The sequence below is a fragment of the Leucothrix pacifica genome, from assembly GCF_003172875.1.
Classification (GTDB): Bacteria; Pseudomonadota; Gammaproteobacteria; order Thiotrichales; family Thiotrichaceae; genus Leucothrix; species Leucothrix pacifica.
Window position 1 is genome coordinate 1 of sequence record NZ_QGKM01000038.1, and the last position, 47,100, is coordinate 47,100.

Below are 47,100 nucleotides of genomic sequence, written 5' to 3' on the forward strand. Positions count from 1 at the left end.
AGATACGCCGCTTTTTAGCAAATTCTTTAGACACTACTTTCAATCATAACTCACGTTCAGACCGTGTTGCACTTCCCATAAATGGCGCACCGTTAGTTGCACCGGATTCGTGATCCAGTTGATGCGCAAACTCATGAATCGCCACATTGGCACCATCATTGAAGTTCTTATTTCCCCGGAGTACATCTTCCCAAGACAGCACCACTTTACCGTTGCTCCACGACTCTCCCAGCAAACCACGATTACTGCTAGTCGGTAAACCAGCCTCATCAAAAGTTTCACGATTCACCAAAAAGGCGTTAGGGTACACCAGTATGTAATCCAACCCTGCATAGACATCACTGTCACGATTCAGCAACAGCAGACAGGCAGAAGCAGCGACGGTCACTTTGATCTCATCTGTTATTTCAAGTCCGGCACAGCCTGTAAACGTTTTCTCATGAATGAACTGTTTGATGCGTTGTTTAAGTTGCATCTGCAGGTCGGTAGGCATACGACGATATACCGGAAAATTATGCATTAGTGTTTTACGCCATTCAGCGGGAAATGGCTCTTCCACTGCGCGTGATAGTTTATAACGCGGCCAGACAAAGGCTGCGATTGCCCCTGCTATAATCAGCAGTAATAATATTAGTGAAGCATCCGGCATTGTTCTTATCCGTATCGCACAGTACTGTGCATGAACTTAGATGATTTTGGTGAAATCATAAAATTCAAGGTCACTGGTCGTGAGCCGTTTGTTTTAGCGTTTTCATCACTATGCATTACTGCCACTCACTAGTCTTTGTATCGTCGGAAATGATCAACACAACAATTGCATTTAGTGGAGCGATATTAGATTGTTCGTCTTTGGCCTTTTAACATCGGTGGAGAACAATACGATGGAAGCATTTGGCGTTATTAATTTCATGACCTATCTGATTGGCACCATTTTGATTGTGCTACTGCCTGGCCCTAATTCTCTGTATGTGTTGGCCTTGTCGGCACAACGTGGTGTGAATGATGGTTGGCGAGCGGCTTGTGGTGTATTTCTTGGCGACTCTATCTTAATGCTGGCTACAGCAGCAGGTGCCGTTACCCTGCTGTCTACCTACCCTTTTTTGTTTAGTTTGGTGCAGTATGTGGGTGCAGCCTATCTGGCCTATCTTGGATCTAAGCTTATTTGGTCTGCCTGGAAAACCTGGCCTAAGAGTAAAAGTGTCGAAGCGGTTATAGAGGATGTGAATACCCAGCGACTGAGCAAAGAGGCTCCTTTTAAGAAGGCACTGTTGGTAAGTATTCTAAATCCTAAGGCGATACTGTTTTTCTTATCATTTTTTGTGCAATTTATAGATCCTGATTATGCACAACCTGCCGTACCATTTTTGATACTCGCCATTACGTTACAGTTTTTTAGTGTGATCTATCTGGCAATGCTGATTTATGGTGGGAATTATCTTGCGAGCGCATTTCGTAAGCGACGCCGGCTTAGTGCTGTTTCTGCGGGTGGGACAGGTGCGGCTTTTTTGGCTTTTGCGGCGAAGTTGGCCACGGCAACTGCCTTGTCATAACTTGTGATATACAAAAAAAACACCTCATGACACGAACAAGTGCCTATGAGGTGTTTTTTATACTCACTCACAACCAGTTTCCAGATTGATAGCCGGAATCAGAATGCGTTCAAGACCGCATTAAGAATTAAAAAATCCCTGAGTCTTTTCAAACACACTGTCTTCCAACTCATGCTTTTCAACACTCAGCACATCAACTAATTTCTCAGTTTGGCTAATGACCTGCTGCAGCTTCTCTTCCTCATTCAACAGCAGCCACATGCGACTTTTTTTACCATCCGTATCTGCAATCGGTCTGACCATAATTCCTTCTAAGTTATACGAACGACGTGCAAACAGTCCGCAAACATGAGACATGACACCGGGGTGATTATTGACTGTCAGTCGCAGTACTGACTTTGCTTGTGGGGCTAGTGTTTCCATTATGCTTCTCCTCCGATCATGTCACGGTTAGCACCACCTGGAGCAACCATTGGGTAAACCATTTCAGTTTCACTAATAGGTAAATTAATCATACAAGGGCCATGCTCAAGCAATGCCGTTTTAAGCGCTTCCAGAGGATTTTCCTCTTTCGCCAAATCAACACCTTTCACACCCATTGACTCAGCACAAGCAGCAAAATCAGTGCCTTGATTGAATTTTACTGAGCTTAAGTTCTTATCGTAGAACAAGGTTTGTTGTTGGCGTACTAGTCCAAGATGGCCGTTGTTTAATACGATGATTTTCACATCAAGATTTTCCTCAGCAGCCGTTGCTAACTCCTGAATATTCATCATGATACTGCCGTCACCTGAGAAACAAACACTCTTACGATCAGGCTGTGCCAATGCTGCACCAATCGCTGCTGGCATTCCAAAACCCATGGTCCCAAGTCCGCCAGAGCTTACCCACTGACGAGGGCGATTCATAGGATAGGCTTGCGCCACCCACATCTGATGCTGACCAACGTCTGTGCTGATATTGGCACTATCATCCAATATGTTCGCTACATGTTTGATCGCACCATAAGGACGGAATAACTCATCATCACCATCCAAAATAAGCGGACTTGCTTCTTTAAGCTGTGCAACTCGCTGCTGCCATAAAGGACGCTGCATTGGCTCAAGATCACGATTAGCAATTTCAAGTACTTCACCCACATCACCACGGATAGATAACACTGGATTCTTAACTTTACCAATTTCACTGTGGTCGATTTCAACGTGAATAATTTCAGCTTTCGGGCAGAATGCCTCTACTTTACCAGTGGCGCGGTCATCAAAACGAACGCCCAAACCAATCAACATGTCACATTCTTCAAGTACGTAGTTGGTGTAGCGCGCACCATGCATACCAAGCATTCCCATTGATAGCGGATGCTCATGTGGTAATACACCCAAGCCCATAAAGGTCTGTACTGTTGGGATATCTAATTTCTCGGCAAACTCACGTAATAACTCTGTTGCGCCTGAGTAAACAATACCGCCACCAATCATCAGAACCGGACGATGTGCCGCTCTGATCCTTTCCATCATCTTAGTGACATCAGCAGCATCAAACTCAGGTGTTTCGATTGCCTTACCTGGCTCTGGCCATTCTGTCACATCAATCATTTGATTCTGAACATCTTTAGGCACGTCGATAGACACCGGACCAGGACGTCCCGACAGTGCAATACGGAATGCTTCAGGAATAACCTCTAACAGCTCTTCAACAGAACGCACAATCCAGTTGTGTTTCGTGATCGGCAACATCAAACCAAAGGTGTCGATCTCCTGAAAGGCATCTGTACCGATCATGTGTTGCGGAACTTGTCCGGTAATGGCAATCAGTGGCACAGAATCTAAACGTGCATCAGCAACGGCAGTAATCAGGTTAGTCGCCCCCGGACCAGAGCTTGCAAAACAAACCTGTGCTTCACCTGTAACACGAGCCATACCCTGAGCGATAAAGCCTGCTCCCTGCTCATGCCTGGCAAGAATATGCTTAATATCGCTACCGACAAGCGCATCATACATTGGCAGGTTAGCACCACCGGGTACACCGGAAATGGTCGTCACACCCTGACGCTCTAATAATTTGATAATCAACTGGGAACCACTTAAGCGCTGAGCCGCCTGTGGTATGGGGTTATTTGCTGAATCGGTCATGTTTCTCTTCCCGTGTATCTGTGCTGAAGGTAAAAAAAAACCCTTCGACTTTCGCCGAAGGGTTTTTAGAATTGATTCTCTAACAAACCGCTACGGCATGGCCTCGTAGACCACCACGACACCCACCACTAATACCACTGCAAGCAGTAGTTCAGGTAAATTGAGAGTTGTGTTCAGTGCTTGGTTCATTAGTATTTGCTTTATAAAAAATCTTAAAGTGGCGTTACCATAATTCAAACAATAGACAGGGGTCAAGCCTAAAGTGTTCAATACTCCCCATCGAGATATACCCATCGGGTATTTTCACGAATAAAGCGGCTGATTTCATGAAGACTATGAACACCTCCGTCCCCTAAATAACTGGCTTTGAACTCAACCACGCCTTGACTATCCAGCACCGTGCCCTGTTCAGTCCGTATGATTTCCAATCCTAACCATTGATTAGCCTGATCTTGTTTGAGTGACTTCTTAGTCGGCCGTGTTGATTGGCTCCAGCTTTTATAGAGATAATTTGTCTTATTTAACACATAGGCACTATAGCGTGATCGCATTAATATCTCTGCTGACGGTGCCGCTGCACCTAAGTGGTATGGCTCACAACAATCGGCATAGTCTTTTTGAGGACTGCAGGGGCATTTCATAGTGTTATCTCGTTTGAATTGAGACTATTATCTGTCCTATTTGCGTTTGATTAAAGCTGTCTAAGCTAATTATTTACAAAGGTAAAGCATGATGAAAGCGGTTGGATACACACAAGCGGGAGCGATTGATGCCCCGGATGCACTGATTGATTTTGAAGCGGCAGTTCCTGAAATTGGAGCTCGTGACTTATTGGTTGAAGTTCGGGCGATTTCTGTAAATCCCGTTGACACGAAAATTCGATCGAATGTTGGACCAGAAGCGGGTACTAAAATCATTGGCTATGATGCAGCCGGGGTTGTGACTCAGGTTGGTAGTGAAGTGACTCAGTATAGCATCGGTGATGAGGTTTATTACGCAGGTGATCTGACGCGTGCTGGTACGAATTCTGAGTTTCATGCGGTTGATGAACGAATCGTTGGTAAAAAGCCAGCGTCACTGAGTTTTGCAGATGCAGCAGGCATGCCACTTACATCTATCACCGCCTGGGAGTTACTCTTCGACTCTTTAGCTGTCAAAGAAGATAATGGTGAGAATGATAGCATTCTGATTATTGGTGGCGCGGGTGGTGTAGGGTCTATCCTTATCCAGTTAGCAAAAAAGCTCACTAAGCTCACTGTCATTGCTACAGCCTCTCGTGACGATACCATTGAGTGGGTGAATAAGATGGGGGCTGACCATGTTATAAACCATCACGAGCCTCTGGCTGAGCAAGTGAAAGCCTTAGGGCTAACACCGCGTTATGTGGCTTCTCTGACAGCTTCGGATCAGCATTTTGAATCTGTTATTGATCTGATCAAACCACGTGGTCATATCGCAATGATCGATGATCCGGAAGTATTGGATACAAAGCTGGGTAAACGCAAAGCACTGTCATTTAGTTGGGAATTTATGTTCACTCGCTCTATGTTTGAAACAGAGGACATTGAGGAGCAACGAGTACTGTTAAATCGTGTGTCTGAAATGCTTGATACCGGTGAGCTAATCAGCACTGTTACGCAAAACTTAGGCACGATTAATGCGGAGAATTTAAAGACTGCTCATATTCAGCAAGAAAGTGGTCGCGCGATCGGTAAAACGGTATTGGAAGGCTTTTAGGCTTGTCTTGATAGCAGATATACCCCTTCGCAGGAAGCAAGAACTTCAAGAGCAATCAATACACAGGTAGAGTGTTATTTATCTAACACAGAGGTAATAGTATGAGCCAGAACAACTGTTTACTCACCGGTGGGTCAGGCTTTATTGGTCAGGCTCTTGTTCCTGCACTGCTGCAGCGAGGCATGAAGATAACGATTCTCAGTCGTAGTCCCAAGACGACTGAGGGGTTATTCGACGGCGCGGTCACGGCCATTGCCGATCTCAAGCAATTGACGAGCAATGATCATTTCGAGTGCGTAATTAATCTGGCAGGTTTTGGTATTGCTGATAAGCGTTGGTCTGAGTCAGTAAAACAGACCATCAGGGACAGCAGAATCGAAACGACTGCCGCACTGATTGACTACTTCAAGCGGGCAGAAACCAAACCTGATACATTCATTAGCGGCTCAGCGATAGGTGTCTACGGCTTACGGGATGATCAACCGCTGGATGAAACGGCAGGCGGTGATGACAGTTTTTCCAGCCAGCTTTGTCAGGAGTGGGAATCAGAAGCACAGCAAGCTGAAGCTTTAGGTATTCGTACTAGTTACCTACGAACAGGCGTTGTGTTAGGAAAAAATGGAGGGGCTTTATCAAAAATGCTGCCACCCTTTAAGTTTGGTTTAGGTGGCCCAATGGGCAGCGGTCAACAGTGGATGTCATGGATACATCGCGATGACATTGTCGGTATTATCCTGCATGTTATGGATAATAAGAGTATTCAGGGTGCTGTCAATGGTACCGCACCGACGCCTGTTACCAACAAAGCGTTCTCACAGGCGCTCGGTAAAGTGCTCAACCGCCCTGCTTTCTTGCCCCTGCCTTCATTTGTCGTCAAGTTGCTTATGGGTAAAATGGGAGAAGAATTATTATTGTCTGGTCAGCGTGTGATTCCGCAAAAGGCGCTACAGACGCAATACGCTTTCAGGTACCCCGATTTACCATCAGCATTAAAAGAAATACTCTAAAAAAGCACTGTTAATCTGAGTTTTTGTTATCGTATTGCTGTTAGAGTGAGTGCCAATAAGACTATTCCTACAACTTGCAATCATTGAGACAAAAATGCTGGAAAATATATTTGAGAACAATAGACAGTGGGCTAAGAAAATTCTTAAAAAAGATCCTCAGTTTTTTGAGAAACTACAAGAACAACAAAATCCTAATTATTTTTGGATCGGTTGCTCAGACAGTCGCGTTCCGGCCAGTGAAATTATGAATCTGCTGCCAGGCGAAGTGTTTGTACAGCGAAATGTGGCGAATCAGGTTGTGCATTCTGATATGAACTGTCTCACAGCACTTCAGTTCGCCGTAGATGTCCTGAAAGTACGCCATGTCATTGTGTGTGGTCATTACTCATGTGGCGGTGTTAAAGCGGCTTATGGCAAAGAGAGGCATGGATTGGTAGACAACTGGTTGCTACATGTGCGTGATGTCATTACAAAGCACAGTAAAGCACTTGATCAGATAGACAATGAGAGCGAGAAACTGGACAGAATCTGTGAGCTAAATGTTATCGAACAAGTTGAGAACATCTGTAGCACAACCACGATGGAAGACGCTTGGGCTCGTGGGCAAGACATCAAAGTTCATGGTTTAATTTATTCGCTCAAAGACGGCCACTTGCGTAATCTGAATATGAGCATTACAGGCTCAGATGAAGTAGAGACGCAGTATCAATATGCTAAGCAGCGTATATTCAGCTAATCGCCATTTTAATTTAGCTACATAAAAAAACGGCCAGAGTCTTTCTGGCCGTTTTTTTGGTTGGATAGTTACGCCGTCAAATCTTTCTCATACGAGATACTATCTGCCGACTTATACAGTTTCGGGAAATACTCACGAACCACATCACTTGACTGCGACCAGGTATGGCAGGTATTCAAGGCGAGTGCGGCGCTATACTGGCGCATCTCCTCATCCATCATTGGCCAAATCGCCTGAACAGCGGTTGTTGCAATCGGCTTAAGTAACTCATTCAAATGAGTACAGCCTTTCACACCACCCAATAACGCACGAGCCTTCGCATGCCACCCTGGCCCAAGTCGTGTGCCTTCCAGACATTTGAATGCATCTGTAATTCTCGAGCACATACCAAACGGCGTAGCACTCATGGAAGCATGGACTTCGTGAATCAGGAACTGTTTATCAATCGTGATGCGTAAAGCCATATCATGATAAGGCTCACCCGCTTCAACCGTGCGCCCTTCCTCATTGGCTTCCACCTTGTACTGCTTTACATCGGTCATGTGTCCGTCAATATCCCATAAACCGTCATTGCGGCGATAAGCATCGCAACTGACCCGTCGTTTATGTAGATGCTCGCGTTCCACTGACTGTGGTAATGACATTACCCGTCACTCCTATAACTAGTGGGCTTAAAGGCCCAGTAACTGTGCTCTCAGACCCGCATGAACTGGTGTTTTTGATAACCAGATACCAAACAGTGTTTGCTTAAACTGCTGAGAACGAATTGTTTCAACTAACTTTCCATTGCGTAATACATGAACACCACTGCCAGGGACATTAGTCAGTTCATAGACGTCGCCTTTGCCGACACCCTTATCAAATGAATTCATTAGTTGGTCGATTTCTTTCTTCAAGGAGCTGGTATCACCACCCATCGCACGCTGGAAACCGCCAAGAGTTGTCGATTTCATTTTTGCTGGTGAGATTAGGCTTGATGTGATCGCCAGACGAATGCTCATAGGCTCATCAGCTTTCATGATGGCATCACCGTCTTTGCTTTTAGCAGTGAGATACAAACCACCGACGTACATCGACATTAGGAATTTTTTTCGAATACCTGCGCCATTCAATACCATGGTTTTACCGCCGTATTGAAGTTGGTCAGGCATGTTGACGCCAGCGATGTTTGCAGCAGAAGCCTGTGTAGCAACAAACGCCATCACTAAACCAGCCATCATTGTATAGATAGTTTTCATTTCCTCTCCTTGTTTTTTCATATTATCAGTCACAACTAGCGGCTGAAAAGTACTATGCATACTAATCAGCCGCTTGTGTGATTTATTGATACCACCTAGTTAATAAACTAATAATTGATAATATCAATACTTGCATATGAGCTTAGTTCAAACGCTCAAATACAGTCGTCACTCCCATACCCATACCGATACACATGGTTGCCAAGCCCATTGAGGCATCTTGCTGTTCCATGACATTCAGTAGCGTAGTAGAGATTCTGGTACCAGAACACCCTAGCGGATGTCCTAGTGCAATCGCACCGCCTTTGATATTGACGTTGTCTTCCATACGGTCCATTAGCTTCAGGTTCTTCAATACCGCTAAACCTTGTGCAGCGAATGCTTCATTTAACTCGAAATAATCAATATCGTCAGAGGTTAGACCGGCACGCTTTAGTGCTTTTTGAGTCGCAGGGACTGGACCGAAGCCCATGATAGCAGGATCACAACCGGCTACTGCCATGCTTACAATCTTGGCACGAGGCGTCAGATCAAGTTCTTTAGCTTTAGCCGCAGACATCACCAACATACCCGATGCGCCATCAGAGAAACTGGATGATGTACCTGCCGTCACGGTACCCACTTTAGGCACGAATGACGGCGGTAGTGTAGACAATGTCTCAACCGTAGTCTCAGGACGGATTACTTCATCCGCAGTGACCATAATCTTAGATCCATCAGCCGCGTGACCTTCAATCGGAATAATTTCATTATCCCAAAGACCATCAATAGCCGCTTTAGCAGCACGCTGGTGAGAGCGCGCACCAAAGGCATCTTGTTGCTCACGTGAAATGCCGTTGATCTTACCCAGCATCTCCGCTGTAACACCCATCATCATACTGGCCTTCGCCGCGTATTTTGACATCTCAGCGTTCACATCAACACCGTGCATAATCGAGATGTGGCCCATGTGCTCAACACCACCGACAATGTACACATCTCCTAAACCGGCTGTGATCGAGGCCGCTGCGGTGTGCAGCGCAGACATCGATGAACCACATAAACGGTTCACAGACTGACCAGACACTGAGTGTGGCATACCCGCTAACAGCAAGGCATTACGGGCGATATTAAAGCCTTGTTCTTTGGTTTGATTCACGCAACCCCAAATCACATCCTCAACATCTTTAGACTTCAGCGCTTCATTGCGTGAAAGCAGAGCACGAATCACCTCAGCCGATAACTTTTCAGCACGCACATTACGGAACGCACCACCTTTTGATTTACCCATCGGCGTGCGTACGGCATCGACGATGACTACATCATTTGCATTTAAACTCATCGTAAAATCCTCTTAGCCTGCTACCGGAAAGTATTTGCCACCATTAGCAGCCATTTCGCGCATTGTCTCGGTTGGTACATACATCGGACCTAAGTCTGTGTACTTGTCAGCCATATCACAGAACGTCTGCATACCCATTTGATCCATGTAGTTCATCGCACCACCCAGGAACGGTGGGAAACCAATACCATAAATCAGGCCGATATCTGCTTCAGCCGGAGAAGCTACAATGCCCTCTTCCACACAGCGTGCGGTTTCGATACATAATGGAATCATCATGCGCTCAATGATTTCCTCATTGGTGAATTCTCTAGCGTCACCCAATACATCGCTCAGTAATTCAGGAACTGCTTCATCGGCTAGTTTCTTTGGTTTTCCACGCTTATCGTTCTCATAGCGATAGAAACCTTTCGCGTTTTTCTGGCCAAAACGTTCAAGTTTGAACATGCGGTCAATGGCATTTTCGTTATCATGAGACATGCGATCAGGGAAGCCCTCTGCCATCACCGCATCAGCATGATAAGCCGTATCAATACCAACTACATCCAGCAGATATGCAGGCCCCATCGGCCAGCCAAAACGCTCCATGACTTTGTCAACTTTCACAAAATCAGCACCTGACTCAAGCAAACCTGAGAAACCGCCAAAGTAAGGGAACAGTACACGGTTAACCAAGAAACCAGGACAGTCATTCACCACTACCGGTGTTTTACCCATCGCCTGAGCATAAGCAACTGTGCGAGCGATAGTTGCTTCAGACGTCTTCTCACCACGAATCACTTCTACCAATGGCATTCTGTGCACAGGGTTAAAGAAGTGCATTCCGCAGAATTGCTCCGGACGTTCCAGTGCAGTCGCCAGTTCAGTAATTGAGATGGTTGACGTGTTAGATGCCAATACGGAGTCTGCTGAGATATTTTTCTCAACATCAGCCAGGACTGATTTCTTAACATTGACGTTTTCCACGACTGCTTCAACAACGATGTCTGCACGATCGAAATCACCATAGCTCAGTGTCGGTGTGATCTGCGTAATGACTTTTGCCATCTTAGCTGCATCAATACGACCACGCTTAAGCTGACCACCCAGTAGTTTAGTCGCCTCATCCAAACCAAGCTGAAGTGCTGGTTCGTTGATGTCTTTCATCAGAATTGGCGTACCACGTGACGCGGACTGATAGGCAATACCTCCACCCATGATACCAGCACCTAATACAGCTGCTTGCTTTACAGGCTCTGCTTCTGCCGTGTACTTTTTAGCAACACGCTTTACATGTTGATCTTTCAGGAACAGTCCAACCAATGATGCGGTAACACTGTTAGTTGCTAGCTTGGCAAAGCCTTTCGCTTCAATAAGCAGTGCTTTGTCACGCGTCATAGTGCAGGTCTTTTCGATGGTCTTCAGTACCAACATCGGTGATGGGTAGTGAGGACCAGCTTTAGCACCGATGACACCCCGTGCACTTTCAAACGCCATCATCTGTTCCATGTTATTCAACAGGACAGGAGTTTGTTTTTCTGTACGACGTGCTTGGTAATCAAATACGCCATCAGCGCAATCATTGAGCAAGCGAAGAGCTGAGTCGCGTAAATCATCAGGTGCAACAGCAGCATCCACAGCGCCGACTTTTAAAGCCGCATCCGCTTTATTTTCAGTGCCGCCGCAGATCCACTCATTGGCATTATCAATACCAATCAAACGAGGCAATCTAACCGTTCCACCCCAGCCCGGATAGATGCCCAGTTTAACTTCTGGCAATGCCACTTTGGCACCCTGTGCCATCACGCGATAGTCAGCCGTTAACGCCAGCTCAAAACCACCACCGAAGCAAATACCATTAATCGCCACAACCGTTGGACATGGCATATCTTCGATTTCATTAAACAATGTGTTTATCTTCGCCAAGTAGTCAGTGATGAACGCTTGCTCAGCATCAAACATCTTTGAGAACTCAGTGATGTCAGCACCGACGATGAATTCTTTCTTAGCACTACTAAGTAGCAGACCGCGTAAGTCAGACTGGCCTTTAATCGCATCAACCGCTTGGCGAAGGTCATCTAATGCAGCCTGGCTGAGTGTGTTGATATCGCTGTCTTTCTGATCGAATACAAGCTCATACATGCCTGATCCGAGATTCTCAACACGAATGGAGTTTCCTTCCATTAACATGATATTTCTCCGTGATTCTATTGAGGATTAAGCAACAGGGAATAAATTTGTCAGCTGTGTAGCCAACATCATATTGCCAGTGGCTTTGATGCGACCTGCCATGAATGCCTGCATCCCATCTGTTTCGCCAGACATCACTTCCTGAAGTGTTTCTGCATCCATTGATAAGGTCACACTTGGATCATCATGCTCGCTTTCAACGATTTCACACTTGCCATCACTGACAATCGCATGCCAATACTCATCATCGATATCGAATTGAAAGATCTCATCAACACCCGATGCTGCATCTGCATCAAAGCGTTCTTCCATTTGCTTGAATACTTCTTTTACTTCACTCATGACAAACTCCTCGATTTAATTTTGTTTATCTGTTCATTTCAGGGCCTGATGTGGCTCCAGATCTGTCGTATCCTACAACCACATCACCCTATTCGTTTGCTAAAACTTAGAAGCTAAACAGTTCAGCATCCAGTTCCATCAGGTTATCTGCGCCTGAACTCATGGTTTCAACCAATGTGCGTGTTCTAGGTAGCATACGCTCATAGTAGAATCGTGCAGTACTTAGTTTAGCCTTGTAGAAATCAGCTTCGTCGGTTCCGTTGTCGAGCTTTTCCTGAGCCGTCTTAGCCATACGTGCCCACAAGTAAGCTAACGTCACGTAACCTGAGTACATTAGATAATCAACCGACGCCGCACCAACCTCATCGCGGTTTTTCATCGCCTTCATGCCGATCTTCATCGTCAGGTTACCCCATTCCTTATTCATTTCAGCCAGTGGCTTGAGGAAAGGTTTCAGTGCTTTATTACCAGACTCTTCCTTGCAGAATTTATGAATGATCTTAGTGAATTTACGTAGCGATTCACCTTGAGTCATTAGTACTTTACGACCTAACAAGTCCAGTGCCTGAATCTGTGTGGTTCCTTCATACAACATAGAAATACGGCTGTCGCGAACATTCTGCTCCATGCCCCACTCAGCGATGTAACCATGACCACCAAACACCTGTAGCCCGTGATTAGCCGCTTCAAACCCAAGCTCTGTTAAGAAGGCTTTAGCGATAGGCGTCAATAATGCCAATAAGGTATCCGCATCTTTACGCTCGTCTTCATTAGTTGCGTGAGAAGCACTGTCAACCAACATCGCCGTGTAGTAACACAAAGCACGACCACCTTCAGCGATTGCTTTTTGTGTCAGTAGCATTTTACGAACTTCCGGATGAACGATAATCGGATCAGCCGGACCCTCAGGGTTTTTATCACCGCTTAATGAACGCATCTGCAGACGATCTTTCGCGTAGGCCAAAGAGCCCTGGAAGCCAAGCTCTGCATGAGCCAAGCCCTGAATCGCAGTACCGATGCGCGCTACATTCATGAATGTGAACATGCAGTTCAGACCACGATTTGGCGGGCCAATCAGGAAACCTTTAGCGCCATCAAAATTGATCACGCATGTCGCGTTACCGTGAATACCCATCTTGTGCTCGATCGAACCGCAGGCCACACCATTTCGCTCGGCAACATTTCCGTCTGCATCTGGCAAGAATTTAGGGACGATGAATAATGAAATCCCTTTAGTCCCCTCAGGTGCATCAGGTAGACGCGCCAGAACGATGTGGACAATATTGCCCGCCATATCGTGCTCACCTGCAGAGATAAAGATCTTAGTGCCTGTCAGACTATAGCTGCCGTCATCATTCGCTTCTGCGCGAGTGCGTAACATACCCAAATCTGTACCACAGTGAGACTCAGTCAGACACATTGTGCCCGTCCACTCGCCACTGATTAACTTGGTCAAATAAGTCTGTTTTTGCTCATCCGTACCATGCTCTTCGATAGTCGCCATTGCACCATGACTTAGACCGGGATACATACTCCATGACCAGTTAGCCGTACCAATCATTTCGTTGATGACGATACCCAGAGATTCCGGAAGGCCTTGTCCGCCCCATTCTGGCTTATGTGGCAATGAAGGCCAGCCTGCCTCTACATATTGTTCGTAAGCAGCCTTAAAACCGTCTGGTGTGGTAACCACACCATTTTCAAAGTGACAGCCCTGCTGGTCACCACTTTGGTTAAGTGGTCCAATCACACGCTCTGAAAACTTCGCACCTTCATCAATGATTGCCTCAACCACATCAGCAGTGGCTTCTTCGAAACCCGGTAGTTGCTGATAATGCTGCTCAACGTCGAATACTTCATTAAGCACAAATTTCATTTCGCGTTGGGGAGCTTTATATTCTGGCATTTCTGTTCACCTGTGTTTTTATCATTATGGAATCATCAATCATTTGCTGGCTTTGTCCAATAACAAAAGCTGTCAATGTTAATAACAAACTTAATCAGTCGGATATTAACCTGACAGCTTTATACTATCAGCATTCCGCTGCTAAACGGCACGCTTGATTAATCGCTCTTTTGGCGTCTAATTCGGCAGCCACATCCGCGCCACCGATGACATGAACCGGAATATCTGGATAATCATTAGTCAACTGATCGGCAAGATTTCGTTGGGGTAATTGACCCGCACAAACAATGACATTATCGACCACGAGCTGTGTTTCCTCACCAGCAACTGTCATCGCCAGACCTTCGTCATTAATCGATTGGTAATCACAGGCGGCTATCATTTTGACACCTTTTTTCAGTAATCCAGTACGATGAATCCAGCCTGTTGTCTTACCTAAATTCTTACCAACTTTGGACTTTTTACGTTGTAACAAGTAAACCTCACGATCCGATGGTGATTCAGTCGGCTTAACACCATCTACACCACCACGAGCGTTTCCTGTCATGTCAACGCCCCACTTCGCCATAAACTCAGATATGTTCAGGCTGCTGTGATCACCCTCATGCGTCAGATACTCCGCAACATCAAAACCAATACCGCCGGCGCCAATGATCGCGACACGTTGACCGACCTCAGCCCCTTTTAGCACATCAATATACGAAAGTACTTTATCGCTATCGATACCCGGTAAGTCGAGCTCTCGTGGCGTAATACCTGTCGCCACTACGACCTCATCAAAGCCAGCATCTGCCAGACTCTTGGCATCAACCGTCTGATTCAGTTTCAGCTCAACCTGATGCAGCTCGAGTTGTTTCTTAAAATAGCGAATGGTTTCATTGAATTCTTCTTTACCCGGTATCTGCTTTGCCAAATTAAACTGGCCACCGATCTCAGAGGCCGCATCGAACAACGTTACACTGTGACCACGCTCTGCTGCCACACTTGAGAATGCTAAACCTGCCGGTCCGGCACCTACTACCGCAATCCGCTTCTTATTGGTCGTTGGGATATAGTTAAGTTCTGTCTCATGGCATGCACGTGGATTAACTAAACAGCTGGTAAGCTTGCCTGCAAACACATGATCCAGACAGGCCTGATTACAAGCAATACAAGTATTGATTTCATCTGCTCGGCCCTCAGCTGCTTTCACCACAAAATCAGCATCAGCGAGGAATGGACGTGCCATTGACACCATGTCAGCATCGCCTCGCTGTAATACAGCTTCAGCCACGTCAGGGCTATTAATGCGGTTAGACGTAATAACGGGAATCGACAGCGATTCTCGTACGCGGGCGGTAACCCAGGTAAAAGCAGCTCGAGGAACTTTAGTTGCAATAGTCGGTATACGTGCCTCATGCCAACCAATTCCGGTATTGATCAAGGTTGCACCAGCTTTTTCTACCTCTTGCCCAAGTTTGATAATCTCTTCCGTCGTACTTCCGTCTTTGATTAAATCCAGCATGGATAAACGGAAAATGATGATGAAGTCACTGCCTACTTTCTCACGGACACGCTCAACAATCTCGATAGGCAAACGAATACGGTTATCATAGTCTCCACCCCACTCATCGTCGCGATGATTAGTATGCTTAACAATGAACTGATTTAGAAAATACCCTTCTGACGCCATGATCTCGACGCCATCATAGCCAGCTTGCTGGGCCAGCGCCGCGCAATTCACAAAATCGGTGATTTGTTGCTGGATCTCCTCATCACTGACTTCATGAGGTGTGAACATATTGATCGGTGCCTGAATAGCGGATGGCGCAATTAATTTATCGTTATAAGCGTAGCGACCAGTGTGCAATATTTGCATACAGATCTTACCGCCTGCATCGTGTACTGCATCGGTCACCATTTTGTGCTGAGGCACATGCGCCTCATCTTCTAACGTTGCAGCATGCGAATGAACCGCGCCCACTTTATTGGGGCCGATCCCACCTGTGACGATCAGTGCTACCCCGCCACGCGCACGCTCAGCGTAAAACGCTGCCATTCTTTCAAAACCACCTTTCTGCTCTTCAAGACCAAGATGCATTGAACCCATCAGAACGCGGTTTTTCAGAGTGGTAAAGCCAAGATCTAAAGGCTGTAATAACTGAGGATATTGTGAATTTGTCATAGTTTACTCTGGGAATTATTTTTCAAATGGTGCTTGTACGGGATGAAGCGGCTCAAACTCTCCGGCTTGCTTCTGAGCCTGTGCAGCCATGCTGAGCATAAGATCATTGGCGTGAAACATGCCGGACTGCCAGGTTGCCATGTATTGCAAACTGTCAGCGACGCTGTGATCTCTTGCATAATTAATCATGTGTTTGGTGCCAGCGACCGCTAGCGGAGAATGCGCTGCAATTTGCTTGGCGATACCCATCACTGCTTCTAGCATCTGATCGGTATTGTCAAAGACCTGATTGACGAATCCAGCATTAAATGCTTCGTCTGCTTTAAATTTTCTGGCTGTGAACGCGAGCTCTCTTGCCAGTCCTGGTGGCATTAATGCAGGCAAGCGCTGTAACGTGCCTAAATCAGCTGTCATTCCTAAAGCCGTCTCTTTGACCGTAAAAAAAGCATCTTTTGTGCAGTAACGGCTGTCTGTCGCACACACCAAGTCAACCGCGCCACCGATACAGCCACCCTGTACCGCACTTAACACCGGGATACGTATATTTTCCAGTGTGTTGAAACATTCCTGTAACTGTAGCACCAAGCGCCTGACATACTCACCACGTCGGCCTTGCTCGCCACCAAACATTTTGGGGTCGGGGCTCTGGAATACCTGAAGATCCATACCAGCGCAGAAGTGTTTACCGGTTGAGGAGATAACCAGCACACGCGCTTCAGCGGATTGATCAATACTATGTAATGCCTGAGGAAACTCAGTCCAGAACGCCTTGTTCATGCTGTTTAGCTTTTCAGGACGTTTGAATTGCAGATGCGCAATATGGTCACTGACTTCAATATCAAAACATTGATACATTCGTTATTTCCTCCAAAACTCGCCGATATATGCGGCATCATATGTAATAGGGTCAAAGTATCTGCTTATCTTGACGGTGTCAAGTTAGATTGATAGGGTAACAACATGAGTAAAACTGATAGCAAAAATAAAGCGAATTACCACCACGGTGACCTGCATGGGTCACTGACACAAGCGGCGAGCCTTTTGATCCAGGAAAACGGTGTAGACGCCCTGTCGATGAGAAAGCTGGCGGATGTGGTTGGCGTGTCGCGTACTGCGCCTTATCACCACTTCAAGGACAAGAATGCCCTGTTGTGTGCGATTGCTGAGGAGGGATTCAGGCTTCAGGCAACAATTATTAACTCGGTGAGTGATGACTGCACGAAGGATGTTTCTGAACAATTCGCAGAATTCGTCCAGAGCTATATACGTTTTGCCAGTGAACACCCCGCTCACTATGATCTAATGTACGGCGGAAGTATCTGGAAGCAAAAGCAAGCTTCAGAGTCATTGCAAAAAGCAGCTTACGATAGCTTTAAACAGTGGCTAAACCGAATCGAGAGCCTACAACAACAAGGCTTCTTATCAGCAGATGAAACCGCCATTCGTTTAGCACAGGTTACATGGGGCACCTTGCACGGGTTGTGCCGTTTGGCCAATGACGGCGTCTATATTAATCAGAATGATGTTTTAGAAATGGGTCTTACGGCAGCGCGCTTGTTTATGCTTAATGGCGCTGCAGGCTCTCAGAATACGTCTTGCTCTGGCGGTATTGACCAGGCGTCATCCCCGTCCAGCGCTTAAAGGATCGGAAAAATGCTGATGGCTCATCAAATCCCATTAAACCGGCAACATCTGTAATCGATAGCTGTGGTGAGTTCATGTAATCGATTGCTGACTGGCGACGGCATTCATCTTTAATCTTTTGATAGGTCGTATCTTCTTCCAGCAAGCGACGACGCAAGGTTGAGACCGACATGTTCAATGTCTTAGCCATTTGCTCAGCACTCGGTGGCGCAATACTAAAATCCCGACCAATCAGTGAAATCACCTGCTCACGCAAACTACTGTCTTCACTACCCACCATCACGAGTAACTGATACGGAGCTGTCTTCAGAAAAGCCCGAAGTGTTTTTTCATTTTGTACGACCGGGTAATCAAGATAGCGAGCCGGAAATACAATCACATTATCGTGCTGTGAGAACTTCACTTCAGAGCGAAAACGAGCACGACTATTCGCCAAAGCCTCTGACTCGGGAAACTTAAAGTAAGCCGCTTTAAGCACAACTCGCTCACCAATTAACCAGCTAATAAAGTGATGCCACATTGACAGAGAGGTAATAATTTCTGCCGGTGATTGATTGTTAAGAAAGTCTTCAGTAACTTTACTGTCCATACTATTTAAGGCAGCAAACGACACCTTGGCGTAACGACCACGACTAATAATATCGGGCTTGATACGAGCGCCACGACAAATCTCATGAAAGTCACTGGCGCGATTAATCGCCTCTCCAAGCGTGCGGCTATGGATAATAGCCAAACACATCATGCGGAAGGTACCATTTGGCACCTTTCCGACACTAATCATTCCAAAGAACTCATCCTGCGCTATATACATAACGCGCTGATACAGCGCACTGAACAATTCAGCTGATATTGGTTTTTCATGCTCCAGATCCAGCGCATTGATTCCTACATAAGCCATTAACTCATTTTGGTCATAACCCTGATCGCGCACCTGTGATAGCAGGTGTCGGACATAACTGGCAGGAACGGTGATTGACTTCATTAGCGATTAATTCTTGTTGGGCGAATAACTTTGGCATCTTTAACCAAAATAAGCATATTGTTTTCATCACAATCAACACTTTCAACGGAACAGGCAGCACCAGATATCACGCCTAAGTTGTAGCTCAGACTAACTTTCTTATCCAGTAACTCTCTTTCTCGCTGGCAAAATGCAGTGTTGGCCACTTCGGTAAAGCTCTTACGTTTTTCATCGACTAAGTCCAGAAAACAAGCACCATCACCCAGTGAAAAACCACGGATGGTAGCGACTCTGAGCTGGTTATTATCCACAACGCCGGCGTCATGAATAGTACCAGCTGTCTTAACTGCGGATTGACCTTCTTTTGGTAAGGTATCCAAATAACTGTATAGCTGCATTACGCGAGCATTCATCATCAGGTTACGCAATTCCAGTACTCTCAGATGCTCCACACTATTGGGTTCTACCGGCCCGTAGGCCTGATCCATCCAGCGATACTCCAAGTCACGACTACGTGACCATAAATGCTGTGACTCTGTAATTATTGCACGTTGTGATGGTTTTGCTCTGGTCATTACCCGATCATAGGCACGATCCATTTCCTGATTTAAAGCGCGCTCTAATGCATTATAAGCAGCTATTTGTGAGGGTCTGTTACCTGCCCTTTGAGCAATAGTAATCTCCATAGCACGCATTCTGGTATTGAACCCTTCCATCTCAGTCGCCGCATGAGTAGTGACAGAACTGAGTAAAAGTAATAACAAGGAAGTGAAACTGACTGTAAGCAATCGACTCATAATGAAGACTCTTGAAAAATAGTAAGAACAGAATGGTACCGACTATCCTACTGTTTTTTGTAGTTACTTTGCAGCAGGAAAATCAATAGTCACACCAGCATAAATTCTATAGACGCTATTCTCCCATAGAAATTCCATAAAAAAAGGCACTGTGATAAGCATCAACAGTACCTTTTGTCTTACGTATATTATTGATTAGCGGAACCTCATTTTTCAACACGCATTTAGTCGTGTCTCCAAAGAACCACTGATAAATTATTACGCAGGCAGCTTTACGTAACGTAAGTAAGGCTTGATAGTTGTAAAACCTTGTGGGAATAGCTTAGTTGCAGACTCATCAGAAACCGTAGGAGGAATAATAACATCATCACCCTTTTTCCAGTTAACCGGTGTTGCAACGCCATTACCTTCACCTACCTGTATTGCATCCAGCACGCGCAGGATTTCATCGAAGTTACGACCAGCACTCATTGGGTAAGTCATGCTTAGTTTTACTTTCTTGTCCGGACCAATGATAAACACAGTACGCACGGTCGCATTTGTTGCAGCAGTGCGAGATTCTGAACTCTCCTCATCAGCAGGTAGCATGTTGTAAAGTTTAGCAACGTTTAGGTCGGTGTCGGCAATCATTGGAAAGTTAACTTCAGAGCCCTGAGTCTCAAAAATGTCATCCGCCCATGCTGCATGGTTATCGACCGGGTCAATACTCAGACCGATGATCTTAGTGTTACGAGCAGCAAAGTCTGGTGCTAATTTAGCGGCATAGCCTAGTTCTGTTGTACAAACCGGCGTGAAATCTTTTGGATGAGAAAACAAGATTGCATAGCTATCACCAATCCACTCATGAAAGTTAATCGCGCCTTCAGTCGTTTGAGCGGTAAAATCCGGAGCGATATCGTTAATACGAAGTGACATAGTATTTCCTTAAGTTGTATTTTGTTGACGGCTATTCTACGAGGAAATGGCGCTATGAAAAGCCTGTTAGCTATGATCAAAAATCACATTTTTATCTATTTTTGAGATATATAGTATTTCATACATCATTTTTTTAGAAATTAAATATACATACTTACTCTTTGAACGGTGACGTTTATGCGCTTGCGTCAGTCTCAACCAAATGATGTTAATAAGCGTGGATACGCTAGTGCTAAGGTAAATCCCCGTAAAGCCATAAACACCATGAGACTCAACCACAAGCCCTGATTTCCCATCACGGGTATAAGCAGATAAGCCAAGACCACATACACCACCAGAGACACCAATACCGTATTACGCATCACCGCTGTTTTAGTCGCCCCAATAAAGATGCCATCAAGTTGGTAACACCAAACAGAGATGACCGGACTGGCAATTAACCAAGGCATATAATCGTTTGCCACTGCAATCACCTCCGGATTTACCGTCATGGTGCTGATGATCCAATCTCCAAATAGGAAATACAACACAGCAATGACAACAGACATCACAAGCGCCCAGAGACTACTGGACCTGACTGCTTGCTGAAACGCGGTTTTGTTTTTAGCGCCGTAAGCGCCACCTGCCAGTGCTTCTGCAGCATGCGCAAATCCATCGAGTCCGTAGGCCAGCATTTGCAGGAGATTAATTAAGATTGCATTGGCTGCTAAAGTTACTACACCAAACTGTGCGCCTTGGGATGTAAAGAAAAAGAATGCACTGGTCAGAAATAAAGTTCGTAGGAATAAATTGCCATTAACTTCAAACAGTGCACGTACAGATTCCGGTGTGTATAACTTTTTGAGTAGATGTTGCTCGCGCAGCAATTCGGACTTTAAGTAGCCCCGTAATGCCCATAAGCCAATGCCAGCGGCCAGACATTCACTGATCACAGAAGCCATAGCGACTCCGTCAGAATCCCAGCCGAGATACAATACGAAGAAAATATCGAGTAATAGATTACTGCCATTCAACACTAACTGTAATACCAGTGCCAGACGCATTCTCTGTAAACCTATTAAGGCTCCCAGCAAGCAGTAGTTGATAAATACTGCTGGCGCACTCATCACGCGTATCGAGAAATACTCCTCAACTAAAGGGTTTAATGTTTCCCCAGCTCCCATCAGCGACAGAGAAAGCCAGCCAACAGGCGTTTGAAGGAGTATTAACAGTAATCCGAGCACGACTGCAATGCTCAGGGCGCGTAACAAACTAAAACTTACTTCACGTGAATCATTTGCACCGGATGCCTGAGACACGAAGCCGGTTGTGCCCATGCGCAGAAAGCCAAACACCCAAAACACACTGCTAAAGATGGTGGCCCCAATGGCAACAGCCCCCATGTATTTAGCATCTTCCAATTGCCCTACCACAGCGGTATCGACAATACCTACCAGAGGCACTGACAGATTCGACAGGATGATGGGCCACGCCAACATCAATACACGCCAATGCCATTCACGTGACGTGGCAGGAAATTTTTCAGCGCTCATAAGGCATGCTTACTTTGTATAGTGATTAGGTGCGTGATTACGCGTCCGGACAATCAAAATAAATATTTTGTTTCATTGACTGAGCAGGGTTATCACAATCAGGTTTTCCGACGACTGTGGCGGGAACACCAACGACAGTTGTGTGAGGTGGTACATCGTTTAATACAACACTTCCAGCACCTACTTTTGCGCCCAAACCAATTTCAATATTGCCGAGTATGGTGGCGCCAGTGCCTATCAGCACACCAGAGCGGACTTTTGGATGACGGTCCCCGGTCTCGTTTCCGGTTCCACCCAGCGTGACTTGCTGCATAATGGAAACGTTATCTTCAATAACTGCTGTTTCACCAACTACAATTCCGGTCGCATGATCAAACATCACCCCTTTACCGATTTCACTGGCAGGGTGAATATCGACTCCGAAGACTTCAGAGTTGCGACTTTGAATAAACATGGCCAGCTCTTTCCGGTTATCATTCCACAAGCAGTGCGCAAGGCGATGTGACTGAATAGCCTGATAGCCTTTCAGATTAAGCAAGACAGTCAACATGGAGAAGATCGCGGGATCACGATCAAACACGGCTCTCAAGTCATGTTTGCCATAGTTGATTATGTCCGGGCAGCTTCGGTATGCAGACAAAAACAGCTCACGAACCGCCATGGAGGGCATGACATTATCAGCGATTTTATTCGATAGAATGAAACTCAGGCATGACTCAAAACTTTTGTGATTCAGCACACATGCATAGACATAACTTGCTAATAGCGGCTCAGATTTGACCACCGCATCCGCTTCTTCTTTTAAGGTTTCCCACACGCTGCGTGAACTCATTGCTTACACTCTCTCTTGTGTTTCGTAAGGTGAGGCAGTATACCCGACTAGAAGCACAAACAAGGCAATTCCTTAGGCAGAAAATGAATTATTTGAATCAGCCACGCAGGTGATTAGTTGGTATAGCCCTTTACCTCATGAGTTATCAGGCACCAGTCGCATAACCTTGCCACTGTCAGTGCTGAAATAGATATAGCCCTCCTTACCAATCAACAGTGCACGAATCCGCTCTCCAAGCGACTCGAGTAAGCGTGTTTCTGCAACCGCTTTACCGGATTCGTCGATTTCTACACGGTTGATATGCCTCAGTTTAAGCGCGCTGACCAGGATGTCTCCTTGCCACCCCGGAAAAGCATTACCGTTGTAGACCACTAAACTCCCCGGAGCAATGGACGGAATATAAACTTTTACTGGTTGCTCCATACCCGCTTTCTTAGTACCTTCACCAACAGAAATCGGTCCCCAGTACTCTTTACCAAAAGAAATAACAGGCCAGCCATAGTTTTTCCTGGCACCAATCAGATTGATTTCATCACCGCCACGAGGTCCGTGCTCTACCTCCCATAGCCTGTTTGTTTTACTGTCAAAGTGTAAGCCCTGTGGGTTGCGGTGACCATAACTGTAGATCTCCGGTAAATAGTTATTGTTATTCACAAAAGGATTATCTTTGGGTACAGAGCCATCAAGGTTTAAACGCATGATAGTACCGGCATGATTCAGAGTATTTTGCGCACTGTCTCTGATACCGCGATCTCCAACACCAAAATAAACATGACCATCATCATCGAACGTGATTCGGCTACCAAAGTGAACAGCTTCCGAGGTTCCTGAATGACTGACTAGCAAGTCTTCCCAACGCTCAAGCTTACGTCCATTGAGCACAGCACGTGCCAGTGTCGTTGCGTTTTTTCTGTTGACCAATTTACTGTAAGTAAAGTAGATCCAGCCACCAGATTGATAACCCGGCGCAGTGGCGACATCCATAAGGCCACCCTGACCTACTGCTTCAATGTCTGGTAAACCACTAATGGATTCCGCTATTCCAGATTTCAGATCTATCACACCAGCCTCACCTTGTCTTAATGTATAGATCAACGTGTTAGCGTCTAATTGTGCTAGCCCCCAAGGCACGCCAGCGAGCTTAGTCACTGACTCAGTCTTAAACGTCTCTGCAGCATTAAGTGGAGCACAACACAGTAGTAGCACGGAATAAAATAAGCAGATTATCGTTTTTGACATTTTCACTTCCTTGTTTGATGGTTTATCATTCATAAGTTGAGTTTACCTTTTGATCGGCAGAGTGTTTGATAGTTCCTGATAATGCTCAGGCTCGACTCATTAAGACATAAGTATTATTATAATTGAACTTAAAACGCGCAAGTCATGACTAGCTTGCTAGGCCAACTACTAAAACGATAACAATATGGATATTCTCGTCGTCGACGACGCACCAGATACACGTCTCATCATTAAATCAGTACTGAAAAAATTGGGGCATAACGTCACTACGGCTGAAGATGGGGAGGAAGCTTGGAAATTACTCTGCTCTAACGATGAATTCCAGATCGTTATCAGTGACTGGGTTATGCCAAACCTGGATGGTTTGGGTTTATGTCAGCGAATCCGCAATGAACCGTTTTCAAAATACACCTACATCATTTTATTGACAGGAATGTCCGGCAAAACCAATCTGATCAGTGGAATCGCAGCTGGTGCAGATGACTTTGCTACCAAGCCCATCAATAGTGAAGAGCTTGAAGTTCGTCTTCGCTCAGCCAAGCGTATTCTTGATCTCGAAAAAACGTTAGCGTTTCAAAATGAAGAATTAGAGCGCGCCAATAAAAAATTAGTCACCTACGCAACCACTGATGGTTTAACAGGTTTATACAACCGTCGTGCTTTTCAGGAACATCTTGAGGAGACCCTGCTGTTCTCCCGAAGAGCCAATGAAACGTTGTCTCTGCTGATTCTCGATGTTGATTATTTCAAGGCGTATAACGACACTTTTGGTCATGTTGAAGGTGATACTGCATTAAAAATAGTTGCTTCTATTCTCAAGGAAAATAGCCGTAAGAATGACTTTGTTGCCCGTTTTGGTGGTGAAGAATTTACAGTGATACTTCCGAATACCAATTACAACGGTGCAACCTTGTGCGCTGAAGTCTTACGCAATGCTATTGAAAAGTATCCTTGGCTGGAGCGTAAAGTAACTATTAGTGTGGGAGTAACCACTGTAGAGCATAAGCGTGACAGGGATGAAAACGTCACAGAGATGTATACTCGCATTCTGAGTGAGGCTGACCAGGCTTTATACCGCTCCAAAAGTACCGGACGTAACAAGGTAACCCACTTCAAGCCACAGGCCTGAGTTTTAACACTTAGACCTGTGTATATATTCATTTATTGTTGCTTGCTAGCGACTTCACCCCATAGTTGTTTGATGCGTTTATCTCTGCCACAGCCATAGCGGTAACCGTTATAGCGGATTGGATTCCGTTTGTAATAATCCTGATGGTAGTCCTCAGCATCATAAAACTCTTGCGCAGCCAAAATGGGGGTAACGATTTTTGCATCGAACGGTTTGTTCTTTATTATATCAGCCAGTGATGCCTCAAAGACTTCTTTTTGCGCTTCATTTTGATAGAAAAGTCCCGTGTAGTATGGACTTCCTTTATCACAGAATTGACCGGTCGCATCAGTCGGGTCGATTGTTTTCCAAAAATAATCAGTCAGTGTTCTCAGCGAAACTTTCTCATCATCAAATGTAATTTTTACTGCCTCGTAATGGCCTGTTATCTTTGCAGATACTTGCTCATAGGTTGGATTTTTCACATGACCATTGATGTAACCTGATACTGCTTCGCTCACACCATCAATTTTCTCAAAGTCGGACTCTACACACCAAAAACAACCACCTGCTACGATCATAGTTTGGGTAGCTGCTTGTGTTGGAAGCACAGCTGTGAATGCAAGGACACTCATTACGCTGCTCAAAAAACTTTTAATTTTCATATTTATTGCCCTAATTTATTAAATCTTAGACTCTATACGGATAGCTATTGAAAGCCGATGTGATTAAGAGCAAAAGCAAGATAGTTAGTTCATTTTTTGTTAAATCCTTGTGAATGAAGAAACGATAACAAATGTTCACGCTTCTTTAACTGTACCGCTGCGGCTGTCTGTTCAGACCAGTTACTCACTCTAGTATTCGATTCGCGGCTTTCGTAATAAGCCTGCATCTGTTCATCATAAGTATCAACATCAGCCTTACAGCGCGACTGATCATACTCTTCCTTGTGTAGTATCACCTCAACTGGCAAGCGTGGCTTTAAGTCTGGTTCGGCATCTGGCCACCCCAAACATAAACCAAATACCGGATAAACCTGTTTTGGCAGCGATAACAATTCAGTGACTTGCTGTGGATCATTTCTGATACCACCAATAAATACCGCACCTAAGCCTTCTGATTCAGCCGCCAGCATGAGGTTTTGCGCCATCAAAGCCGCATCAACAGTGGCAGCCAAAAAGTGCTCTGCCTGACCTTCTAACGTCCCTAGACCCTGCTTAACACTGCAATACTCTACACGCGTCAGATCGGCACAAATCACCAGAAACTCTGCAGCTGATTCCACCCACTTTTGCCCACCAGCCAGAGTCGCAATTTTATTGCGTGTGTCAGGGTTACTGACTTGCACTAAAGAATACGCCTGAATAAAGCTTGATGATGCTGCGCCTTGAGCACCCTGAATGAGTTGATGCAATAAGGATTCATCGATTGCTTTGTCGGTGTACTGACGGATAGAACGGTGTGATAGTTGAGCCTCTAAAACAGGATTCATAAGTAAAGCCATTTTGTGATGGTAAATAAATAGTCGATTGATGGTTTACATACCAATATATTGATAAGTAATCATAACTCAGTAAATGAGCGAGGTAACAATGCCCATACAAAGCACTTCTATAATGCCAGATACTTCTCAATCCCTTTGATCTTATCTTCAGGATGATGATTAACATACAACACTGATGTCTCAGTACCGGCACAAATACGTTCGATGAGTGCCAGCACTAACTGCCGGTTCATATCATCCAAGCCCAGACACGGCTCATCAAGAATTAATAGCGGTGGATGTTTCACCATTGCGCGTGCGATCAACAATAAACGCTGATCACCATAAGACAGCTTATTAAACGGTTGGTCAGCACGCTCACTCATGCCCAATAATGCCAACCACTCATCCGCAATTTGGCGTTGGCGATCAGTGCATTTTGTGTAAAGCCCGATACTGTCATAGAAACCGGAAATAACAACATTACGTATGCTCACACTGACACGGTATTCCCACTGTAACGCGGTCGACACATAGCCAATAAATTGTTTGATCTGCCAAATGCTCTCACCGCTTCCTCGCTTGAAGCCAAAGACGAAAATATCATTCGTATAACACTGCGGGTGGTCGCCAGTAATCAGCGATAGTAAGCCTGTTTTACCACTACCATTAGGTCCACTTAACTGCCAGTGCTCATTAGGCTGAATCGTCCAGTTCAAACCTTCAAAAATAACGGTATCCCCATACTTGATCGTGGCATTCTTTAAGTTAACCAGAGGCTGGGCTGAATCGAGTGTTGGGATTGGATTCTCTGGATCTGCTGCAGGCACTTCCAGATCGGTCGTTTTCAAATGCAGTAATTGGTAGAGTTCTGCGTAAGCTTTCTCATCACTGCGCTTGATTTGCTGACCCAACTCACCTTCGGCAACATAGGCAATATCAGTGATAAAGTCCGGGCATTCATCTAAACGGTTCAACACAATCACCATAGGGACCGTTTGACTGAGTTTTTTCAGATATGCCTGCAGTTGGGCATGCATCTCAACATCCAAACCGTCGAACGGTTCATCAAGTATCAGCAAATCCGGTTTATTGGCCAGTGCGCGAACCAGCATCATTTTGCGTGACTCACCCGTCGATAGCTTACGAAAGGCACGATCCAACAAACTTCCCAAACCAAAAACATCGGCTAATTCAAGAGCTAGCTGAGTGTCTGCACAGTCTCTTTCAAAAACTTCTGAAACCGTCGTCCCTTCTGCAATCACATCGAGAATATCAGCGTCATCTTTCTTTAATTCTTCGGCGATGAGTTCTGCTTGTGCTTCAAATGAGACGATAGAGACGGTGTTAGGTAAGCCTGACACCGCACCAGCAATGATATCACCGGCACCCGCTAACACAGCTGCCAGAGCAGACTTACCAGCCCCGTTAGCACCTGTTACCATCCAATGCTGTCCTGTAGTAAGTTCCCAATTGATATTCGTTAGCTGAAAACGTTCATCAAAGTTAACCGTCAGATCGTTCAGTGTAATAGTCTGAGACACTGTAATCACCTTTAAGCCTTAAAATACGAAGTAACTGATACAAAAAAGGCCGAGATAATTCTCAGCCTTATTAACTTACATGGCACTACTCATCGCTAAGTATGAGTAGTTCATGATGTTCGTATAACTATACGATCTTCTTCATGTCAGCCATGTGGCCACGCAGTGTGGCACCTATTGCCTCAACCGGGTGGCTGCGCAATGCTGTGTTTACTTCAATCAAGCGCGCGTTATCAACACCCATATCATCAAGGCTCAGACCTTTACCGATCACATCAGACTTGATACCTTTCATGAAGTCACCAAGTAGTGGCAAACATGCATGGTTATACAGGTAACAACCGTACTCAGCTGTATCAGAGATCGTCGCGTTCATCTCGTACAACTTCTTACGAGCGATAGTGTTAGCAATCAATGGCGTCTCGTGGAGTGACTCGTAGTATGCAGAGTCAGCGATGATGCCAGCCGCAGTCATTGTTTCGAATGCTAGTTCAACACCTGCTTTAACCATAGCAACCATCAAGATACCATTGTCGAAGTACTCTTGCTCAGAGATTTCAACGTCACCTGCAGGCATTTTTTCAAATGCAGTTTCCGCTGTCTCAGCTCTCCAGCCAAGTAGGTTTTTATCATCGTTCGCCCAGTCTTCCATCATCACGCGAGAGAAAGTACCGTCGATAATGTCATCCTGGTGCTTGTTGTAAAGTGGGCGCATGATTTCTTTCAGTTCTTCAGAAAGGTCAAACGCTTTGATCTTTGCTGGGTTAGAAAGACGATCCAACATGTTAGTTACACCACCGTACTTAAGTGCTTCAGTAATGGTTTCCCAACCGTACTGAATCAACTTAGACGCGTAACCTGCATCGATACCTTCTTCGATCATCTTGTCATAGCAAAGCAGAGAACCAGTCTGCAACATACCGCAAAGAATCGTCTGCTCACCCATTAGGTCAGACTTCACTTCAGCGATGAAAGACGACATCAGAACGCCAGCCTTGTGACCACCAGTACCAACGGCGTATGCCTTCGCAAGTGCAAGACCTTCACCTTTAGGGTCGTTATCTTCGTGTACTGCGATCAGTGTTGGAACACCAAAACCACGCACGTACTCAGCACGAACTTCAGAACCCGGACATTTAGGTGCAACCATGATAACTGTCAGATCATCACGAATCTGCATGCCTTCTTCAACGATGTTGAAACCGTGAGAGTAAGACAGACAAGCGCCCTCTTTCATTAGCGGCATAACCGCATTCACAACAGCCGTGTGCTGCTTGTCAGGTGTTAGATTTAAAACAACGTCAGCAGTTGGAATTAGCTCTTCATAAGTACCAACAGTGAAACCGTTCTCTGTCGCGTTCTTCCAAGACTGGCGCTTCTGCTCGATTGCTTCAGCACGTAATGTGTAAGACACATCCAAACCACTGTCACGTAAATTAAGACCTTGGTTAAGACCTTGAGCACCACAACCAATGACAACCATTTTCTTGCCTTTTAGTGCGTCTACGCCATCTGAAAACTCAGACATGTCCATGAATCGGCACTTAGCCAGTTGCTCTAGCTGCTCACGTAGTGGCAGTGTGTTGAAATAGTTAGCCATAAGATTGTTCCGTTAGATTGAGGTGTCAATAATTCAGGCAGTATCCTATCCGATAAGCTATCTTTCGTAAATTGATATAAATGCAATATAATGTTTTAAGAATCACAACAAACTATGGCAGCCTATGAACATAAGGACACTGCAACACTTCTTAGCACTGGCTGAAAACCTTCATTTCGGTCGCGCCAGTGATATTTCAAATATCAGTATCTCTGCCCTTTCCCGCAATATCCGGCAATTAGAAGACTCTTTAGAAGTGACGTTGTTTAATCGCGATAACCGAACGGTTAAACTCACCGAGGAAGGTGAAAAGTTTCTGAAATACGCCCGGGAAGCCTTGTCACAATGGCAAATCATCCAAAACGAGCTCGGTGAAAGTAGTGATGAATTACGCGGTGAGATCAGTTTATATTGCTCTGTTACCGCCAGTTACAGCATTCTGTTTGAGCTACTAAACCGTTTTCGGACTGACTTTCCGGGTATCGAAATTAAACTACATACCGGAGACCCTGAACACGCTATTGCCAGAGTGCTGGCAGGTAATGAAGAAATCAGTATCGCTGCACACCCGCGCACCTTACCCAAAGGCGTAGTCTTTAAGCCGATCACAGTATCACCTCTGGTCTTTATAGCCCCCCGAGAGCAACTCAACCCGGAGGTACCTATTATGACGCCTGACTCAACAATTGTGTGGTCATCTGTACCTATGGTGTTATCTGAAACCGGCATTGCAAGAAACCGTGTGGATGCCTGGTTTCGGGATATGCAGATCAAACCGAGAATATACGCTCAGGTAGAGGGTTATGAAGCGATAGTCAGCATGGTGAGTCTGGGACTTGGAATTGGTGTTGTACCTAAAATCGTACTGGATAACAGCCCGCTTGCGGAGCGTATCCAGATTCTTGACGTTAGCCCTGCACTGGATGCATTCAATATAGGTAGCTTCACCCTGAAGCGAAATTTAAAAAACCCACTGGTAGATGCCTTTTGGAAAGTCATCCAATAGATCAGGCTGGCACCTCTGGCATATCTTGGGATGATGCTCCCTGACCCAATAAGCCCATAAATGAAAGCACAGGAATGGGTTTAGACCAAAGATAACCTTGACCGATATTACAGCGCAGTTCCCGCAAGGGTTCAATCAAGAGATCTTCTTCAACCCCCTCAGCCACCGTTTTCATACCAAAGCTATCAGCGATATGCGCAATCGCATGGACTATCGTCCGGTCTTGATTTGACTTCAGCAGATTCATTACAAAATACTGATCGACCTTCAGCTTTTGTACATTCAATCGGCTCAGATAGCTCAGGTTTGAATAGCCCGTCCCAAAGTCATCAATCGCAAGGCTCACGCCCATGTCACGAATATCCTGCAATTGCTGTTGGATATGATCACCATTTTCAAGAATAACAGACTCGGTCAGCTCAACTTCAAGATAACAAGGTTCTATGCCTGCCGCGGAACACTCGGTCCGAATAATCTCAGCCAGATTGCCTTCAGCCAGTACTGTTGAAGGTACGTTCACACTGACAAATAAATCGCTATGTCCCGCTCGATGCCAACGTGCACAATCAATACAAGCCTGCTGAATCACCCAGTGTGTCATTGGAACAATGCTGCCGTTTTTCTCAGCTATCGGAATAAAATCTGCCGGTGAAATAATCTGCCCGTCTCTCTTCACCCACCGGATCAATGCCTCTGCACCGATGATGTCACCACTGTTTAAATCGATTTGTGGTTGGTAATAAAGAACGAACTCATCATTCTTGATAGCCTCATGCAAACCAGCACCAATTTCTATATTCTTCAGTGCTTTATCATTCAATGACTGATTGAAATAACAGTAACGGTTTTTACCGGTCTTTTTGGCACGGTTCATCGCCAAATCCGCTTTGCGGTATTCTTCCTTAAACGATGAGCCCTCTTTCTTGATATCCATTACACCCATAGAACACGTGATGTACTCGGTCTGCTCAAAGATAGTCATCGGCTCTGCAAGTTGTTTCATGACAAGATCTAAGCGACGCTCAATCTGGTCGCTCTTCATGTACAACATAATGATGAATTCATCCCCACCAATCCGGCTCACAATGGCATTATCATCCCTGAAAGCATCATCAAGCCTTGAGGCAACTTTTGACAATGCCTGATCACCACCATTATGACCAAAACGGGTATTTATATTTTTAAAGTTATCAATATCAACAAATAACAATAAGTGGCTCATGCCCGGAACGGCAGGGCTGTATTGAAATAGTTGGTCAAAATGAGCTTCACAAGAATGACGATTAGGCAGTCCCGTCAATTTATCGTGATTAGCAATAAAATCTAATTTTTCCTGGTCATTTTTGAGTCGCGTCAGAATGGAGCCATGGTCATCAACGAACATATTCACGATTCGGAAACACACTTCCATAATTAACAAACAATAAATCATTTGATCCAAACGCAGGTGTATCACAGAAGGGTCATCAGGACTTATATCCAGTGGCTCTATACCCATGACGGTCAGTAAATATAGCACAACCAAACTCACCATACACATGCGCGTGATATTGCGCATCAACTCTGGATTACCAAAAAAGCCTGCGGTCATGATTATCAATGGGTAGATAATGATAGGGGCTTCACCAATGCCGCCATTGGTGAATGCCTGCGCAATAATGCTCACCGAGCAAGTGTTGAGCAACCAGTTCGTTGATTCTCGGTAACGCTCTCTGTTCAGTTGGTAAACACCAACGCAAAGGCCGGCAATAGTAAAAAAGAGTATAACGTTATTCATCCACTGAGCCAGATAAGCCATCCGTGGCATAAGTGCTGGATCAGAGTTAATTGTGACAAGCAGCCCCGTCATGAATGCAGCAATAAATGCTACGATCAGCACGTACAGAACAGGTCTGAGCCGCTTACGTATAATCGGCTTTGATTCTGTAAAGTAAGCTGCTTTTGACGATCGTCTTGTAAAGGCTGGCTTCATTGGGGGTAATTTCAATTTATTCTTTTTATAGATTTTAAGATTTATACATCATAGTGAGTAATGAATGCTAAATATCCGATAGTCTGTCATCTTATGCCCGTCTACTCACAAGTCAGTTATAATGCCCGCAACTTTAATTTAAGGCTCATCATGAAATTACTAGTCAGAAACCTTGCTCGTACCACCACAGAAACTGAGATCAGAGACATGTTTGTCGCTTGTGGCGAAGTGTCAGCGTGCGACTTTGTACTCGACAAAGAAACAGGTCTCTCCAAAGGGTTTGCTTTTGTTGAGATGCCGGATGAATCCGAAGCGAATAAAGCTTTGTCGGAACTGCATGAAACACGAGTGGCTAAAAGTAAAATTCGCGTAAAAGTCGCCCGGTAGCATTTATAAAGTGGACTAAGTCCGCGCTGAGCCCACTTTCTGCTCAAATATTGACGACTGATACTAACTCAGACCTGTGATAAGGCTGCTCTGGCCGCATGAAGTTTCTTGTAACTCTCGATTAGCTTTTGATGTCTGTCCAAGCCCTCCAGTTTCATACTGGTTTTGGTTAGCCCGTAGAATGTCAGTTCACTATTCACCGAAGCAACGACATTGGACATTAATTCCTCACCAAACATTCGTCTGAGATTGACAATATAATCTTCCAGCTCCAGCTCATCATCCAAAGCAATTTCTAGCACCGTGTTAATGGCCTGATAGAACAATCCTCGCTCCACTGTATTATCATTGTACTGTAGAAATGCACCTACTAGCTCACTGGCTTCTTCTAACTCGCCAATCGCAAGACAAATGAGGATTTTCAGCTCCAGAATCGTGAGTTGCCCCCACACGGTGTTTTCATCAAACTCAATACCGATCAGTGTTTTGATATCGGTATAATGCTCAAGCTCACTGTCTTCCAAGCGTTCATAAAGCGCGACTAGTTGCTCATCATCTAAGGCATGAATATTTAGGATATCCTCACGGAACAGTAAGGCTTTATTGGTGTTATCCCAGATCAAGTCTTCAACCGGATACACTTCAGAATAATCAGGGACTAAAATGCGGCAGGCCGTTGCGCCAAGATTATCAAATACCGCAACATAAGACTCTTTGCCCAAGTCCTGCAAAATGCCAAACAGGCAATCACTCTCTTCTTCATTTGAACCTGAAAAATCCCACTCACAAAAGTCGTAATCGTATCGCTTGCTAAAGAAACGCCAGGAAATCACACCGGTTGAATCAATAAAGTGCTCAACAAAGTTCTCAGGCTCAGATACCGCTGCACTGTTAAACGTTGGTTTCGGCACATCATTTAAACCTTCAAAACTACGTCCTTGTAACAATTCCGTTAGGCTGCGCTCCAGAGCAACTTCGAAACTAGGATGAGCTCCAAATGACGCGAACACACCACCCGTTCTTGGGTTCATGAGTGTGACGCACATCACAGGGAATTGGCCGCCTAAAGATGCGTCTTTTACAACGACCGGAAAGCCCTGCTCTTCAAGTCCATTAATACCTGCAACAATACCGGGATATTTATCCAGTACCGCTTGTGGCACATCAGGCAATACAATCTCTTGCTCAATGATCTGTCGCTTCACCGCCCGCTCAAAGATTTCAGATAAACACTGTACCTGGGCTTCATGCAGATTATTCCCAGCACTCATACCATTACTCAGAAATAGATTCTCAATAAGGTTAGACGGGAAATAAACCGTTTCACCATCAGACTGTCGTACATAGGGAATCGAACAAATCCCACGCTCAGTATTGCCAGAATTGGTATCGATTAAATGCGAACCACGTAACTCACCATCCGCATTGTAAATACTCAGGCAGTAGTCATCCAAAATATCTGCTGGCAACTCATCATTCAGGCCGGGCTTGAACCATTTTTCATTGGGATAATGTACGAACTCAGCATTCGCAATATCTTCACCAAAATACTGATCATTATAGAAAAAGTTACAGTTCAAACGCTCAATAAACTCACCCAGTGCTGAAGCAAGCGCACTTTCTTTACTTGCTCCTTTACCATTGGTAAAACACATTGGTGATGCGGCATCGCGGATATGCAGCGACCATACATTGGGAACGATATTACGCCATGAAGCAATCTCAATTTTCATCCCGAGATTAGCCAGAATCTCAGTCATATTTGAGATGGTCTGCTCAAGCGGTAAATCCTTACCAAGGATAAACGTGCTGGTATCGCTATCCGCATGTCCCATGAGCATTGCTTGGGAATCTTCATTAAGGTTCTCAACCGTTTCGATCTTAAACTCAGGTCCGGTTTGAACAACTTTCTTAACCGTACAACGATCTATCGACCTTAAGATACCTTCACGATCCTTATCCGAGAGACCATCAGGCAGTTCCACTTGTATCTGGAATATTTGGTTATAACGGTTTTCAGGATCAACGATATTATTCTGAGACAAGCGAATGTTCTCAGTCGGTATATTACGCGCCAAACAATACACCCGAACGAAGTAAGCGGCACATAGCGCAGATGAGGCAAGGAAGTAGTCGAATGGACTCGGTGCTGAACCATCACCTTTATATCGAATAGGCTGGTCAGTAACCACGGTAAAATCATCAAACTTAGCTTCTAGTCTGAGGTTTTCGAGAAAATTGACGTTAATTTCCATTGAATAATACCCGGAGAGTGTCCTGAAAACGGCATGTTGATCTTAATCGGTGGATTATGTGTTTTTTCGCAGGAATAGTCTCGGTCAATTTTCACTAATTCATTAAAAGCTCAGCCTGTAAATGCAGGATCATAAGCTTTTCTTGGGAACACCTCTTCTACCATCGGCGCAAAAAACGCTAGAGGCTTGCTGTCATAATCCGGATCAAAGCAGTTTTGATCCCAGTTTTCACAAAAGTCGACAGCCGTCTGATAATAAGGACTATCTTTGTACTTATCACGCTCATTAGGGTTCCAACCGTCCAAGTGGTGTGCGTAATAAATCATTTGGAAGGCACCGTGATGTTCAACTACCCAAGTTACTTCTTCACGAACATAAGGACGAAGAATTTCTGCAGCAAAACGGTCATGATTTTGCGGTGCAAGACCGTCACCAATGTCATGCAACAAGGCAGCAACGACCCAGTCAATATCTGCTTTATCACGCCAGGCACGAGTGGCTGATTGAAGCGCATGTTCCAGACGAGTAATTTTATATCCACTCAGGCTTTCTTCACCCTGAGACTTCAACTCACGCAGCAAACGAGACGCTGTCCCATTTAAGTATGATGCTTCTAATTTCTCAAGCAATTCATAGTCTTGTTTAGTGCCATGTTTCATTTGGGTAAAGCTGACGGTGCTCATAGTATTCTCCCGTGACTTCGTTTCTGATGATCAGTCTATGCTACAAGAACAAGGTCGCTAACCCAAGGAAACTCACAAATCCGATCACATCAGTTGCTGTCGTCAATACCACTCCACCGGCTAAGGCCGGATCAATGCCAATTCGCTTCATAAACATCGGAATACCAAATCCCGATAGCGCTGCGATTAACAGATTGATAATCATAGACGCCGCTAACACCAGACTAATCCGGAGATCGCTAAACCAAAAATAGGAAACCAGCCCAACCACAACTGCCCAGGTCATGCCACTGATGGCTGATATCGCAATTTCTTTATATGCTAACCACTTAGCATTCGCTGAACTGATTTTACCAGTGGCTAAACCGCGGATCATTAATGTCAGAGTTTGTCCTCCGGCAATACCACCCATACTGGCAACAATTGGCATGAGTACAGCCAACGCGACAATTTTCTCAAGCGTTGCTTCAAACAGACCAATTACCCATGCAGCCAGAAAAGCTGTTACAAGGTTAATGCCTAACCAAAAGAGTCGCCGCTTCGCACTTGGCAATATCGGTGAAAATAGGTCTTCATCTTCATCTAAACCTACCGCGCCAAGGATTTGATGATCCGCTTCCTCATGAAGAATATCCACCATATCATCCAGCGTGACGCGCCCTAAAAGTATGCCGTCATCATCAACCACCGCCACTGACACTAAGTCTAAGTCGCGAAACATAATCGCTAGCTCGTGTTGTGATGCCAAAGGAGAGATATTTATCGCTTCCTTATCCATCACCTCTTCTACCAGCATGGACGGGTTATGTGTCAGCAAATCAGACAGGTGCAATTCCCCCTGAAACGCCCTTTGTCTGTCAATCACCATCAGTCCTGAGGTATGAGCAGGGATTGATTCACGGCTGCGCAAGAAGCGTAATACCGTTTCCAATGTAATATCAGAACGAATAGCCACTGCCTCGGTTTCCATCACACGCCCTGCCGAGTCCTCCGGAAACGCCAAACTCGCTTCCAAACCCTGCAGACCTTTATAGTCCAGCGACTGACGAATCGCATCACCCACCTCATCCGGTAAAGTGTCAACCATTTCAGCCAGATCATTGCTGTCCAGATTTGACACTGCCTCAACGACCTGCTCATTCTCCAGATTATTCACCAGCGATAAACGAGCAACTTCACCTAATTCGACCAACACAGCACCGTTTCGGTCTTCCGGAATAATGGACCACAGCTGTCCACGCTGTGAATCCGGAATAGATTCCAGTAACCGCGCTATTTCACTGGCTTCGAGATCAGCAAAAAGCTCAATCAACACGTCTTTGTCGAAATCTTCCAGCGCTTCCAGTACTTCATCAATAAGCTCTGGCTCGTTAATTTTTAATTCAGGCGCTTCTGTCATGTGATGTGTCCGTTTACAGGTTAAGTGTTTAAATTTAGGTTGTTACAAAACGTATTTGAATATCGCCGGCACGAAATTTTTTAATATTCAGCACCAGAAAGCTCAGGCCATTGACTACAATTTCGTCACCAGGGTTAGGAATCCGTTTCAGTTCTTTCAGTAATAAATCATCAATGGTTTTAATCTCACTACCAACATCCAGATTGATCCCTGTCATTGCTTGCAAATCCGTCAACTTAGCAGAACCATTACTCACCCAATGATCCACACTCCAGCTTGTTGACCTGCGCTTATCTGAGGGAGCGACATTGTCATTTCCGACATCATCTTTACCTGATACTCCCGGAATCATGCTAACGGCTTTCTTTATGAAACCATTCATTGGATCAGCTCCTTGCATCAATGTGATTACTATTTGGAGTGTTGCCACTAGCCAAAAGTCACATTTTTTGATGCTATCCACCGGCATCTTTTTAAATTAAATATTTCTTCAAAAAATTAAAAATAAATGTGACTTACGCTCCACAGCGCTCGTCTAAGTAGTATAAGCCAGGAAAATAGCTGTTGAACAACTAACTTATGATTGAGAATTTAAAGTCGCAAGCAATGGTGTGTTGCTGCATCAAGCGCAACCTCTGTTAGACGGCATGGAAGGCTGGACTTAATAATATTTGAGCGTAAATCCCGTCACATATCAGCAACGTAAGATGTTGTACCTTTACCTCGACAGAGCAATCGGTCGGGGTCTTTTTTAATTTGATAAGATCGAATTCCGTAAAGCTCTCAACATGAACTGAAAGCGTTTTGATTATAGTTATACACTGCGCCGAAACTAACCCTGACGCATAAATGAATACCCAATACTTAGCCAAGGATCCTACTATGAAAGTTGCAATTTTATCCCGAAACAAGAATCTCTACTCAACACGTCGCTTAAAAGAAGCAGGTGAAGCGATGGGGCATGACGTTGATATTATTGATACGCTGCACTGCTACATGGACATTACCAGTAGCCGCCCAGCTGTTCGCTACCACGGTAAAGAGTTGCCAGAATATGATGCGGTTATTCCACGTATTGGCGCTTCAGTAACATTTTACGGTACAGCGGTAGCGCGTCAGTTTGAAATGATGGGTACGTTTAACATCAATGAATCTGTAGCGATCAGCCGCTCACGCGACAAGCTTCGTTCTTTGCAACTACTTTCACGAAAAGGCATCGGTTTGCCACGTACAGGTTTCGCGAGCAAGTCAGACAACGTAAAAGACTTGATCAAGAACGTCGGTGGCGCACCGGTTGTTATCAAGCTACTTGAAGGTACTCAAGGCATTGGTGTGGTACTTGCAGATACGGCGAAGTCAGCTGAAGCAATCATCGAAGCATTTATGGGCTTGAAAGCGAACATCTTAGTTCAAGAGTTCATTAAAGAAGCGGGTGGTGCAGATATTCGTTGTTTAGTGGTTGGCGGCAAAGTGGTTGCAGCGATGAAGCGTCAAGGTGCAGAAGGCGAGTTCCGTTCTAACCTACACCGTGGTGGCTCTGCGGAAGTGGTGAAGCTAACTAAGGAAGAGCGTGAGACAGCGGTCAATGCAGCGAAAGTCATGGGCTTGAACTTGTGTGGCGTGGATTTACTTCGTTCACAAAATGGCCCAATGGTGATGGAAGTAAACTCTTCTCCAGGTTTGGAAGGTATTGAGAAAGCAACAGGTAAAGATGTTGCGAGCATGGTATTCCAGTTCTTAGAAAAAAATGCAAAGCCACACAGCACAAAAACACGTGGTAAAGGCTAATAAATAGAGACAGTGTTATGAGTACATTACGAATTGGTGATTTTGACATACTACCCGGTGAGCAGCGTAAAATAAACTTGCCTGTTGCAAAGCTATATACCGATGCCAGCGTGTCATTACCAGTACATATTATTCGTGCAAAAAATCCGGGGCCGACGATTTTTATTAGTGCGGCGGTTCACGGTGATGAGCTAAACGGAATTGAAATTATTCGCCGTTTAATTCGTCAGAACAAACTTAGCATCACTAAAGGCACTGTTATCGCTGTCCCAATGGTGAATGTTTATGGTGTTGTGAATCAAAGCCGCTATATGCCTGATCGTCGTGACTTGAATCGTTACTTTCCAGGTTCAGCAAAAGGTTCATTGGCAGGGCGTGTGGCGCATATCTTTATGAAAGAGATTGTGGCGCACTGCAACTACGGTATCGACTTGCACACGGGGGCGGTTCATCGTTCAAATCTGCCACAGATTCGCGCGGATATGAATGACCCGGAAACCAAAGAACTAGCGGAAACCTTTGGTGTGCCTGTGGTGCTGAATTCGAATTTAGTTGATGGCTCATTGAGAGAAGCAGCAGTTGAAAAAAACACCAAAATCTTGCTTTACGAAGCGGGGGAGGCGTTGCGTTTTGATGAGTTTTCTATCCGTGCGGGTATGAAAGGCATCATCAATGTGTTACAGCACTTAGGTATGAAGCGTCGCAGTAAATCCAAGAAAAAAACGCCTTTCATTGCCAATGGCAGTCAGTGGGTCAGAGCCAATGCGAGTGGTATTGTGAACAACATTGCAAACTTGGGTGACCAGATTACTAAAGGTCAAGTGCTTGCTGAAATCGGTAGTCCCTACGGTGAGGTGCTTGATAACGTGATCGCTACGCGCTCAGGTATTTTGATTGGTAAGCAGAATATTCCGTTGGTGCAGGAAGGTGAAGCCATGTTCCACATTGCCTACTTTGATGCGGATGATGAAGAAATTGCCGAACAAATTGAAAATATCCAGGAGTCATTATTGCCTGACTTGGCAGATAGTAGGTACTAAAGAATGAAGTTTGAAAACAAAACAATTATTGGGCGCTTAGAGTCGATCGAATTGCCCGAATTTAACATTACTGGCCTTGATGTACGCGTAGATACCGGCGCAAAAACATCGTCACTACACGTTGATAATCTGGTAAAAAGCACTATCAACGGTCAGCCGACAGTGACCTTTGATTTGCACCCAGACTCGTACGACGTCGAAAAGATTGTGAAATGCGAGGCGCCAATTAGTGATATTCGCAATGTGAAGTCTTCTAATGGTAAAGCAGAGCAGCGTTACGTGATTCAAACGTTGGCCAAACTCGGCTCATTAGAATGGCTGATTGAAATCACACTCACAGATCGTTCCGACATGAGTTACCTCATGTTACTTGGACGTGAAGCGCTGGGTAATCAGTTCTTAGTTGATCCTTCAAAATCATTCTTAGGTGCGGTCAAGTAACATCCAAACTAAAAAGCGGCACCTGCGCATTTAGCATGTGTGCCGCTTAGATTATCACGAAAAGACGACACACGCCTAGGCAATTGCAGAGTTATGGAACGTCACCTGCGGAAACGGAATTTCCCAATCAAACTCAGAGGCTGCATCCACACAATAGCGCTGCAAAGTACGCCTCAAACGATTGTAAATATCGGCAGCATCACCCTTAAAATCGGCAATGACGACTAAGTCCAATGATGAGTCATTCGCTTTAGCAAACTCAACATTGAGGTTTAACAAAATCTTGTCATAGTTTTCATCTGTTAAGCGCTTTTCCAGATAGGCTTTCAACTTTGCTGGTGCCTCAGTTGTCACCATTTTTTGATTATTGTAACTAATCCCAAGCAGCTCTTTAATTCTAAAATTAAGCGATAAATTTTGTGGAGATGCATCAAGGAAGTTACTCAAGGTATACGTACATCGCGCTCCACCGCGTTGGATTAATTCAATCAGCTCAAGTGAAATTCCAATGACTTTACCTCTGGTACCATCCGACAATATGACCCAATCTCCTCTCTCACAAGGAAACCAAGGCTCATTGGTATGGCATGGGCGTGAATTCAAACCGGTTAGTTCACGCAGTTTCACACGCTTGGTGAGGTTGGCTCTGGGGTTATAGAGCGTTGTGAACAAGTTGATATTTTTCACTTCCCAAGGCAATCCATCCATCAGGATACGCTCACCTTCACGCACAGAACCGATATTTAGAAATATCTCTATTTGATGCCAATATCTAGGGATCGCCTCACGCAGGCTAAAAGCAACTCCAATCAATAACAGTATACTTAAAGTAAACAATACCCAGTCTTCGAACAGGTAAAAAACTAACATTGGCGCTAACACCGTCAGTATAATCGTTACTGTACGATGTAATAAATCGATCACTCTGAATCGCACACTGCGGTTTTCCTTTTGATAACCTTTAAGCGTTAAGGTGAGGAATCGATGAACCAACTTTGATGCTAGCAATATCAACAGCAAAGCACCAACTGCCTTTAAGAGAACCCATGCTCGTTTCTGGAAAAAAGTTTTCAGATAACTAGGCGCATTTTCTTCACGGATTTTTTCATCTAATATGTATTTTTCAAGCTGCAACGTTGCTGCGCTTCGCTCCGTTTCCAAGCTGTCTAAACGCTGCTGCCATCGAGCTTTGAGCTTCGACAAATGTGACTTCAGCTCACCACTTTCGGCTTCAGCTTCAAGCTGTTTTGTGTTTTCAATTGCGGTTTTTACAACAGGAATACGTTTATTAACAAACTCAATTCTTTCTCGTAATTCAGCCTTAGCTCTGACATCACTCGTCAGATGATTCATTTCTTTAAGAGTGGGCTCCAAAAGAGAAAAGAACTCTCTTTCAAAATTAAACGTCTCCTCTTTTACCGACCGGAGAATACTGATATCAGTACTTGCAGCAAGATTCTCTATATTGGTAGCAGTATCCTGAGCCTCTTTTACCTTGTCAGCCAAATCAAGGTTGAGTTGTGCTTTTTCGGAGTCAGAAGTTGCACTTTTAAGTAAACCACTCAGCGCTTTTATTTCTTTATCGATCAGTGTTTTTTGTGTAAGCAGAGACGTTAAGGTATCGATCGTCGTCGGCTCTGTGGAGGCAACGGTTTCAGTAACTTCAGTAGCAGGTTGAAAAATGGCAGTATCAGAAGAATCTTCAGCGATTGATGGGATCGTTAGCAACCATGACAACCACAGTAGTATGATAACTCTGAGATAAATATTATGCACAATGATTTTCCCCACTCGTTCATGTCGTATTTGTTGTTGGTAAATTGTACCTTATCCTCAAGGAAAAACAGGAACTAAAAATCTGTCTTTTTGGTTCGCGATGATGACCTTTAATAAACTCATTAATCACATTCAATCTTACCGTCAAAAACATTTGAAAATTTGTGACTTCCAGCCTGAAGCATTCGTCTAAGTAGTACGTGCCACAAAATGGCTTTGTTAAAACTTTTAAATATCAAGGAAGTAAAATGAGAATTAAAAACTTATTATCTATTGCAGCTTGTGCTGCATTGTTAAGTACTGCAGCAGTTTATGCAGAGAGCCACTCAGAAGTTAAAGGTGACTCAGATGATGCTGAGCAGACACGTGTAATTAGCGATACATCAATCGCGATTTACTCTCAGAACCCGTACATTCAAAGCGTGATGGAAAAAACGACCCACATTAAGGCGGATCGTCTTAAAGAGATTTTGGAGCGTGGTGACGAGATCCTTCTGCTTGATGTTCGTCCACGTAGCGAATTCGAGGCTAAGCCAGGTATTGAAGGTACAGCGATGAATATTCCACGTAACTTTCTGGAAGTAGAAGCTTATGAAAAACTACCAGACCAAGATGCGTCAATCATCATTGTTAGTTCAAAAGGTATTCGTGGCGGACTGGCTGCAAATACACTACAGGCAATGGGTTACACCAATGTTCGTAACTTGCTAGGCGGCATCGAAGGCTGGAGCAAGTAATATCGTTTCAAAGCGATCTAGTAACAAATCCGTGAAGTAAGATGTTGTATCTTTACCCCGGCAGAGCAATCCACCGGGGTCTTTTTTTGCCTGGAAATCAGGTTTGTGAACAATGAATCCTTTCTCTGTCACAAACCGTTTAGTTAGGCATAATTCTGATGAATCAATCAGAATCAGATGCAATTTTAATCACCTGTTGATACAAACTTGAATTTGGAATTGACATATTCTGATCATCCTCCAAGCTAATAATGGTGCTCAAAGCCCCTACTTCGCTCACCACGCCAGTGACACCATCCACTTCAATCACATCGCCCTGGCCAAATTGCTCTCTGGCATAGATTCCACTGAGTAAGTTATGCGCCACTTCTCGTGAGCCAAGCCCAACTGCCACCGCTAGCATTAACATCATTCCGCCCACAACGAGCATGATAATGTTATGCAGCAAGACCGTTTCAATGTCCAACTGCTCTAAGGCAACCAGCACGATCACCGTGACCATAATGCCGTAGACCAAATTCCCAAGCGTCTTAGCAGAATTTGACCCTATGGTAGATGGCTTCTCCATGATGGTACGGCGTAAGAATTGCGAGAACATCATACCGAAGATAATGATAACTAGTGCGGTGATGATTTTTGGCAGGAAGCCAATAAAGCCTTTGAATAATTTTACTAATTCGGTGAGTCCAAGCATGTTGGCCGCAGGAACCAAGAAGACGAACAAAACCATCCAGAAGATGATTTTTCCGGCAAATATCGAAGGTCGCTTGACCATGCCAGCATCTTGCATCACCTCAGAGACACCCGCCTTATTACTAATCCTGTCTAAACCCACACGACGCAATAAAGTCTGGCTGATCTTTTTAAAGATCATTGCCACGATAATGCCTAGTATCAGGATAAGTAGTGCACCTATGAGATTGGGTAAAGACGAGATGATCGCTGACCACTGAGCGGTCAGGTTCGACACCACTGATGCTTGTAATTTTTCAAAATCTATCATGGTACTGAAGTCCATTATTATTGGTTCCGCATAGTAATCATCGATGCTTCAGGAACAACTTAGCTATGCTATTAAATAGCATGTACATGGCTGTAATGAGCGCACCGAAAAAAAGAATAATGTCACGCAGAGCGAGCTCATGGAGCCCTCTGCTTAGAATGTTATTAATCCGTGATCGTGAAGATTGCTTGGATGCTACAGAATTGTATTTAAATAGTCGTTTTATATAAGTTTCAAGCTGTTGCTTATCCTGATCACTCATGTGCAGTACTTCTCATGAAGCTTTTTGAACTTCTCTAAGGTGCGGTAGAAGGACATTTTGGTGGCACTGAGCTTTTTCCCGAGTACTTTAGCAATGTCCTCAATGGATAACTCGCTGGTGAACCTGAGAAGAATGACATCACGTTCATCATCTTTGAGCTTACCAATCACACTTTGCACGCAATTGCGGTCATCGTCCTCTTCCAGCTTATCAGCAGTATTCGCAGACTCGTCCTCATAATTTTCAGAGAAGTCATCATCACCATATTCATGAAACTGATTAAAACGCTGTGTTTTGCTGAGTAAGGTTTTACAGTGATTGATGGCAATACTAAACAGCCAGGTCTTAAAGCTGGATCGGAATTCAAACGTTGGAAGTGTGTGAAACACTTTCATAAAGACTTCCTGAGTCGCATCTTCAGCATCACTGTCTATAGACAAATACCGGCGGCACATGGCGTATACCGGCTTTTGATAACGCTTAACCAGTTCTTCATAACTGGTCGCATTGTAAGGTAACTCTTCTTGGGATTGACGAACCAAGGCATCATCATCAAGGTTAGAAATAGCTATAGTCATGAATTACTAAAACAGAGGGGAAATTGGCAGCAACTAATTAATCTGAAAGCGAGTATACAGTAACTAAATTGCTTTTTACCAACCCCCCTCCGTAAAACAGCGAAGGGTTAGGGGAAGGAACCCTTCGCTACTAGTTACCGCTTAACGTAAGCGGTAACTCACCCCCATGTTAAGTGAAGTATCAACATCGTCATTACCATTATTAGAAATGCCGTCGTCAACTTTTAATGCCTTAGCTGTCAACGTTAGATCTAACTGATTATCCAGGTAATAACGGAACGTTGATGACAAAGCATTGCTGGTAACGTCTTCAATTGCACTGTCGCCAGACTTGCTATAGTCCAACAGCCATGAATTTTCCCAGTCAATTTTATCTGTTAATTCATGAGTTAATGTCAATGCATTGTTTACCTGATAAGCAGCATCACCATCACCATAAATTGTCGACAAGCTAGCTACGTTAGATAGCTGTGTGCTGTTATTTAACGGACGGTGGTATTCAGCACCTAAATCCAGTGAAGGATCACCACCATCAGTTCCATCATAGTTACTGATAACTGCACCTAGACCAGCACGTACTAACCAGCCGTATTTACGAGTAGAGATAAACTCATTTTGTAAAACATCACTAGTCTTGATGACCGCACCTGCACTCATTGTGCCGTTGATTTGACCGCTACTTACTAATGCTTTTTCAATATCAGTAATCCACTGCTGATCATAACTGGCCGCACCATACTTACTCTTGTACTCGCTTTCACGAGAAATGATGTTTGCTACTTGCTGATACGTTGCTTTTGAAGGATCTGCTTTCAAAGCGCCTTGTGCACGTAACGCTTCCATCAAGCGAATCGCTTTAGCCATTGGCGTTACGTTGACAACGCGACCGTAACCTAAACCGACACCTACTTTTGCGAATGGGTCTTCAGCATCTTTTTTCACGCCAGCATCCGCAGAACCATACCAAAATGCGCCTTTAGAACCAGGACGGAAATAGTTATCAGCAGTTACGCTACCATTAACGATGTAGTTACTGGTAGACCCAACACCTTTGGTAGTACCCCGGTTTACAGAACCTTCAGCTTGTAATTTAGTGCTGATATTGCGGTTAGGGCTGCTATAAACGCGGTCTAAGTCTAAAGACAAGTCTGCGTTGTAGCCTGATTGACCTTGATTACCATCAGTAGCGCTGAACTGACCTGTGATATAGGCATCTTCGTACGAGCTAGTGGCTTCAGTGTAGTCGTATAAAGTAACTTCAGCAAAACTCATGCTGCTGACTGAAAACAACGCTGCAGAGATTGCAGTAGCTAGTTTGGTATTCGATTTCATTTAATTAATTCCGATTTCTGTAAATAAAAATTGTTGCTCTTGTTACTGAGACTTAGCACGAGAACCGAAAGTCACAATTTTTTCTAAACTTTTTACAAAAAACGAAATTAATTCATGAAAAAGTTTCGGGTACAGGCGGAATCAGCACAAGCTTCCCTGTAAATTTCTTGGCTAAGAACTCTGTCTGAGCTTCTGCTATTGCCGATAGAGGATAGGTTTTGGCGACAAGAGAACGTATTTTACCACGCTTTAACAGATCCAGCAACACAGGCCATTTATCACCCAGGGCAATCGCTTGAAACCACCCAAGGAAATTAGGCATAAAGGAAGCTTTTCGGAGTCCCGCTATGTCCAAGTCCCTGAACAAGCTTCTGGAGTGTCTCGAGTCACTTAACGATCCTCGTCAATCCTGGAAGGTTCTTTACCCCTTAGAGGAGGTCTTGCTAATCGTCCTTGCAGCCACTGCAAGTGGTGCTGATGATTTTGT

General features: G+C 44.7%; 45 protein-coding genes. 13 read left to right on the forward strand and 32 right to left on the reverse strand.

The window, feature by feature from the left end; translation table 11 throughout:
* Nucleotides 1–43 precede the first annotated feature (43 nt).
* Nucleotides 44–649 (reverse strand): M90 family metallopeptidase, encoded by a 606-nt coding sequence (locus tag DKW60_RS13160; RefSeq protein WP_109838121.1) that lies wholly within the window; start codon nucleotides 647–649, stop codon nucleotides 44–46.
* Nucleotides 650–881: 232 nt separating this feature from the next.
* Here DKW60_RS13160 and leuE point away from each other — a divergent pair, with 232 nt between their 5' ends.
* Nucleotides 882–1,550, forward strand: coding sequence for a leucine efflux protein LeuE (gene leuE / locus DKW60_RS13165; protein ID WP_109838122.1), 669 nt, complete (start codon nucleotides 882–884; stop codon nucleotides 1,548–1,550).
* 120 nt (nucleotides 1,551–1,670) lie between these two features.
* Here leuE and DKW60_RS13170 read toward each other — a convergent pair whose 3' ends face one another.
* The 3 genes from DKW60_RS13170 to DKW60_RS13180 all read right to left on the reverse strand — a co-directional run bounded on the left by DKW60_RS13170 (nucleotide 1,671) and on the right by DKW60_RS13180 (nucleotide 4,320).
* On the reverse strand, nucleotides 1,671–1,973 hold the full coding sequence (locus tag DKW60_RS13170) for an ACT domain-containing protein (RefSeq protein ID WP_109838123.1): 303 nt from the start codon (nucleotides 1,971–1,973) through the stop codon (nucleotides 1,671–1,673).
* Nucleotides 1,973–3,679 (reverse strand): biosynthetic-type acetolactate synthase large subunit, encoded by a 1,707-nt coding sequence (gene ilvB, locus DKW60_RS13175; protein ID WP_109838124.1) that lies wholly within the window; start codon nucleotides 3,677–3,679, stop codon nucleotides 1,973–1,975. Before ilvB ends, DKW60_RS13170 begins: the two co-directional genes overlap by 1 nt.
* A 266-nt stretch (nucleotides 3,680–3,945) precedes the next feature.
* Entirely contained in the window at nucleotides 3,946–4,320 is a 375-nt protein-coding gene (locus DKW60_RS13180) for a YchJ family protein (protein WP_109838125.1), read from the reverse strand.
* Between the two features lie 88 nt (nucleotides 4,321–4,408).
* Between DKW60_RS13180 and DKW60_RS13185 the strand changes: the two genes are divergently transcribed.
* From DKW60_RS13185 to can, 3 genes are all read left to right on the forward strand, one after another.
* Nucleotides 4,409–5,416, forward strand: a complete 1,008-nt coding sequence (locus DKW60_RS13185; protein WP_245929709.1) for a zinc-binding alcohol dehydrogenase family protein — start codon at nucleotides 4,409–4,411, stop codon at nucleotides 5,414–5,416.
* Nucleotides 5,417–5,517: 101 nt separating this feature from the next.
* The gene (locus tag DKW60_RS13190; protein ID WP_109838127.1) at nucleotides 5,518–6,423 is read left to right on the forward strand and encodes a TIGR01777 family oxidoreductase; all 906 of its coding nucleotides are present in this window, start codon (nucleotides 5,518–5,520) and stop codon (nucleotides 6,421–6,423) included.
* Between the two features lie 94 nt (nucleotides 6,424–6,517).
* Nucleotides 6,518–7,159 (forward strand): carbonate dehydratase, encoded by a 642-nt coding sequence (can, locus tag DKW60_RS13195; RefSeq protein ID WP_109838128.1) that lies wholly within the window; start codon nucleotides 6,518–6,520, stop codon nucleotides 7,157–7,159.
* 68 nt (nucleotides 7,160–7,227) lie between these two features.
* On the opposite strand, the gene DKW60_RS13200 is transcribed toward can, so the two are convergent.
* The 8 genes from DKW60_RS13200 to DKW60_RS13235 form a co-directional block, all read right to left on the reverse strand.
* A complete protein-coding gene (locus DKW60_RS13200) occupies nucleotides 7,228–7,803 on the reverse strand; it encodes a DUF2889 domain-containing protein (protein ID WP_109838129.1) in 576 nt (191 codons plus the stop codon).
* Between the two features lie 27 nt (nucleotides 7,804–7,830).
* Nucleotides 7,831–8,397 (reverse strand): chalcone isomerase family protein, encoded by a 567-nt coding sequence (locus DKW60_RS13205; protein ID WP_181389695.1) that lies wholly within the window; start codon nucleotides 8,395–8,397, stop codon nucleotides 7,831–7,833.
* Nucleotides 8,398–8,539: 142 nt separating this feature from the next.
* On the reverse strand, nucleotides 8,540–9,718 hold the full coding sequence (gene fadA / locus DKW60_RS13210) for an acetyl-CoA C-acyltransferase FadA (protein ID WP_109838131.1): 1,179 nt from the start codon (nucleotides 9,716–9,718) through the stop codon (nucleotides 8,540–8,542).
* Nucleotides 9,719–9,730: 12 nt separating this feature from the next.
* On the reverse strand, nucleotides 9,731–11,887 hold the full coding sequence (gene fadB / locus DKW60_RS13215) for a fatty acid oxidation complex subunit alpha FadB (protein ID WP_109838132.1): 2,157 nt from the start codon (nucleotides 11,885–11,887) through the stop codon (nucleotides 9,731–9,733).
* A 27-nt stretch (nucleotides 11,888–11,914) separates the two neighbouring features.
* On the reverse strand, nucleotides 11,915–12,229 hold the full coding sequence (locus DKW60_RS13220; RefSeq protein ID WP_109838133.1) for an SCP2 sterol-binding domain-containing protein: 315 nt from the start codon (nucleotides 12,227–12,229) through the stop codon (nucleotides 11,915–11,917).
* A 106-nt stretch (nucleotides 12,230–12,335) separates the two neighbouring features.
* On the reverse strand, nucleotides 12,336–14,135 hold the full coding sequence (locus DKW60_RS13225) for an acyl-CoA dehydrogenase C-terminal domain-containing protein (protein ID WP_109838134.1): 1,800 nt from the start codon (nucleotides 14,133–14,135) through the stop codon (nucleotides 12,336–12,338).
* 127 nt (nucleotides 14,136–14,262) lie between these two features.
* A complete protein-coding gene (locus tag DKW60_RS13230) occupies nucleotides 14,263–16,299 on the reverse strand; it encodes an NADPH-dependent 2,4-dienoyl-CoA reductase (RefSeq protein ID WP_109838135.1) in 2,037 nt (678 codons plus the stop codon).
* Nucleotides 16,300–16,314: 15 nt separating this feature from the next.
* Nucleotides 16,315–17,154, reverse strand: coding sequence for a crotonase/enoyl-CoA hydratase family protein (locus DKW60_RS13235; protein ID WP_109838136.1), 840 nt, complete (start codon nucleotides 17,152–17,154; stop codon nucleotides 16,315–16,317).
* Between the two features lie 105 nt (nucleotides 17,155–17,259).
* On the opposite strand from DKW60_RS13235, the gene DKW60_RS13240 reads away from it, so the two are divergent.
* Entirely contained in the window at nucleotides 17,260–17,940 is a 681-nt protein-coding gene (locus tag DKW60_RS13240; RefSeq protein ID WP_109838137.1) for a TetR/AcrR family transcriptional regulator, read from the forward strand.
* On the opposite strand, the gene DKW60_RS13245 is transcribed toward DKW60_RS13240, so the two are convergent.
* The 6 genes from DKW60_RS13245 to DKW60_RS13270 all read right to left on the reverse strand — a co-directional run bounded on the left by DKW60_RS13245 (nucleotide 17,864) and on the right by DKW60_RS13270 (nucleotide 24,219).
* On the reverse strand, nucleotides 17,864–18,925 hold the full coding sequence (locus DKW60_RS13245) for an AraC family transcriptional regulator (RefSeq protein WP_109838138.1): 1,062 nt from the start codon (nucleotides 18,923–18,925) through the stop codon (nucleotides 17,864–17,866). The genes DKW60_RS13240 and DKW60_RS13245 overlap by 77 nt on opposite strands.
* Nucleotides 18,925–19,701: a DUF1311 domain-containing protein gene (locus DKW60_RS13250; protein WP_109838139.1), complete on the reverse strand. Its 777-nt coding sequence runs from the start codon at nucleotides 19,699–19,701 to the stop codon at nucleotides 18,925–18,927. Before DKW60_RS13250 ends, DKW60_RS13245 begins: the two co-directional genes overlap by 1 nt.
* A 258-nt stretch (nucleotides 19,702–19,959) precedes the next feature.
* Complete coding sequence (locus DKW60_RS13255) at nucleotides 19,960–20,616, reverse strand: peroxiredoxin (RefSeq protein ID WP_109838140.1); 657 nt, start codon at nucleotides 20,614–20,616, stop codon at nucleotides 19,960–19,962.
* Between the two features lie 194 nt (nucleotides 20,617–20,810).
* Nucleotides 20,811–22,148: an MATE family efflux transporter gene (locus DKW60_RS13260; RefSeq protein ID WP_109838141.1), complete on the reverse strand. Its 1,338-nt coding sequence runs from the start codon at nucleotides 22,146–22,148 to the stop codon at nucleotides 20,811–20,813.
* A gap of 37 nt (nucleotides 22,149–22,185) precedes the next feature.
* Nucleotides 22,186–22,980 (reverse strand): serine O-acetyltransferase, encoded by a 795-nt coding sequence (gene cysE / locus DKW60_RS13265; protein WP_109838142.1) that lies wholly within the window; start codon nucleotides 22,978–22,980, stop codon nucleotides 22,186–22,188.
* A 135-nt stretch (nucleotides 22,981–23,115) separates the two neighbouring features.
* Nucleotides 23,116–24,219, reverse strand: a complete 1,104-nt coding sequence (locus DKW60_RS13270) for a PQQ-dependent sugar dehydrogenase (RefSeq protein ID WP_109838163.1) — start codon at nucleotides 24,217–24,219, stop codon at nucleotides 23,116–23,118.
* A 184-nt stretch (nucleotides 24,220–24,403) separates the two neighbouring features.
* On the opposite strand from DKW60_RS13270, the gene DKW60_RS13275 reads away from it, so the two are divergent.
* Nucleotides 24,404–25,348 carry a diguanylate cyclase gene (locus DKW60_RS13275; protein ID WP_109838143.1) on the forward strand — a complete coding sequence of 315 codons (945 nt, stop codon included), beginning with the start codon at nucleotides 24,404–24,406 and terminating at the stop codon, nucleotides 25,346–25,348.
* Between the two features lie 32 nt (nucleotides 25,349–25,380).
* Here the strand turns inward: DKW60_RS13275 and msrA are convergent, their stop codons facing one another.
* From msrA to ilvC, 4 genes are all read right to left on the reverse strand, one after another.
* The gene (gene msrA, locus DKW60_RS13280) at nucleotides 25,381–25,992 is read right to left on the reverse strand and encodes a peptide-methionine (S)-S-oxide reductase MsrA (RefSeq protein WP_109838144.1); all 612 of its coding nucleotides are present in this window, start codon (nucleotides 25,990–25,992) and stop codon (nucleotides 25,381–25,383) included.
* An 89-nt stretch (nucleotides 25,993–26,081) separates the two neighbouring features.
* Nucleotides 26,082–26,819 carry an oxygen-insensitive NADPH nitroreductase gene (gene nfsA / locus DKW60_RS13285; RefSeq protein WP_109838145.1) on the reverse strand — a complete coding sequence of 246 codons (738 nt, stop codon included), beginning with the start codon at nucleotides 26,817–26,819 and terminating at the stop codon, nucleotides 26,082–26,084.
* Nucleotides 26,820–26,938: 119 nt separating this feature from the next.
* Nucleotides 26,939–28,354 (reverse strand): molybdate ABC transporter ATP-binding protein ModF, encoded by a 1,416-nt coding sequence (modF, locus tag DKW60_RS13290; RefSeq protein WP_109838146.1) that lies wholly within the window; start codon nucleotides 28,352–28,354, stop codon nucleotides 26,939–26,941.
* A gap of 127 nt (nucleotides 28,355–28,481) precedes the next feature.
* Nucleotides 28,482–29,954 carry a ketol-acid reductoisomerase gene (gene ilvC / locus DKW60_RS13295; protein ID WP_109838147.1) on the reverse strand — a complete coding sequence of 491 codons (1,473 nt, stop codon included), beginning with the start codon at nucleotides 29,952–29,954 and terminating at the stop codon, nucleotides 28,482–28,484.
* A gap of 124 nt (nucleotides 29,955–30,078) precedes the next feature.
* Here ilvC and ilvY point away from each other — a divergent pair, with 124 nt between their 5' ends.
* Nucleotides 30,079–30,960 (forward strand): HTH-type transcriptional activator IlvY, encoded by an 882-nt coding sequence (gene ilvY, locus DKW60_RS13300; protein ID WP_109838148.1) that lies wholly within the window; start codon nucleotides 30,079–30,081, stop codon nucleotides 30,958–30,960.
* Nucleotide 30,961: 1 nt separating this feature from the next.
* Here ilvY and DKW60_RS13305 read toward each other — a convergent pair whose 3' ends face one another.
* On the reverse strand, nucleotides 30,962–32,947 hold the full coding sequence (locus tag DKW60_RS13305; RefSeq protein ID WP_146203482.1) for a putative bifunctional diguanylate cyclase/phosphodiesterase: 1,986 nt from the start codon (nucleotides 32,945–32,947) through the stop codon (nucleotides 30,962–30,964).
* A 135-nt stretch (nucleotides 32,948–33,082) separates the two neighbouring features.
* Here DKW60_RS13305 and DKW60_RS13310 point away from each other — a divergent pair, with 135 nt between their 5' ends.
* Nucleotides 33,083–33,319 (forward strand): RNA recognition motif domain-containing protein, encoded by a 237-nt coding sequence (locus tag DKW60_RS13310; RefSeq protein WP_109838164.1) that lies wholly within the window; start codon nucleotides 33,083–33,085, stop codon nucleotides 33,317–33,319.
* A gap of 68 nt (nucleotides 33,320–33,387) precedes the next feature.
* On the opposite strand, the gene DKW60_RS13315 is transcribed toward DKW60_RS13310, so the two are convergent.
* The 4 genes from DKW60_RS13315 to DKW60_RS13330 form a co-directional block, all read right to left on the reverse strand.
* The gene (locus DKW60_RS13315) at nucleotides 33,388–35,574 is read right to left on the reverse strand and encodes an OsmC domain/YcaO domain-containing protein (protein ID WP_109838150.1); all 2,187 of its coding nucleotides are present in this window, start codon (nucleotides 35,572–35,574) and stop codon (nucleotides 33,388–33,390) included.
* 110 nt (nucleotides 35,575–35,684) lie between these two features.
* On the reverse strand, nucleotides 35,685–36,257 hold the full coding sequence (locus DKW60_RS13320; protein WP_219988754.1) for an HD domain-containing protein: 573 nt from the start codon (nucleotides 36,255–36,257) through the stop codon (nucleotides 35,685–35,687).
* Nucleotides 36,258–36,297: 40 nt separating this feature from the next.
* Complete coding sequence (gene mgtE / locus DKW60_RS13325; RefSeq protein WP_109838151.1) at nucleotides 36,298–37,656, reverse strand: magnesium transporter; 1,359 nt, start codon at nucleotides 37,654–37,656, stop codon at nucleotides 36,298–36,300.
* A gap of 34 nt (nucleotides 37,657–37,690) precedes the next feature.
* On the reverse strand, nucleotides 37,691–38,038 hold the full coding sequence (locus tag DKW60_RS13330; protein ID WP_181389696.1) for an HlyC/CorC family transporter associated domain-containing protein: 348 nt from the start codon (nucleotides 38,036–38,038) through the stop codon (nucleotides 37,691–37,693).
* 500 nt (nucleotides 38,039–38,538) lie between these two features.
* Here DKW60_RS13330 and rimK point away from each other — a divergent pair, with 500 nt between their 5' ends.
* From rimK to DKW60_RS13345, 3 genes are read left to right on the forward strand one after another with little or no spacing between them, the layout of a single operon-like run.
* Nucleotides 38,539–39,444 carry a 30S ribosomal protein S6--L-glutamate ligase gene (gene rimK / locus DKW60_RS13335; protein ID WP_109838153.1) on the forward strand — a complete coding sequence of 302 codons (906 nt, stop codon included), beginning with the start codon at nucleotides 38,539–38,541 and terminating at the stop codon, nucleotides 39,442–39,444.
* A gap of 17 nt (nucleotides 39,445–39,461) precedes the next feature.
* Nucleotides 39,462–40,484 (forward strand): succinylglutamate desuccinylase/aspartoacylase family protein, encoded by a 1,023-nt coding sequence (locus tag DKW60_RS13340; RefSeq protein ID WP_109838154.1) that lies wholly within the window; start codon nucleotides 39,462–39,464, stop codon nucleotides 40,482–40,484.
* Nucleotides 40,485–40,487: 3 nt separating this feature from the next.
* Entirely contained in the window at nucleotides 40,488–40,925 is a 438-nt protein-coding gene (locus tag DKW60_RS13345) for an ATP-dependent zinc protease family protein (protein WP_109838155.1), read from the forward strand.
* Nucleotides 40,926–41,000: 75 nt separating this feature from the next.
* Here the strand turns inward: DKW60_RS13345 and DKW60_RS13350 are convergent, their stop codons facing one another.
* Nucleotides 41,001–42,701: a mechanosensitive ion channel family protein gene (locus DKW60_RS13350; RefSeq protein WP_109838156.1), complete on the reverse strand. Its 1,701-nt coding sequence runs from the start codon at nucleotides 42,699–42,701 to the stop codon at nucleotides 41,001–41,003.
* 248 nt (nucleotides 42,702–42,949) lie between these two features.
* Here DKW60_RS13350 and DKW60_RS13355 point away from each other — a divergent pair, with 248 nt between their 5' ends.
* Nucleotides 42,950–43,438, forward strand: a complete 489-nt coding sequence (locus DKW60_RS13355) for a rhodanese-like domain-containing protein (RefSeq protein ID WP_109838157.1) — start codon at nucleotides 42,950–42,952, stop codon at nucleotides 43,436–43,438.
* A gap of 163 nt (nucleotides 43,439–43,601) precedes the next feature.
* Here DKW60_RS13355 and DKW60_RS13360 read toward each other — a convergent pair whose 3' ends face one another.
* The 4 genes from DKW60_RS13360 to DKW60_RS13380 all read right to left on the reverse strand — a co-directional run bounded on the left by DKW60_RS13360 (nucleotide 43,602) and on the right by DKW60_RS13380 (nucleotide 46,935).
* Complete coding sequence (locus tag DKW60_RS13360) at nucleotides 43,602–44,441, reverse strand: mechanosensitive ion channel family protein (protein WP_181389697.1); 840 nt, start codon at nucleotides 44,439–44,441, stop codon at nucleotides 43,602–43,604.
* 258 nt (nucleotides 44,442–44,699) lie between these two features.
* The gene (locus tag DKW60_RS13370; protein WP_109838160.1) at nucleotides 44,700–45,281 is read right to left on the reverse strand and encodes an RNA polymerase sigma factor; all 582 of its coding nucleotides are present in this window, start codon (nucleotides 45,279–45,281) and stop codon (nucleotides 44,700–44,702) included.
* 141 nt (nucleotides 45,282–45,422) lie between these two features.
* Nucleotides 45,423–46,613 (reverse strand): hypothetical protein, encoded by a 1,191-nt coding sequence (locus DKW60_RS13375; RefSeq protein WP_109838161.1) that lies wholly within the window; start codon nucleotides 46,611–46,613, stop codon nucleotides 45,423–45,425.
* Nucleotides 46,614–46,725: 112 nt separating this feature from the next.
* Entirely contained in the window at nucleotides 46,726–46,935 is a 210-nt protein-coding gene (locus DKW60_RS13380; RefSeq protein ID WP_109838162.1) for a zinc-binding dehydrogenase, read from the reverse strand.
* Nucleotides 46,936–46,960: 25 nt separating this feature from the next.
* On the opposite strand from DKW60_RS13380, the gene DKW60_RS24675 reads away from it, so the two are divergent.
* The coding region (locus DKW60_RS24675; RefSeq protein WP_146203483.1) for a transposase family protein at nucleotides 46,961–47,100 on the forward strand (140 nt) is incomplete at its 3' end.

What these genes read in the sequence shown, in the direction of transcription:
- DKW60_RS13255 (WP_109838140.1), bottom strand. Translation starts at nt 20,616, where the DNA reads ATGTCACTTCGTATTAACGATATCGCTCCGGATTTTACCGCTCAAACG.
- can (WP_109838128.1), top strand. Translation starts at nt 6,518, where the DNA reads ATGCTGGAAAATATATTTGAGAACAATAGACAGTGGGCTAAGAAAATT.
- fadA (WP_109838131.1), bottom strand. Translation starts at nt 9,718, where the DNA reads ATGAGTTTAAATGCAAATGATGTAGTCATCGTCGATGCCGTACGCACG.
- DKW60_RS13370 (WP_109838160.1), bottom strand. Translation starts at nt 45,281, where the DNA reads ATGACTATAGCTATTTCTAACCTTGATGATGATGCCTTGGTTCGTCAA.
- nfsA (WP_109838145.1), bottom strand. Translation starts at nt 26,819, where the DNA reads ATGAATCCTGTTTTAGAGGCTCAACTATCACACCGTTCTATCCGTCAG.
- DKW60_RS13180 (WP_109838125.1), bottom strand. Translation starts at nt 4,320, where the DNA reads ATGAAATGCCCCTGCAGTCCTCAAAAAGACTATGCCGATTGTTGTGAG.
- DKW60_RS13170 (WP_109838123.1), bottom strand. Translation starts at nt 1,973, where the DNA reads ATGGAAACACTAGCCCCACAAGCAAAGTCAGTACTGCGACTGACAGTC.
- leuE (WP_109838122.1), top strand. Translation starts at nt 882, where the DNA reads ATGGAAGCATTTGGCGTTATTAATTTCATGACCTATCTGATTGGCACC.
- rimK (WP_109838153.1), top strand. Translation starts at nt 38,539, where the DNA reads ATGAAAGTTGCAATTTTATCCCGAAACAAGAATCTCTACTCAACACGT.
- DKW60_RS13220 (WP_109838133.1), bottom strand. Translation starts at nt 12,229, where the DNA reads ATGAGTGAAGTAAAAGAAGTATTCAAGCAAATGGAAGAACGCTTTGAT.
- DKW60_RS13185 (WP_245929709.1), top strand. Translation starts at nt 4,409, where the DNA reads ATGATGAAAGCGGTTGGATACACACAAGCGGGAGCGATTGATGCCCCG.
- fadB (WP_109838132.1), bottom strand. Translation starts at nt 11,887, where the DNA reads ATGTTAATGGAAGGAAACTCCATTCGTGTTGAGAATCTCGGATCAGGC.
- mgtE (WP_109838151.1), bottom strand. Translation starts at nt 37,656, where the DNA reads ATGACAGAAGCGCCTGAATTAAAAATTAACGAGCCAGAGCTTATTGAT.
- DKW60_RS13225 (WP_109838134.1), bottom strand. Translation starts at nt 14,135, where the DNA reads ATGCCAGAATATAAAGCTCCCCAACGCGAAATGAAATTTGTGCTTAAT.
- DKW60_RS13275 (WP_109838143.1), top strand. Translation starts at nt 24,404, where the DNA reads ATGGATATTCTCGTCGTCGACGACGCACCAGATACACGTCTCATCATT.
- DKW60_RS13330 (WP_181389696.1), bottom strand. Translation starts at nt 38,038, where the DNA reads ATGAATGGTTTCATAAAGAAAGCCGTTAGCATGATTCCGGGAGTATCA.
- DKW60_RS13230 (WP_109838135.1), bottom strand. Translation starts at nt 16,299, where the DNA reads ATGACAAATTCACAATATCCTCAGTTATTACAGCCTTTAGATCTTGGC.
- DKW60_RS13345 (WP_109838155.1), top strand. Translation starts at nt 40,488, where the DNA reads ATGAAGTTTGAAAACAAAACAATTATTGGGCGCTTAGAGTCGATCGAA.
- DKW60_RS13315 (WP_109838150.1), bottom strand. Translation starts at nt 35,574, where the DNA reads ATGGAAATTAACGTCAATTTTCTCGAAAACCTCAGACTAGAAGCTAAG.
- DKW60_RS13190 (WP_109838127.1), top strand. Translation starts at nt 5,518, where the DNA reads ATGAGCCAGAACAACTGTTTACTCACCGGTGGGTCAGGCTTTATTGGT.
- ilvC (WP_109838147.1), bottom strand. Translation starts at nt 29,954, where the DNA reads ATGGCTAACTATTTCAACACACTGCCACTACGTGAGCAGCTAGAGCAA.
- DKW60_RS13200 (WP_109838129.1), bottom strand. Translation starts at nt 7,803, where the DNA reads ATGTCATTACCACAGTCAGTGGAACGCGAGCATCTACATAAACGACGG.
- DKW60_RS13270 (WP_109838163.1), bottom strand. Translation starts at nt 24,219, where the DNA reads ATGTCAAAAACGATAATCTGCTTATTTTATTCCGTGCTACTACTGTGT.
- DKW60_RS13245 (WP_109838138.1), bottom strand. Translation starts at nt 18,925, where the DNA reads ATGAAGTCAATCACCGTTCCTGCCAGTTATGTCCGACACCTGCTATCA.
- DKW60_RS13310 (WP_109838164.1), top strand. Translation starts at nt 33,083, where the DNA reads ATGAAATTACTAGTCAGAAACCTTGCTCGTACCACCACAGAAACTGAG.
- DKW60_RS13235 (WP_109838136.1), bottom strand. Translation starts at nt 17,154, where the DNA reads ATGTATCAATGTTTTGATATTGAAGTCAGTGACCATATTGCGCATCTG.
- DKW60_RS13260 (WP_109838141.1), bottom strand. Translation starts at nt 22,148, where the DNA reads ATGAGCGCTGAAAAATTTCCTGCCACGTCACGTGAATGGCATTGGCGT.
- DKW60_RS13375 (WP_109838161.1), bottom strand. Translation starts at nt 46,613, where the DNA reads ATGAAATCGAATACCAAACTAGCTACTGCAATCTCTGCAGCGTTGTTT.
- DKW60_RS13355 (WP_109838157.1), top strand. Translation starts at nt 42,950, where the DNA reads ATGAGAATTAAAAACTTATTATCTATTGCAGCTTGTGCTGCATTGTTA.
- DKW60_RS13360 (WP_181389697.1), bottom strand. Translation starts at nt 44,441, where the DNA reads ATGATAGATTTTGAAAAATTACAAGCATCAGTGGTGTCGAACCTGACC.
- DKW60_RS13380 (WP_109838162.1), bottom strand. Translation starts at nt 46,935, where the DNA reads ATGCCTAATTTCCTTGGGTGGTTTCAAGCGATTGCCCTGGGTGATAAA.
- DKW60_RS13160 (WP_109838121.1), bottom strand. Translation starts at nt 649, where the DNA reads ATGCCGGATGCTTCACTAATATTATTACTGCTGATTATAGCAGGGGCA.
- ilvY (WP_109838148.1), top strand. Translation starts at nt 30,079, where the DNA reads ATGAACATAAGGACACTGCAACACTTCTTAGCACTGGCTGAAAACCTT.
- cysE (WP_109838142.1), bottom strand. Translation starts at nt 22,980, where the DNA reads ATGAGTTCACGCAGCGTGTGGGAAACCTTAAAAGAAGAAGCGGATGCG.
- ilvB (WP_109838124.1), bottom strand. Translation starts at nt 3,679, where the DNA reads ATGACCGATTCAGCAAATAACCCCATACCACAGGCGGCTCAGCGCTTA.
- DKW60_RS13240 (WP_109838137.1), top strand. Translation starts at nt 17,260, where the DNA reads ATGAGTAAAACTGATAGCAAAAATAAAGCGAATTACCACCACGGTGAC.
- DKW60_RS13205 (WP_181389695.1), bottom strand. Translation starts at nt 8,397, where the DNA reads ATGAAAACTATCTATACAATGATGGCTGGTTTAGTGATGGCGTTTGTT.
- msrA (WP_109838144.1), bottom strand. Translation starts at nt 25,992, where the DNA reads ATGAAAATTAAAAGTTTTTTGAGCAGCGTAATGAGTGTCCTTGCATTC.
- DKW60_RS13320 (WP_219988754.1), bottom strand. Translation starts at nt 36,257, where the DNA reads ATGAGCACCGTCAGCTTTACCCAAATGAAACATGGCACTAAACAAGAC.
- DKW60_RS13250 (WP_109838139.1), bottom strand. Translation starts at nt 19,701, where the DNA reads ATGAGTCGATTGCTTACAGTCAGTTTCACTTCCTTGTTATTACTTTTA.
- DKW60_RS13340 (WP_109838154.1), top strand. Translation starts at nt 39,462, where the DNA reads ATGAGTACATTACGAATTGGTGATTTTGACATACTACCCGGTGAGCAG.